The sequence below is a fragment of the Streptomyces sp. NPDC051133 genome (genome assembly GCF_040682635.1).
GTDB lineage: Bacteria > Actinomycetota > Actinomycetes > Streptomycetales > Streptomycetaceae > Streptomyces.
Window position 1 is genome coordinate 37,842 of sequence record NZ_JBFBBK010000030.1, and the last position, 57,671, is coordinate 95,512.

Sequence of the window (57,671 nt, forward strand, 5' to 3'; positions counted from 1 at the left end):
AGCGGCTCGCGGTAGGAGCGCGGGTGGGGGTGGTCGATGGCCAGGTCCAGGCCGATGCGGCCCCGGTCGAGGACGAGGACCCGGTCGGCGAGCACGGGATGCCTGCGGCGCGTCGGCGGTCCGGGCGCGTGGCCGGCGTTCCGCGGTGGCTGGTGCGGGCGGGGGTGACGGGTCATCCGTGGTCCTCCGTGACGCCCAGGGCGGCCAGCAGCCGCTCGCGGTACTCGCCCAGCAGCGGCTCGCGGTAGGAGCGCGGGTGGGGGTGGTCGATGGCCAGGTCCAGGCCGATGCGGCCCCGGTCGAGGACGAGGACCCGGTCGGCGAGCACGATCGCCTCGTCCACGTCGTGGGTGACCAGCAGCACGGACGGCCGGTGGCGCTTCCACAGGTCGCGCAGCAGGCCGTGCATCCTGATCCGGGTCAGTGCGTCCAGCGCGCCGAACGGCTCGTCGGCCAGCAGCAGTTCGGGCTCGCGGACCAGGGAGCGGGCCAGCGCCGCACGCTGGGCCTCACCGCCGGACAGCTCGCCCGGCCAGGCCCGCTCCCGGCCCTTCAGACCGACCTCCGCGAGGGCGGCCCGGCCGCGTTCCGCGGCGTCCGTGCCGTCCGTGCCCAGCAGCACGTTGTCCAGCACCCGGCGCCAGGGCAGCAGCCGGGAGTCCTGGAAGACCACCGACACCCGCTCCGGGGCGGTGAGCCGCCCGCTGCCGGCGACCCCGTGGTCGAGCCCGGCGACCGCCCGCAGCAGCGTGCTCTTGCCCGAGCCGCTGTGCCCGAGCAGCGCCGTGAACTGCCCGGCGGGCAGATCCAGGTCGATGCCGTCGAGCACCGTACGGCCGTCGAAGGACCGGGTCAGGCCGCGGAGCCGGACGGCGGGCCGGGTCAGCTGCTCAGTGTGCGGCGCCATGACAGCACCCTCCGTTCGATGAGACGGACCACGCTGTCGGAGATCAGGCCGAAGACGCCGTAGATCAGCAGGCCGACCAGGATGACGTCGGTCTGGCCGTAGTTCTGCGCCTGGAACATCATGTAGCCGAGGCCGCTGGTGGCGTTGATCTGCTCCAGCACCACCAGGCCCAGCCAGGAGCCGGTCACACCGAGCCGGAGTCCCACGAAGAATCCGGGCAGCGCGCCGGGGATCACCACCTGACGGATGAAGGTGAACCGCGACAGCCCCTGCACCTCGGCGAGTTCGACGTACCGGCTGTCGATGCCGGCCAGCGCGGCATGCGTGTTCAGATAGACCGGGATGTAGACGACGATCGCGATGATGGCGACCTTGAAGGTCTCCCCGATGCCCAGCCAGAGGATGAACAGCGGGATCAGGCCGAGGGTCGGTATCGCCCGGTTGAGCTGCACTGTCCCGTCGATCAGCGCCTCGCCGGCGCGGCTGAGCCCGGCGGCGAGCGCGAGCAGCACCCCCGCGGCCAGGCCGATCGCGAAGCCGTACGCGGCCCTCTGCAACGAGGTCAGGACGTCGGTGGGCAGCGTGCCGTCGGTCCACAGATGACCGGCGGTCCGCAGCACCGTCCAGGGCGCGGGGATGGCGGCCGGGTCGAGGGACCCGGCGGCGGAGGCGGCGGCCCACAGGGCGAAGAACGCCAGCGGACCGATCAGCCGGGCGGCGGGCAGCCGGCGGCCGGGGGAGAGGCGGCGGCGCCGGCGGACCTGGGGCGGCTCCCCGGCCTGCGCCGCCGGCACGGCGGTCGTCGTGGTCACGGCGGTCATTTCCGGTACTCCTCGGGTACGGCCTCGGCGGCGATCGCCTCGAAGCGGTGGTCGAAGAGCGAGGAGACGTCGAACTTCTTCACGAAACCGCCCTCGGCGAGCAGGTCCGCGGTCTCCTGCTCCCACTTGATCGCCTCGTCCCAACTGGGCGGGAAGTAGGGCTTGTTGGCGAGCTTGGTGATGCTCTGCGCCTGCGCGAGGGTCAGGTTCTGCGTCTTGACGTAGAACTGCTCGTTCCACACGTCCGGGTGCTCGTACGCCCACACCTGGCCCTGCGCCCACTGCGGGATGTAGGCGGCGACCGCGGCGGCCTTGGCCGGGTCGCTGAGCACCGACTGCGGCGCCCACAGCAGGTTGAGCAGGTCGACGACGTCGGTGTCGATCGTGCGGGCGCCCTTCGCCTCGTACTGCTTGAGGTAGGCGGGCGCCTGGCTGATGGCGAGCGGGGCCACGTCGACCTGCCCGGACTGCAGGGCGGTGAAGAACTGGTTGCTGGTCAGCGGGACCAGCTTCACCTGGTCGTAGCCCAGGCCGGCCTTCTTCAGGGCCCGCAGCAGTACGACCCCCTGCGCCTGGCCCTGCGAGAAGGCGAGCCGCTTGCCCTTGAAGTCGTCGACGGTGTGGACGTCGCTGCCGGGCTTGGTGGCGAAGAGGTAGTTGGGCTTGCGGGTGACGTCGATCGCCACGATCTTCGCGTCGTAGCCCTGGTAGTGCGCCTGGATCGGCGGGATGCCCGCGTTGTTGGCGAGGTCCAGCGACTTGGCGCGGAAGGCGTTGATGACATCCGGACCGGCCCCGATGTTCACCCAACTGGACACCGTGAAGGGCAGCTTGGGCAGCTTCGCCAGCCGGAACTGCAGCTGCTGCTGACCGAGGTACGAGGCGATCTTCAGGCTGGTGCCGGCCGGGACCTTGTCCGCGAGCGGCTTGGTGGCGGCGCCCTGGGTGGCGGCCGAGGACTCGCCCTTGGCGCAGCCGCTGAGGCCCGCCACGGCGGCGGACGCGCCCAGCACGGAGGTGAGAAAGAGGCGACGGTGCATGGGAGTACTCCCGGGGCAAAAAGAGGAGAAAGGCAGGAAGAATTCCGGGAAGAAGAACCGGAAAAAACAGAGTTCACACAGCGGGAAACACGCGCTTCATGCGCGGCAATGTGTCAGCAACAGACAGTGCGACAGCTGGTGAAGAGGCTCATGACCAGCATGTTCCTGGCCGGGGGCGCCCTCTGTCAACATTCGGAGTTTCTGAATTAAATAGCCTCAGGTGAGGCGGCGAGTGGATCCCGGAACAATGCGTCCAGCACCACCGATCCGCCCGCCGTCGCCAGTACGGAATCCGGGAAACTCGTCGGCAGGACGGCCGCCGACCGCTCCGTGCCGGCCGCCTCCCGCAGTGCGGCGAGGCAGTCGTCGAAGTGGATGACGCCCACCTCGGTCACGACGACGGTCTCCGGGTTGAGCACGTCGAGCAGCAGCCCGGCCGCCCGGCCGGTCGCCCGGGCCCGCTCCACCAGCAGCCGCCGGGCCACCGCGTCGCCGGCCGCCGCCGCGGCCACCACGTGCATCGGGTTCGCCGAGTCGGTCACCCCGGCCGCCCGCGCCCGGCGGCACAGCGTCCGCTCGCTCAACTCCGCCTGGAGGCAGCCGGTTCGGCCGCACGCGCACGGTTCACCGCTGCCCGGCACCGGCAGATGGGCGATGGCGCCGGCCGCCGAGCGGGGGCCGTGGTGCACCTCGTCGTTGGTGGCGAAGGCCGCGTCGACCACGTTGCCGACGAACAGGTGCAGCACACTGCGGCTGCCCCGGGCCCGCCCGAACAGCCGCTCCGCGTTCACCAGTGCCCGCGCGTGCCCGTCCACGTGCACCGGCAGGCCCGTGCGGGCCCCGAGCACCTCCCGCACCGGCACCTCCCGCCAGCCCAGCAGCTCGTGCTCGACCACGGTGCCCGTCTCCCGGTCCACCCAGCCGCCGACCGCCACCCCGACCCCCAGCGGGCGGTGGCCGGGCATCCCGGCGAGCAGCCCGTCGAGTCCCTCGGCGGCCCGCGCCAGCACCCGTCCGGGGCCGGTCTCCTCGTGCTTCAGCTCGCGCCGGGCCAGCACCCGGCCGCGCAGGTCCAGCAGCGCCACCGTGGTGTACGGCACGGCCACGTGTACCCCGCCGACCAGGAACCGGCTGTCGTCCAGCTCGACGGGGACGTGCGGCCGGCCCACCCCGTTCGAGCGGCGCGGCGCGGCGGAGTCCCGGACCAGGCCCCGTTCGGTGAGCCGGGCACAGTGCTCCGTCACCGACGCCGGGGACAGCCCGGTCAGCCGGGCGATGGTGCTGCGCGCCACCGGCCCGTGCTCCAGCACCGAGCGCAGCACGACACTGGCGCTGGTGCGCCGCCGGTCACTGTCGGCGGCACGGAAGACGGGCGTGAGGCGGGGAACGGGGAAGGCGGGAGCGGATGCCGCGGTACGGGGCATGGAGAACCGTCCTCGGGAACGGGGCCGACACGACGCGGAAGGCGGGGCGTGCCGAGCGGACCGCCCCTACCCCGGGCGGCTACAGGTGGCCGTGCCCTGGCGTCGCAGGTCGACGTAGCGACGCGACGTGAAGTACCGGGACTGGGCGACCATGGCTGGAAGGGTAGGCCAGGAACGGTGAATCCGACCAGACGACCAGGATTCGTTTGGTGACACTCCACAGTCCGCGCGACGCCCCGGCGAGTGAGCCACACGTCCCTGCCTCAGTGACCAGTGTCACGCCCCGGTCGGTGTAGCCCCCACTCTTTGTCCGGAGCCCACCAAGCCGTCGTTCCTCCCTTTGTCGAGCGCTGACGGTGATCGGCTCGATGCGGCTGGGATAGCGTCACCGTGTCCCAGCATGTCCCCGTCACCCGCGGAGTCCCCATGAGCACCGCTGCCGCCACCGCCCGCCCCCGCGAGGTCCTCGCCGACCTGCTCCCCGCGTCCCGCGTCCGGGACGTGGCCCTCGTGCTCGGCGGCGCCGCGCTCACCGGCCTCGCGGCCCAGCTCTCGGTCCCCGTGCCCGGCTCTCCGGTTCCGGTGACCGGCCAGACCTTCGCCGCGCTGCTGGTCGGCACGACGCTGGGCGCGAGCCGCGGCCTGGCCTCGCTCGTGCTGTACGCGCTGGCCGGACTCGCCGGTGTGCCGTGGTTCGCCGAGGGCAGCTCCGGCGTCTCCGTCTCCTTCGGCTACGTCCTCGGCATGCTGCTCGCCTCCACCGTCGTGGGCGCCCTGGCCCGGCGCGGCGCCGACCGCTCCGTGCTGCGCATGGCGGGCACGATGCTGCTGGGCGAGGCGATCATCTACGCGATTGGCGTCCCGTACCTGGCCTACGCCGCCCACCTCTCCGCCTCCCAGGCCGTCGCGGCGGGTCTCAGCCCGTTCCTGATCGGCGACGCCGTGAAGGCGGCCCTGGCGATGGGCGTCACGCCCACCGCCTGGAAGCTCGTCGGAAAGCGCTGACGCCTCTGCGTCGACGCCGTAGTTCCAGCCGAAGAGGTTCGCCGGATCGCAGCTCTCCTTGAGCCCGGCGAACCTCTTCCGCGTCTTCGGGCCGCACGGGCCGGCACCCCGGTCGCCCGCCCCGAAGACGAAGCCGGGCGACCGGCCGGGCGTGCCGCCGGCCGGTCGGCGCGAACGCCGGGCCCGGCACGGCCCGCCCCTCCTCCCGGCCGCCGACGGTCAACAGCCGCAGCGGGAACCGCCCTTCGCGGTACGGCACGGCGTTCGGCGCCGGCCGGGCGAGCGCCCCGCCCCCGGGGGGTCGATCCGCAGGACACCCATCCGGTCCGCCTCCGGCCCGGTCGCGCGCGGCAGTTCCCCGGCCCGCTCGACGTCCGGATCCGCCGGCACCCGCTGTCCCCGTAGCAGGCGTGCGGGGAAGTCCGGGTCGCCGGCGCAGCCGGGAGTGGGGGAACGCGGCATGGCCGCATGACCTGACAGGTGTCGTCAGGTCATGCGGCCATGTTCAGCCGGAGGTGGATCAGCCGACGGAGACCTTGTCGGCCGGGGCCTCGACCGCGGGGGCCGGGCGGTTCTTGGTGAGCGCCTGCTTCACGAAGGCGATCACCACCACGACCGCCGCCACCGCGACCGACAGCAGCACGGTCGTCCGGCCGCTGCTCGCGCCCTTGGTGTCGGTCAGCATGTACCCGAGGACGAAGACGATGAAGGCCGCCGTCACCCAGGTCAGGTACGGGTACAGCCACATCCTCACGACGAGCTTCTCCGGCGCCTCCCGCTGGATGATCTTCCGCATCCGCAGCTGCGAGAAGCAGATCGCGAGCCAGACGAACAGGGCCACCGCACCGCTGGAGTTCAGCAGGAAGAGGAAGACCGTGTCCGGGTACTGGTAGTTGAAGAAGACCGCCACGAAGCCGAACACGACCGAGGACAGGATCGCGGCCATCGGCACACCACGGGCCGTGGTGCGGGCGAACGCCTTCGGGGCGTCACCGCGCTGGCCGAGCGAGAAGGCCATGCGGGAGGCCGTGTACAGGCCGGAGTTCAGACAGGACAGCACCGAGGTCAGCACGATCACGTTCATGATCTCGCCGGCGTGCGCGATGCCGAGGGAGTCCAGGGCGGCGACGTACGAGCCGTTCTTCTGGATGGACGCGTCGTTCCACGGCAGCAGCGAGACCACGACCAGGATCGAGCCCAGGTAGAAGACGCCGATACGCCAGATGATGCTGTTGGTGGACTTGGTGACGGCCTTCTGCGGGTCCTCGGACTCGCCGGCCGCCAGGGTCGCGATCTCGCTGCCCATGAAGGAGAAGACGACCAGCAGCACACCGGTGAGGATCGAACCGGGGCCGTGCGGCAGGAAGCCGCCGTGGTTCGCCAGGTTGCCGAAGGACGCCTTGTCGGCGTGAACGCCCGGCAGCACGCCGAAGATGGCCAGCAGGCCGACGACGATGAAGGCACCGATGGCGACGACCTTGATGCCGGCGAACCAGAACTCGAATTCGCCGTAGGAGCCGACGGAGACCAGGTTGGTCGCGGTCAGCACGGTCATCACGATGAGCGCCCAGCCCCACTGGGGGACGGCCGGCACCCAGCCCTCGAGGATCTTGGCGCCTGCGGTGGCCTCGACGGCCAGCACGACGACCCAGAAGAACCAGTAGAGCCAGCCGATCGAGAACCCGGCCCAGCGGCCGAGGGCACGGTCGGCGTGCGCGGAGAAGGAGCCGGAGGTGGGGTTTGCGGCCGACATCTCGCCGAGCATCCGCATCACGAGGACGACGAGGGTGCCGACGAGTGCGTACGACAGAAGGATGCCGGGTCCCGCGGTAGCGATACCGGAGCTGGAGCCGACGAAGAGGCCGGCTCCGATGACGCCACCGATCGCGATCATCGTCAGGTGGCGGTTCTTGAGTCCTGCTTGAAGGCCCGAACCAGGGGTCATGGACGGATTTCCTTTACGCCAGGCGGAGCAATTCGTACGAGCGGTGTACGAGACGGTCCAGTGAATCCGAGGCGAACGAATTCGGGAACCTCTGAATCCGTATCGTTACTTGAGGTTCCCTTGAGGTTCTATGGTCTGCCTCACATTTCACCGACCGTTGTCGGCCCCGGCCCGGCGCCGCCACCCGGGGCTGCTGCCCCGATACCGGCGTGTCACACTCGTCCCATGCGCGTGTATCTCGGCTCCGACCATGCGGGCTACGAACTCAAGAACCACCTCGTCGAGTGGCTCAAGGCGGCGGGGCACGAGCCCGTCGACTGCGGGCCGCACATCTACGACGCCCAGGACGACTACCCGCCCTTCTGCCTGCGTGCCGCCGAGAAGGCGGCCGCCGACCCGGAGGCCCTCGGCATCGTCATCGGCGGCTCCGGCAACGGTGAGCAGATCGCCGCGAACAAGGTGAAGGGTGTGCGCGCCGCGCTGGCCTGGAGCGAGGAGACCGCCGCGCTCGGCCGGCAGCACAACGACGCCAACGTGGTGGCCGTGGGTGCGCGCATGCACAGCACCGAGGAGGCGACGAAATTCGTCGAGGTGTTCCTGAACACCCCGTTCTCCGGTGACGAGCGTCACATCCGCCGGATCGACATGCTGGCCGGCTACGAGACGACGGGCGACCTGCCCCCGATCCCGGCCCACCACCCGCAGCAGTAGGACCCGTGGGGGCTCCCGGCCCCCGCCTCCCCACCCCGCCCGCCCCACGCGGTGGGCGGGGTGGGCGAAGACCGGTCGGAAAGGACAGTTCAGCCTTGCCCGAAGGGCACACCATCCACCGACTGGCCCAGGACTACGCCCAGCGCTTCACGGGAAGGCCCGCCCGGGTCAGCAGCCCGCAGGGCAAGTTCTCCGACGCCGCCGACCTGCTGAACGGCGCCGTCCTCACCGGCACCGAGGCCCACGGCAAGCACCTCTTCCTCCGCTTCCGCGACGCCGACTGGGTCCACATCCACCTCGGCCTCTTCGGCAAGGTCGGCTTCGGTGACGCCCCCGCGCCCCCGCCGACCGACACCGTCCGGCTCCGGCTCGCCAACGACACCTCCTACGTCGACCTGCGCGGCCCCACCACCTGCGCCCTGATCACCGGCACCGAGAAGCAGGCGATACACGGCCGCCTCGGCCCCGACCCGCTGCGCGAGGACGCCGACCCGGCATCGGCCTACCGCAGGATCTCCCGCAGCCGCACGACGATCGCCGCGCTGCTCATGGACCAGAAGATCGTGGCCGGCGTCGGCAACGTCTACCGCGCCGAGGTCCTCTTCCGGCACGGCATCGACCCGTACCGCACCGGCCGCGAGATCACCCCGCGCGAGTGGGACGCCCTCTGGGCCGACCTCGTCGAGCTGATGCGCGAAGGGGTCAGGAACAACCGGATCGACACCGTCCGCCCCGAGCACACGCCGGAGGCCATGAACCGCCCGCCGCGCGTGGACGACCACGGCGGCGAGGTGTACGTCTACCGCCGCGCCCCGCAGCCCTGTCACATCTGCGGCGACGAGATCCGCACCGCCGGCCTCGCCGCCCGCAACCTCTTCTGGTGCCCCACCTGCCAGGAACGGTGACCGCGCGAACGGTGACCGCGCGAACGGTGACCGCGTGAACGTGACCGCGTGAACGTGACCGCGCGAACGGTGGCCCGGGAGCGGACGGTGACCTAGAAGCCGTGCGGCAGCCAGGGAGCCAGCGGTGAACCGAACGCCACCGACGCCTCCGTCAGCGCCCCCGGCCGCACCTCCCGCACCCGCCCGGCCGCCGCCAGCGACAGCAGGGACACGCCACCGAGGTAGGCCGACCCCAACTCCCGTACGGTGAGCGCGAGATCGGGCGCATCGGCCGTCCGCTCGCAGGACGCCCCCTTGGCGTCCCCCGTCAGCCGCCAACGGCCCCCGTTCCACGGGCAGAAGGCGTCCTCGACGTCCAGTACGACGTCCACGGGCGCCACGTAGGTGCGCGCCGACAGGGCCGTACCCACCTCCACGAGACGGACGTATCCGGCGTCCCGCAGCCGCAGGCGGCAGCGGCGGACGTCGGAGACCAGGTGCTGCCAGGCCTCGTCGACCGGCCGTCCCCGCACCGTCAGCGTCGTCATCAGGTCGATGCCGAACAGGAAGCGCCACAGCGCGGCCTCGGTCGCCGGGTCGAGCCCCGCCAGGTCCTCCAGCGTCACCGTGCCGTCGTGCCCGCTCGGTCCCCAGCCCAGCTTGGTGCGGAAGCGGGCGTACCCGGTGACCGCGCCGTCCCGCTCGGCGACCACGCACTGCAGGGCCGACGCGCCGTCCCGGTCGCTCTCCGGGTCGAGCAGCCCGGCCCGCTCCCAGCCGGGCCGGCGGGCCAGCATGCCGGGGCGGCGGGGCACCAGGGCCGCGTACACCGCCTCGCACTCCTGGAGGACGTCGGCGGGCGGCGCGTAGCGCACGCGGACCCCGTCGGTGTCCTCGGGCAGCGCCAGGGTGACCCGGCCGGTGTCGATCTCGGCGTTGAGCTGCAGGGTCGCCGTGCCGTACCCGAACCGGCCGTAGATCGCGGGCTCCGAGGCGAACAGCGCCGCCAGCGGCTCGCCCTTGGCGCGGGCGTCGTCCAGCAGGCGCCGCATCATCGTCGTCAGCAGCCCGCGCCGCCGGTGCGTCGCGGCCACGCTGACCATGGTCACACCCGCGGTGGGCACCACCGCACCGCCCGGGACGGTCATCCGGAAGCTGAAGGCCCCGGAGGTCCCGACGACCGCGTCCGCGTCCCAGACGGCGAGGGAGCGGTCGAACTCGGTGAGCGATTTGTCCAGTTCGCGCTCCTCGGGCGAGGCGGACCCGCCCCCGAACGCCCGGACCAGGTGGTCCCACCACCGGTCGAACTCCTCAGGGCGCAGCGTCCTCAACTCGGTCCCGCGGTCACTCCCCATGCGCCATGCCTACCAGGGCATTGCGGGACGAGCCAGCGAATTTCTCCCGGACGGCGGCGCGATGGCCCCGCGTGCCGTTCACTGTGAGGGCGAACCACAGGACGTACCACAGGACGAATCGCAGGAAGCACCACAGGACGAACCGCGAAGTCGGACCTCGCACGGGGGACAAGTGGGACCTCCCGTGCCAAGCAGCCGGTGCGATGGATAGGGTCCCGAACTAATGGCAGCAGGACGAGAGCGGCGCGCGAAGGCCGAGACGTTCACGGCCCGGTGGAGGATGCACTGGCACCGGGCCCGAGTCGGCCTGCGCAGAAGCGCCGTGGACTACTTCCGCGGCAACGGCTCGGACTGGGTCGCGTTCGCCGGACTGCTGATCGCCATCCCCGTCCTCGCGTCCATGACCCTCATGAACTCGGTGTGGTGCTCCCCGGCCACCCTGGTGCTGCCGATCGTCGCCGGCGGGCTGCTGCTGCGCCCGGCGAGCCTGCTCGGCCTGTACGCCGCGGGGGCCAGCGCGCTGATCGTGGAGTCGGTGCGGCTCGGCCCGTACACCGAGGGGCCGAGCCGGGTCACCCCGGGCGTGGTGCTGGTCGTGGCCGCGTGCGGGTTCTTCGGCCTGCTGACGGCCCAGTTCCGCAGCCGGGTCGGGGTGCCCTGGCGGCGCGGCGGCACCATGCTGTTCGACCTGCGCGAGCGGATCCGGGTGCAGAGCACGCTGCCGAAGCTGCCGCAGGGCTGGCACCACGAGATGGCGCTGCGCCCGGCGGGCGGCCAGTCCTTCTCCGGGGACTTCGTCGTCGCGGCCCGGACCAACGGCGGCCGCACCCTGGAGGTCGTGCTCACGGACGTGTCCGGCAAGGGCATGGACGCGGGCTCGCGCGCCCTGCTGCTGTCGGGCGCCTTCGGCGGCCTGCTCGGCTCCCTGCCTCCGCACGCCTTCCTGCCCGCGGCCAATGGCTATCTCCTCCGCCAGGACTGGGACGAGGGCTTCGCCACCTCCATCCACCTGGTGCTGGACCTGGACTCCGGCGACTACGAGCTGTACACCGCCGGGCATCCGCCGGGCCTGCAGCTGAGCGCGGGCAGCGGGCGCTGGGAGGAGAAGGCCGCCGAGGGCCCGCTGCTCGGTGTGTACGACGGCGCGCAGTTCGACCCCGTGAAGGGCTCGCTGCGGCCGGGGGACGTGTTGATGCTGTTCACGGACGGCCTGGTGGAGACCTCCGACCGGGACATCGTGGAGGGCATCGACCGCCTCACCGGCGAGGCCGACCGCTATGTCGCCGGCGGCTTCCACGGCGCCGCCTGGCATCTCATCGAGGCGGTCGCGAAGGACGTCAACGACGACCGGGCCCTGCTGCTGATCTGCCGCGAGGCATCGGCGGGCGCCCGCTGAGGACCGCCCTCGCGGAGGGTCGTATCCCGGACGTCGTGGGCCCGCATCCCGCCTTCGCGGGCGTGGGCTCCCCCTCGCGGGCCTACGCCCCGCCGTCCCGCGCGCTCCGGACGGCCGCGCTCATCGGAGCCACCACCTTCCAGCCCAGGGCCTCGTACAGGGCCCGCCCCTGTACGGTCGCGCCCAGGACGGCCGTCCTCGCGCCCTGGCGGGCCGCGGCCTCGGCGAGCGTGCCCATCACCACGCGCCCGAGCCCCCGGCGCTGATGGGCCGCGTCCGTCTCCACCTGGTCGACCGCGGCGGTCGGGCCGGTGACCGCGATCTGCCCGCGCGCGGCGAAGGCGCCGTCGGCGGCGCGTACCACCACGCGGGTGACGCCGGCCCGGTGCCAGCTGTGCAGCCGGTAGCCGTCGGGGAGGCCCGGCGGGGCCTCGACGGCGCTCAGCGAGGCGGCCATGAGCCCGGCGTGCCCGTCCAGGAGGACCCAGCCCGGCGGCAGCCACGCCTTCAGGGTCTCCGGCGGTACGAACGTCTTGAGGGGGACGCCGGTGACGGTCGTGTCCCCGGCCAGCTCGCGGACGGTCGCCTCGTCGGCGTCGGTCAGGACGTGCCGGGCCACCTCCTTGGCGAGGCCGACGTCGATGGTGAACCCCCAGGAGTGTGGCGTCGGTTCGGCCGCACAGCGCGACGCGGCCCATCCCTCGACCCACGCGCGTACCGCCTCGGCGGTGGTCCTGAAAGGCACGGCCCCTCCTGAAGTGGGTAATAGGTGCTGAATGATTTCAGTCATTACAGCATGAAGGCCGGCGCGGGTGCGGGCAAGTTCGGGAGAAACTCGGCGGGTGACCGAGACACCCGAGACCGAGACACCCGAGACGGCCAAGACGTTCGAGATGCCCAAGACGCCCAAGACGCCCAAGACGCCCAAGACGCCCGACACGCCCGAGGAATCCGGGGTGCCCGAGACGCTCACCCTCGCCGAGGTGGAGGCCCTCGCCCGGGCCGCCCACGCGGGACAGACCGACAAGGCCGGACGGCCGTACGCCGAGCACCTCGCGGCCGTCGCCGAAGGCGTCCGCGTCCGCGGCGGGGACCCGGAGCAGATCGCGGCCGCCTGGCTGCACGACTCCGTCGAGGATGCCGCGCTCAGCGAGGAATGGCTGGCGGGCGCCGCCCTGACCGCGCGCACCAGGGCGATCGTGGACGCCCTCACCAAGCGGCCGGGGGAGGCGCCGGAGGCGTACGCGCGGCGGATCCTGGCCACCCCTGGGGCGCCGCTGGTGAAGGAGGCCGACCTGGCGCACAACGCCGACCCGGAGCGGCTGGCGGTGCTGCCCGGACCGACCCGGAAACGACTGACCGAGAAGTACGCGCACATGCGCGCCCTTCTCGGTCCGGGGCCTGTCGTGAGCGGTGAGAGCTAGGCGCTGACCTTCTCGCTGACCTTCTCCCGCTCCTTGCGCTGGCGCTCGCGGGCGAGTTGGGCGGCGTCCTGCTTGAACGCCCACTCCATCCTCGGCTCCATCGCGAAGCGGAACACCCGCTGCACGGGCTTGGTGCACAGCACCGTGACCGCGGCGGCGAAGAGGAGGGTCACCGTGATCTCGCCGAGCGGGTGGTGCAGCCAGGCGTGGTCGAACCAGCCCCGGTAGTCGGCGAACTTCACCAGGAAGCCGTGCAGCAGGTAGCCGTACAGGGTGCCCGCGCCGAGCGCCGTGAACCACATCTTCCGGCCCGGCACCCAGGAGTAGAAGCAGGCCGTCAGCAGCAGCGAACAGCCCATCATCGCCAGGGTCATCACCGGGCCGCACCACCAGGGGGCGCCCAGTTCCTGCGCGGAGTCACGGTGGTAGAACCACGCGGTGTTCATGCGCGGCACCGCCCACCAGCCGATCGCCAGCGCCGCCGCGAACACCGGCACCGAGGCGATCCGCACCGAGCGGCGGCGCACCAGCCGGAAGTGCTCGGGCTTCATGCACAGGCCGAGCACGAAGTACGGCAGGAACTGCAGGACGCGCTGCAGGTCGAGGTCGTCGCCGATGTTCGGGGTGACGCTCGCCAGCATGGCGATGCCGAGGGCCAGCGGCAGCGGCCAGCGCACCAGCTTCCAGATCGGAGTCGTCAGCCGCCAGACGAACAGGGCCACCAGGAACCAGGTCAGGTACCAGGGATCGAGGAGGCTGATCTCCTCGGGGGAGCCGGTGACGAGGTTCTTGAAGAGGGGGTACGCCGTCTCGAACAGGACGTACGGCACCGCGACGCCGGTGATCAGCCGCTTCAGCCGGTCCGGGCGCATGTCGAAACTGCGCGAGAAGTAGCCGGAGATGAGGATGAACGCCGGCATGTGGAAGGTGTACACGACGGTGTACACGGCCTCCAGGATCCGGCTGTCGCCCTTCAGCGGTTCCCAGGAGTGCCCCATGGCGACGAGCACGATCGCCAGGTACTTGGCGTTGTCGAAGAACGCGTCGCGTTGTTTGCCGGGTCTGTCCGCCTTCGCCTGCCCCTTCTGTGCACTCATCGGGGTACGCGGACCGGGCACTCCGTCCACCGGCGACTGTGCCGGGGGGAGCGGCCTGCGGTTCTGGCCGGGGGACGAGGCGGCGTCAAACATCTCAGGCACCCTAGCGTCGTCTGAGGGATTTCGTAAAACTCCCGCAGTGATTCCTGGTTATCGCGTTCGGGTACCCCGTGCTTTACGGAACAGGCCTTCCCTGTCTACGTGATGGTGCGCACACGAGGGTCATCAGTTCACCCTCGATGTCCCGATTCATCCCGACTAAATGGGGCATACGGCGTCTCGGTATCAGCAATTCGAATTACCTGCGCACAGGATGTGTGGAGACGGAAACGAAGTCGCGTAATTCCTTGGGGAGTCATGCGCGGGCATGCGGTCGAATTGCTGTGCGGAGTGTCGTCGGCCGCGGTCCGGCACCCGACGTTGCGTCACGGGCCGCATACGGCGGGCCGGTTGGTGGCACGATGGTTCTGGCGGGGGTGCGCGGGCCGTACCTCCGGGCCGGGAGAGCGGACCGACCGAGGGTGTGATCAGTTGTGGCCATTTCACTGTCCGTGGTGCTTCTGTTGGCGATCATCCTGGTGGTGCTCATCAGAGGGGGGAACATCAAGGCGGGTCCCGCCATCGTCGCGATCCTCTTCGGCTTCTTCCTCGCCTCGACCGGCATGGCACCCTCCATCAACCGGTTCCTGAACTCGATAGCGGAGTCCATCAACTCGATCAAGTTCTGACCCGGTGGGGGACCGGCAGAGGCCGGACAACTGAAACAACGGGCGAAGCGAGAGCCCGGCGCTGCGCGACTCGGACCCGGTGAGGCGGCCGGCCGCCGGACCGCGGACCGTCTCGGCGGCGACGGCCCGGACGTGGCCCACCCCGCCCGGTCCGCCTCCGGGCGCCGCCTCGCCGCCGAGGCGGTCCACGGCCGGTGCGCCGACGCCGAGGGTTCCACCCCATGCTCGGCTTCGCTCCCGGGCACCCGCCGGGCCGGCGGCACGCCCCCGCGAGCCCCCGCGCTCCCGGCCGGCCCCGCTCCACATCCCCGGCAAGGACCTCGGCGGCCATATCCACCGCCGCGGCCCACCGCCCCGGGACGGGCTGCGCGCACTCGCCCCCGTTCCCACCGGGGCCTCCCCTTGGACCGGCCGGGATGGGACGGGGGCATCGCTCGCTGGAGAGAAGCCGAGCGCGGGGGGGCGCCCCGTTCTTCCCGTCTCCCGAGCAGTCCAGCTCCCCGCACGAGGCGGATGGCCACGCTCCACATCGCGGGCGAGGACCCCGGCAGCCATGTCCGCTGTCGCGGCCCGCCGCCCCCGGGACCGGCTGCGCGCCCTCGCCCCCGGTCCCGTCGGGGCCCTGCGCGGCCGTCTCAGCACGGGTGTGGACCGCGACCTCGAACCGGCCGACGCGATCCCGCCTCGGCGCGGTCCTGGTGGACGCCGCCACCCGGCGCGCCCCCTCGGCAGCCTCAGCTCCTGGGGCCGGCGACCGGCGTCGTCGAGGCGAGTTCGCCGGCGCCTGTTCCCGAATGCCCCTCCCGCCTCCGCCCGGCGGACTCCCCGAGGTTCCGCCCGACCCCCACGAGCTCCTGCACCTGATCCGCGCGGGCCGGATGCCCGGCCGGGGGGCCGGTCCCGGAGCAGGTCCCACCGGACGTGCCCATCGGGGCGGTACGACGCCACCCGCGCCGCCCCGGCACCCGCCCCTCGCTCCGGTGGGGGACACCCTCCGCTTTGCCTGCCCGGGCCGCACGGTCGCCATCCCGGTGGTACGGGCACAGGATGGATGGGACGGAGCCGGCCGGCCATTCGGCAGCGCAGGGCGCGGGAGTCGGAAGGAGGCGTGACGCCATGCCTCAGTTCATGGATGTCCACCACGACATGAAGGGCCTCACGGCGGAGCAGCTGCTGGAGGCCCACAACGCCGATCTCGCCATCGAGAAGGAAGAAGGCGTCCACTTCGAGAGGGCCTGGGCGGACCCGGAGTCCGGCACGGTCTACTGCCTCTCCGAGGCCCCCTCGGCCGAAGCGGTCCAGCGCATCCACGAGCGCGCCGGCCACCGGGCCGACGAGATCCACCCGGTCCCCCTGACCGCGTGAGCCTGTTCCTCGCATAAAGGAGGCAGGAAGAGGAGCGGAGAGGGGCGGAGAGGAGCGATGAGCGGTGATGATCGGATCCGGCCGCGGACGACTCAGGCCCAGGGAGGGGGTAAACACCCTCTCACCTGGGCCTGAGCCGTACTGGAGCGGGCGACGGGAATCGAACCCGCGTAGCTAGTTTGGAAGACTAGGGCTCTACCATTGAGCTACGCCCGCAACACGGCGCCGCAGGTCGACGACCGCGGCACTGCACGCATCGTAGCGGGTCGGCCGCCGCCGAGGCCAACGAGTTGACCGCCGGGCCGTCCCGCGTGCCGCCCTCGAGAATACGGCCGACGCGGTCGGCCGGGGCATGTACCCTACGTGTCGCACCAGACGGGGTGTGGCGCAGCTTGGTAGCGCGTCCGCTTTGGGAGCGGAAGGCCGTGGGTTCAAATCCCGCCACCCCGACCACCGGCTCACGGCCCAGGCTCACGGCACCGTGACACCGCGCCGTGGTGATCGCCTTTTGGGGCGCTGACCGGCTGCGGTTACTATGCAAGCTGCGCGCCCGTGTGTCCCGGCCCACTCGGCCTACGAACTCCTCCGGGCGGCAACATCCGCCGGACCAGTCTGGCTCCGGCAGAAACCAAGAAGTCAGCCACAAGGAGACCGAACCGTGAAGAGCGCCGTGGAGACCCTGAACCCGACCCGGGTTCGGCTCACTGTCGAGGTGCCCTTCGAGGAGCTCAAGGACAGCCTCGACGCGGCGTACAGCAAGATCAACCAGCAGGTCACGGTGAAGGGCTTCCGCAAGGGCAAGATCCCGGCCCGCGTCATCGACCAGCGGTTCGGCCGCGGTGCGGTCCTGGAGGAGGCGGTCAACGACGCGCTTCCGAAGTTCTACACCGAGGCGGTCAACCAGGCCGAGCTGAGCCCGCTGGGCCAGCCCGAGGTCGACATCACCGAGCTGAAGGACGGCGAGACGCTGAACTTCACCGCCGAGGTCGACGTCCGCCCGGCCCTGGAGATCCCGGACTACTCCGGCATCGAGGTCGAGGTCGACGCCGTCGAGGTCACCGACGAGGACATCGAGAAGTCGGTCGAGCAGCTGCGCGAGCGCTTCGCCTCCACCTCCCCGGTGGAGCGTGCCGCCGAGGACGGCGACGTCGTCACCATCGACCTCGAGGCCAAGGTCGACGGCGAGGTCCTCGAGGACGGCATCGCGAGCGGCGTCTCCTACACCATCGGCTCCGGTGAGCTCCTCGACGGCATCGACGACGCTGTCAAGGGCCTGTCCGCCGACGAGGAGGGCACCTTCACCTCCGAGCTGAAGGGTGGCTCCGCCGCCGGCAAGGAGGCCGAGGTCACCGTCAAGGTCACCCAGGTCGCCAAGCGTGAACTGCCCGAGCTGGACGACGAGTTCGCGCAGCTCGCCTCCGAGTTCGACACCCTGGACGAGCTGAAGGCCGACAGCCGCAAGCGTCTGGCCAACATGAAGCAGTTCGACCAGGCCACCCAGGCCCAGGAGCGCGTCCTGGAGAAGCTCCTCGAGCTGGTCGAGGTCCCGGTCCCCGAGAAGCTGCTCGAGGACGAGATCAACACTCGCAAGCACAACCTGGAGCACCACCAGCTCGGCCAGATGGGCCTCACCCTCGACAAGTACCTGGAGATCCAGGGCAAGACCGCCGAGGAGTTCGAGACCGAGACCCGCGAGGCCGCGGTCAAGGGCATCAAGACCCAGTTCGTCCTCGACGAGCTGGTCAAGAAGGAGCAGCTGAACGTCAACCAGGAGGAGCTCACCGAGCACCTCATGCGGCGTGCGGCCTCCTCCGGCATGTCCCCCGACCAGTTCGCCCAGGCCGTCGTCGAGGGTGGCCAGGTGCCGCTGCTCGTCGGTGAGGTCGCCCGCGGCAAGGCCCTGGCCGTCGTGGTCGAGGCCGCCACGGTGAAGGACACCAACGGCGAGATCGTCGACCTGGACGACGAGGAGGAGGAGACCGAGGCCGCCGAGGCGTCGGAGACCTCCGAGGAGAACGCCGAGGGCTGAGCGGCCCCACGGCGCCTGTAAGGCACGTACGGCGGGCCCTGGGGACTTTCCCCGGGGCCCGTCGCCGTACCGGGGCGGCCGGCCGGGCCGGGAGCGCGGGACCGTACCCCCGTGCGGCTCCGCCGCGTGGGCGCGCCGGGCCGCGGCCCGCCCGCGCCCCGAGGGCGACCGCACCCCCCACGAACCGCACCCGGTCCGCCGCGGAGCGCTACGCCCCCGGCGAACACCCCCATTCCCGGGATTCCCTGAAGCGGCCTGAGCGTTAGGGTCCATGAATACGGGGGCAGGGGAGTCTCCTGAAACCCCCGCCAAGCCTCCGGCAGGACGACGTGAGACGGCCCGGCGCCGTCGTAAGACGAGCAGGTGGATACGTGACGAATCTGATGCCCTCCGCCGCCGGCGAGCCTTCCATCGGTGGTGGCCTCGGCGACCAGGTCTACAACCGGCTGCTCGGCGAGCGGATCATCTTCCTCGGCCAGCAGGTTGACGACGACATCGCCAACAAGATCACCGCACAGCTGCTGCTCCTTGCCGCCGATCCGGACAAGGACATCTACCTCTACATCAACAGCCCCGGTGGCTCCGTGACGGCCGGCATGGCGATCTACGACACCATGCAGTACATCCCGAACGACGTGGTCACCATCGCCATGGGCATGGCCGCCTCGATGGGCCAGTTCCTGCTCACCGGCGGCACGGCCGGCAAGCGGTTCGCCCTGCCGCACGCCGACATCATGATGCACCAGGGCTCCGCGGGCCTCGGCGGTACGGTCTCGGACATCAAGATCCAGGCCGAGTACCTGCTGCGCACCAAGAAGCGCATGTCCGAGCTGACCGCGCAGCACTCCGGCCAGACGGTCGAGGCGATCATCCGCGACGGTGACCGCGACCGCTGGTTCACCCCGGAAGAGGCCAAGGAGTACGGTCTCATTGACGAGATCATCACGCACGCCTCGGGTGTTCCGGGCGGCGGCGGCACCGGTGCCTGACCGGCCAGACCGCGCCACGCACCGCCGAGACCCAAGCCCCCAGAACGCCACCAGGACGGTGAACACCCCATGAGCAACTTCCCCGGCGCCGCCAGCGGCATGTACGAAGGGCCCCGCCCCGACAGCCGCTACGTCATCCCGCGCTTCGTCGAGCGCACCTCCCAGGGCATCCGCGAGTACGACCCGTACGCGAAGCTCTTCGAGGAGCGCGTGATCTTCCTGGGCGTCCAGATCGACGACGCCTCCGCCAACGACGTGATGGCGCAGCTGCTGTGCCTGGAGTCGATGGACCCGGACCGAGACATCTCGATCTACATCAACAGCCCCGGTGGCGACATGACCGCCCTCACGGCGATCTACGACACCATGCAGTTCGTGAAGCCCGACATCCAGACGGTCTGCATGGGCCAGGCGGCCTCCGCCGCGGCCATCCTGCTCGCCGCCGGTACGCCGGGCAAGCGCATGGCGCTGCCGAACTCGCGCGTCCTGATCCACCAGCCGGCGGGCTCCACCGGCCGCGGTCAGCTCTCCGACCTGGAGATCATCGCCAAGGAGTTCACCCGGATGCGTGAGCAGCTGGAGGACATGCTGGCGAAGCACTCGAACCAGCCGCTCGAGAAGATCCGCGAGGACATCGAGCGCGACAAGATCCTCACGGCCGAGGAGGCGCTGGAGTACGGCCTCGTCGACCAGATCATCTCCACCCGCAAGCTGAACAACGCCTCGGTCCGCTGAGGCGGAGCACTCATTTTCCGCCCCCCTTGGCAGGGCACACGTCAAAGTGAACCCTGCCAAGGGGGGCCCGAACACCGGGCCCGGCAAGGTACCGTCGGACATAAGGCAGCACCAGGAGCCGCTGGATCTCAGTGTCCAGGCGTCTCCCAGGCGAAGGGGAAGCACACCGTGGCACGCATCGGTGACGGCGGCGATCTGCTCAAGTGCTCGTTCTGTGGCAAGAGCCAGAAGCAGGTCAAGAAGCTCATCGCAGGGCCCGGTGTGTACATCTGCGACGAATGCATCGATCTCTGCAACGAGATCATCGAGGAGGAGCTCGCGGAGACCAGCGAGGTGCGCTGGGAGGAGCTTCCCAAGCCCCGCGAGATCTACGAGTTCCTCGAGGGCTACGTGGTCGGCCAGGAGGCCGCCAAGAAGGCCCTCTCCGTCGCGGTGTACAACCACTACAAGCGGGTCCAGGCGGGCGAGAACGGCGGCCCGGGCGGCCGTGACGACGCCATCGAGCTGGCGAAGTCCAACATCCTCCTGCTGGGCCCCACGGGCTCCGGCAAGACCCTCCTCGCGCAGACGCTGGCGCGCATGCTGAACGTCCCGTTCGCGATCGCCGACGCGACGGCGCTCACGGAGGCGGGCTACGTCGGCGAGGACGTCGAGAACATCCTCCTGAAGCTGATCCAGGCGGCGGACTACGACGTCAAGAAGGCCGAGACGGGGATCATCTACATCGACGAGATCGACAAGGTGGCCCGCAAGAGCGAGAACCCGTCGATCACCCGTGACGTGTCGGGCGAGGGCGTCCAGCAGGCGCTGCTGAAGATCCTCGAGGGCACCACGGCCTCGGTCCCGCCCCAGGGCGGCCGCAAGCACCCGCACCAGGAGTTCATCCAGATCGACACGACGAACGTCCTGTTCATCGTGGGCGGTGCCTTCGCCGGCCTGGAGAAGATCATCGAGGCCCGCGCCGGCGCCAAGGGCATCGGCTTCGGCGCCACGATCCTCTCCAAGCGCGAGCTGGAGTCCAAGGACGTCTTCGAGGACGTCATGCCGGAGGACCTGGTCAAGTTCGGCATGATCCCCGAGTTCATCGGCCGCCTGCCGGTGATCACCTCGGTCCACAACCTCGACCGCGAGGCGCTCCTGAAGATCCTGGTGGAGCCCCGCAACGCGCTCGTCAAGCAGTACCAGCGCCTCTTCGAACTCGACGGCGTGGAGCTGGACTTCGAGCGCGAGGCGCTGGAGGCCATCGCCGACCAGGCCATCCTCCGCCAGACCGGCGCCCGCGGCCTGCGCGCCATCATGGAGGAGGTCCTCCAGGGCGTGATGTACGAGGTCCCGTCCCGCAAGGACGTGGCCCGCGTGGTCATCACCGCCGACGTGGTCCTCTCCAACGTCAACCCGACCCTGATCCCCCGGGACGCCCGGGGCAGGGGCTCGGGAGAGCAGAAGACGGCCTGACCATCTCCGCACGGACGGGCAGGCACCCCGGGTGGGGTGCCTGCCCGTCGGCATGCCGGAGGCGAGGCGCTCGGATCGACCGGAGGGTGCCCGGCCGGGAGACCGCCGGGCACCCCTCGTACGTCAGGCCTTGACGCGGACCTCGTTGCGGAACTTGGCCGTCAGTTCGGCGTCCGCCGCCGGGTCGCTGGCCCGGCCCGAGGCGAGGGTGGCGATGTCCATCGGCATGACCATGCCGAGGGTGCTGTGGTCACCCCAGATGCAGAAGTCGAACGTCATCTCCTTGGGCCCGGTGCTGTCGGTGTTCGCACCCTTGGCCTGCTGGCACTTGAGAACCGCACCGTCGAGCGAGGCCGGCTTGTACTCCTTGGGCTCACCCACAAGGCTGTACTTGTCGGTGGTGTCCTTGGTGCTCTGGTCCTTCATGTACGCGAACATCGCGTCGACGGCCTTCTCGGGGTCGTCGATCGTCCCGTAGACACCGCCGAACTCGATCATCTTCTGACCCAGCGGGTTGGAGGCGTCCCCGGACTTGTACTGCGCGCTGACGTCCTTCGGGTTGTGCACGCCCCACTTCTCGGCGTCCTTGAGATCGCTCGACGTCATCGTGTCGCTCTTGCTCGAGTCCCGCTTGTACTCCGTCAGCACGGTCGCCGGAGTCGTCAGCTTGTGCGGGCCGTCGTTCGCGACGCCGCCCCCGCCGCCGCCCGCGCCGACCACGAAGTACACCGCGACCGCCACGGCCGCCACCACGGCCACCGCGCCGATGATCAGGCCCGTCTTCTTCTTGCCCCCGGCCGGGGCCGGCGCCTGCGGCATGCCGTAGGTCTGCTGGCCGTACGGGCCCGGCTGGGGCGGCACGCCCTGCTGCGGGTAGCCGTAGCCCTGCGGCGGGGTCGCGGGCGCCTGCTGGGGGTAGCCGTAGCCGGGCTGCGGGGCCTGCGGCGGCTGGCCGTACGGGCCCGGCTGGCCCGGTTGGCCCGGCTGGCCGTAGGGCCCCGGCTGGCCGTACGGACCCGGCTGCCCCGGCTGGCCGTAGGGACCCGGCTGCTGGGGCTGCTGGCCGTACGGGCCCGGCTGGTTGTTGCTCATTTCTGGGTTCCCCCTAGGACGCTTATGTGTTCCTGACATCCTGGACCAGGCCCGGAAACCGCACGGCACCGGGGGCCGCACCGTTACACAACAAACGCGTTTCGGGACCGCCCCGTGACACCTCTAAACTGACCCCCGTGACCGAGAACGCTCAGCAGCAGCCACCCGCGCCCGACTCCGAACTGCCGACCCAGTACGCGCCGGCCGATGTAGAGGGGCCGCTGTACGAGCGCTGGGTAGAGCGCGGTTACTTCGAGGCGGACGCCAAGAGCGACAAGCCGGCGTACACGATCGTCATCCCGCCGCCGAACGTCACCGGCTCGCTCCACCTGGGCCACGCCTTCCAGCACACGCTCATGGACGCCCTCACGCGCCGCAAGCGCATGCAGGGCCACGAGGCGCTGTGGCTGCCCGGCATGGACCACGCCGGCATCGCCACCCAGAACAAGGTCGAGCAGCAGCTCGCCGAAGAGGGCAAGTCCCGCCACGACCTGGGCCGTGAGGAGTTCGTCGAGCGCGTCTGGCAGTGGAAGGAGGAGTATGGCGGCAAGATCCTCGGCCAGATGCGCCGCCTCGGCGACGGCGTCGACTGGTCGCGCGAGCGCTTCACCATGGACGAGGGCCTGTCGAAGGCCGTCCAGACCATCTTCAAGAAGCTCTACGACGACGAGCTGATCTACCGCGCCGAGCGCATCATCAACTGGTGCCCGCGCTGTCTGACCGCCATCTCCGACATCGAGGTGGAGTACCAGGAGGACGACGGCGAGCTCGTCTCCATCAAGTACGGCCAGGGAGACGAGACCCTCGTCGTCGCCACCACCCGCGCCGAGACGATGCTCGGTGACACCGCCGTCGCCGTCCACCCCGACGACGAGCGCTACCGGCACCTGGTCGGCAAGCGGATCAAGCTGCCGCTGACCGACCGCAGCATCCCCGTCGTCGCCGACACCCACGTCGACCCCGAGTTCGGCACCGGCGCCGTCAAGGTCACCCCGGCCCACGACCCGAACGACTTCGCGATCGGCCAGCGCCACGGCCTGGAGTCCATCACGGTCATGGACGAGCGCGGCGTCATCACCGCGCACGGCCCCTTCCAGGGCCTCGACCGCTTCGAGGCGCGCAGCGCCATCGTCGCGGCGCTGCGCTCCCAGGGCCGGATCGTCGCCGAGAAGCGGCCGTACGTCCACAGCGTCGGCCACTGCTCCCGGTGCAAGACCACCATCGAGCCGCGTCTGTCGATGCAGTGGTGGGTCAAGGTCGGCCCGCTGGCCAAGGCCGCCGGTGACGCCGTCCGCGACGGCCGGGTCAAGATCCACCCCGAGGACATGTCGAAGCGGTACTTCGACTGGGTCGACAACATGCACGACTGGTGCATCTCGCGTCAGCTGTGGTGGGGTCACCGCATCCCGGTCTGGTACGGCCCGGACGGCGAGGTCGTCTGCGTCGGACCGGACGAGCAGCCGCCGGCCGGCGAGGGCTGGCACCAGGACACCGACGTCCTCGACACCTGGTTCTCCTCCGGCCTGTGGCCGTTCTCCACGCTCGGCTGGCCCGAACAGACCGAGGACCTGCGCAAGTTCTACTCGACCGACGTCCTGCTCACCGGCCACGACATCATCTTCTTCTGGGTCGCCCGGATGATGATGTTCGGCCTGTACGCCATGGACGGCGAGGTCCCCTTCAAGACCATCGCCCTGACCGGCCTGGTCCGCGACGAGCGCGGCAAGAAGATGTCGAAGTCCTTCGGCAACGTCGTCGACCCGCTGGACTGGATGGACAAGTACGGCTCCGACGCCGTCCGCTTCACCCTGGCCCGTGGCGCCAACCCCGGCACCGACGTGCCGATCGGCGAGGACTGGGTCCAGGCGTCCCGGAACTTCGCCAACAAGATCTGGAACGCGACCCGCTTCGCGCTGATGAACGGCGCGACGGTCGAGGGCCCGCTGCCCGACCGGGAGCAGCTGTCCGCGACCGACCGGTGGATCCTGTCCCGCCTCAACGAGACCGTCGCCGAAGTCGACGCGTTCTACGAGGACTTCCAGTTCGCGAAGCTCAGCGACGCCCTCTACCACTTCGCCTGGGACGAGGTCTTCGACTGGTACGTCGAGCTGTCCAAGACCGTCTTCCAGGCGGGCGGCGAGCCGGCCGAGGTCAGCAAGCGCGTCCTCGGCGAGGTCCTCGACGTCACCCTCAAGCTGCTCCACCCGGTGGTCCCGTTCGTCACGGACACCCTGTGGACGACGCTGACGGGCGGCGAGTCGGTCGTCGTCGCCGAGTGGCCGAAGCCGGTGTCCGTTCCTGGTGCCGACGCACCGGGCGGCTTCCGCGACGAGGCCGCCGAGCGGGAGATCGAGACCCTCCAGTCCGTCATCACCGAGGTCCGCCGCTTCCGCGCCGACCAGGGCCTCCAGCCCGGCCAGCGGGTCCCGGCCCGGCTGACCCTGGACGGTACGGCGCTGGCCCCGCACGAGGCGGCCATCCGCAACCTGCTCCGCCTCCAGCCGGAGGGCGACTCCTTCACGGCCACGGCCACCCTCCCGGTCGCCGGTGCCGAGGTCGCGCTCGACCTGTCCGGCACGATCGACGTGGCGGCCGAGCGCAAGCGCCTCGCGAAGGACCTGGCCGCCGCCGAGAAGGAGAAGGCCCAGGCCACGGCCAAGCTCGGCAACGAGGCCTTCCTCGCCAAGGCCCCGGACAACGTGGTGGACAAGATCCGCACGCGCCTGGCCAAGGCCGACGAGGACATCGCCCGCCTCACCGCCCAGCTGGACCGCCTGCCGCAGGCGTAGCCGTTCCACATGGCCGAAGGCCCCCGGTGCGTTCGCGACACCGGGGGCCTTCGGCGTCCCGCCTCCGCCCGGCGTCCCGCCCCCGCTCGGCGTCCCGCCTCCGCCCGGCGTCCCGCCCCCGCCCGGCGTCCCGCCACCGCCTTCGGCGGGCGCTCCAAGCCACCGCACCCTTTGTCACCGCCGGTCCGTAGACTGACCCTGTGAGCGACCTCCCGCACGAGAACGACCAGCCCGACCCCCTCGACGGCTTCGACGACATCGTCGACGCCGAGACCACCCGCGACCCCGACCTCGCGGTGATCGAGGCCGGCAGCCGCACCCTGCGCACCCAGGGGGGCCCGCCGCAGGCCGACGTACCGGCCAGGCCCGAGGACCCGGAGGTCGACAAGGCTCTGCGCGAGGTCGAGGCCGAACTGGCCACCCGCTGGGGCGAGACCAAGCTGGAGCCCTCCGTCAGCCGTATCTCCGCGCTGATGGACGTCCTCGGCGAGCCGCAGCGGTCGTACCCCTCGATCCACATCACGGGCACCAACGGCAAGACCTCCACCGCCCGCATGGTCGAGGCCCTGCTCGGCGCCTTCGAGCTGCGCACCGGCCGCTACACCAGCCCCCACGTGCAGTCGATCACCGAGCGGATCAGCCTGGACGGCGCCCCGATCTCCGCCGAGCGGTTCATCGAGACGTACCAGGACGTCAAGCCGTACGTGGAGATGGTCGACGCGCGGCAGGAGTACCGGCTGTCCTTCTTCGAGGTGCTCACGGGCATGGCGTACGCGGCCTTCGCGGACGCACCGGTGGACGTCGCCGTCGTCGAGGTCGGCATGGGCGGCTCCTGGGACGCGACGAACGTGATCGACGGCGACGTCGCGGTCGTCACGCCCATCGCCCTGGACCACACCGACCGCCTCGGTGAGACGCCCGCGGAGATCGCCGGCGAGAAGAGCGGCATCATCAAGCAGGACGCGACGGTCATCCTGGCCCAGCAGCCGGTCGACGCGGCGCAGGTGCTGCTGAAGAAGGCCGTCGAGGTGGACGCCACCGTGGCCCGGGAGGGGCTGGAGTTCGGCGTCGTCGCCCGGCAGGTCGCCGTCGGCGGACAGCTGCTCACCCTGCGCGGCCTGGGCGGCGAGTACCCCGAGGTGTACCTCCCGCTGCACGGCCCCTACCAGGCGCACAACGCGGCCGTGGCCCTCGCCGCCGTCGAGGCGTTCTTCGGCGTCGGCGCACAGCGCGCGGAGTCGCTGGACATCGACACCGTCCGCAAGGCCTTCGCCGCCGTGTCCTCGCCGGGCCGCCTGGAGGTCGTACGGCGCTCTCCCACGATCGTGCTGGACGCGGCGCACAACCCGGCGGGCGCGGTGGCCACCGCGGAGGCCGTGGGGGAGGCGTTCGACTTCAGCCGGCTGATCGGCGTGGTCGGCGCGAGCGGCGACAAGAACGTGCGCGGGCTGCTGGAGGCCTTCGAGCCGCTCTTCGCCGAGGTCGTCGTCACCCAGAACTCCAGCCATCGCGCCATGGACGCGGACGAGCTGGCCGCGATCGCCGTCGAGGTGTTCGGCGAGGAGCGCGTGCAGGTCGAGCCGCGGCTGCCGGACGCTCTGGAGGCCGCGATCACGCTGGCCGAGGAGGAGGGCGAGTACGCGGGCGGTGGCGTCCTGGTCACCGGCTCCGTCATCACGGTCGGCGAGGCCCGGCTGCTGCTGGGAAGGGGCTGAGGAGCCACCATGCGTACGCTCTGTGCATCGACGCTGATCGGCGAGTTCTTCATCATCGGCTTCGCCGGGCTCGTCGCCATGAAGGACCCCGACCTGTCCACGTCGACGGTGTGGCTGGTCAGCGGCATCGCCATGCTGCTGTGCGTGCTGCTGTGCGGCATGGTGACCCGGCCGGGCGGCGTGGCCCTCGGCTGGGCCCTGCAGCTCGCGCTGATCGCCTCCGGCGTCTTCGTCCCCACCATGTACTTCATGGGTGCGGTGTTCGCGGCGCTGTGGTGGGCGTCGGTGCACTTCGGGAGGAAGGTGGACGAGGCGAAGGCCAGATTCGCCGCGCAGGCCGACTCCGCCTCCTCCACACCTGACGCTGCGTGACGAGGACAGAGCGGGCTCTTGTAACCTCGTCCCACCATCGCAGACGCCCCTCAGAAGGAGTCCTCCCGTGACCCAGCGCACCCTCGTCCTGCTCAAGCCCGACGCCGTCCGGCGCGGCCTGACCGGCGAGATCATCGGCCGTATCGAGCGCAAGGCCGGCTGGCAGATCACCGCGCTGGAACTGCGCACCCTGGACCGCGCCACGCTGGAGCAGCACTACGCCGAGCACGTCGGCAAGCCGTTCTACGAGCCGCTGGTGGAGTTCATGGCCTCCGGCCCGGTCGTCGCGCTGATCGTCGAGGGCGAGCGGGTCATCGAGGGCGTGCGCCAGCTGGCCGGCCCGACCGACCCGATCGCCGCCGCGCCCGGCTCCATCCGCGGTGACTACGGCGTGATCGTCCGCGAGAACCTGATCCACGCCTCCGACTCCGAGGAGTCCGCCGAGCGCGAGGTGAAGATTTTCTTCCCCGGCCGCGGGTGACGCCCGGCGCAGCCGGCGGTCCGGGGTCCGGCGCGCCCGCGTGACCGGCACCCGGACCTGATTTCGCCTGCATGAGTACCGGCGATCGAGGGAACGAGCGCCCCCGAACGCCCGTCTCCACAAGCGAGGCGGCCCGCCATCTGGTGACAATGGCGGAGACCCTCGCGCAGTGTTCGTGCAGGCGCGTTTACGATGGAAGCCTTCACGTCACAGCACCCGCCTCGCCGTCCTGACATGCCCTCAAAAGCTCAGGAAGGCCAGATGAATCCGGATGGGGAACTCAATGTCGTTCATCGGCCGTGACATGGCTGTCGACCTCGGGACCGCCAACACGCTGGTGTACGTCAGGGGTCGCGGGATCGTCCTGAACGAGCCGTCCGTCGTCGCGATCAACACCAACACCGGTGGGATCCTCGCGGTCGGCGCCGAAGCGAAGAAGATGATCGGCCGGACGCCGGGCAACATCGTCGCCGTGCGTCCGCTGAAGGACGGCGTCATCGCCGACTTCGAGATCACCGAGCGGATGCTCCGCTACTTCATCCTGAAGATCCACAAGCGGCGGTACCTGGCTCGTCCGCGGGTCGTCGTCTGTGTGCCCTCGGGCATCACGGGTGTCGAGCGCCGTGCGGTGATCGAGGCGTCCACCCAGGCGGGCGCCCGCCAGGTGCACATCATCGAGGAGCCCATGGCCGCCGCCATCGGTTCCGGCCTGCCGGTCCACGAGGCCACGGGCAACATGGTGGTGGACATCGGCGGCGGCACCACGGAGGTCGCGGTCATCTCGCTCGGCGGCATCGTCACCGCCCAGTCCATCCGGGTCGCGGGTGACGAACTGGACAACGCGATCATCCAGTACATCAAGAAGGAATACAGCCTTCTGCTGGGGGAGCGGACGGCCGAACAGATCAAGATCACGATCGGTTCCGCGTACGAACTCGACGCCGACGAGCACACCGAAGTCCGCGGCCGGGACCTGGTCTCCGGGCTGCCGAAGACCGTCGTCATCTCGGCCGCCGAGGTCCGCAAGGCGATCGAGGAACCGGTCAACGCGATCGTCGACGCGGTCAAGACGACCCTCGACAAGTGCCCGCCGGAGCTGTCCGGCGACATCATGGACCGCGGAATCGTTCTGACCGGCGGCGGAGCCCTGCTGCGCGGCCTCGACGAGCGGCTGCGCCGGGAGACCGGGATGCCGATCCACATCGCCGAGGACCCGCTCGACAGCGTCGCGCTCGGCTCCGGCAAGTGCGTCGAGGAGTTCGAGGCGCTCCAGCAGGTCCTGGACGCCCAGCCGCGCAGATGACGCGACTTTCGATTCCGCCGTACGAGACGTTCTCCTCTCGTGCGGCGGATCGTTGATATAGAGGCATAAGCTCCCGCAAACAAGCCCCTTGGGTGAGCGTCGCGCGTGTCGCGCCGGTACACGCCGCACAGGGGCTCCTGAATTCCTATCGAGGAAGGGCACGGCCGCCGCACGTGAGGGACACGAAAGAGAGCCGGTTGCTCCTGGTCCTGCTGGTCGCCATCGCATTCGCGTTGATCACGGTGGACATCCGTGGCGGCCGGAACTCCCCGGTCGACGGCGCCCGGCAGGCCGCGGCCGCGGTGTTCGGCCCGGTGGAGAACGGGCTGTCCTCGGCGGTCGACCCGGTCGGCAACGCCGTCTCCGCGATCCGTGACTCCGGCGGCCGGCACGACCGGCTCGCCGCGCTGGAGAAGGAGAACGCGGCCCTCAAGGCCAAGCTCGGCAGCGACGACCGCAACCGCAGCCGGCTGAACCAGCTCCAGAAGACGCTGAAGCTCGCCGGTGAGGGCCAGTACGGCATCAAGGGCGCCCAGGTCATCGCCATAGGGTCGGCGCAGGGCTTCTCCTGGACCATCACCATCGACGTCGGCGCCGACGACGGCATCAAGCGGGACATGACCGTCCTCAACGGCGACGGCCTGGTCGGCCGGGTCACCACCGTCGGCCCGAACACCGCCACCGTGCTGCTCGCCAACGATCCGGACTTCACCGTCGGCACCCGCATGGAGGGCAGCGACGAACTGGGCTTCGCCTCCGGGCAGGGCGACCGCCCGCTGCGCGTGGAACTGCTCAACGGCAAGGCGGAGGTGAAGAAGGGCGACCGGCTCGTCACCTTCGGCTCGCAGGCCGACAAGCCGTTCGTGCCGGGCGTGCCGGTCGGCGTGGTCTCCCGCGTCGACCCGTCCAACGGCGGCCTCACCCGCACCATCTACGTCACCCCGTACGTGAGCTTCACCAAGCTCGACATCGTCGGCGTGGTCGTCCAGGCCCCGAAGAAGGACCCGCGCGACGAGGTCCTGCCGACCAAGCCCAAGCCGGTCCCGACACCGACGGTGACGGTCACCGTGACCCCGTCGGCCAGTGCCGGCCCCAACTCCAACGCCGACGACCAGCAGCAGTAGGAGCTGAATCCCCATGCGTGTCAACCGGATGCTGCTCTCGTCCGCGCTGGTCGTCGTCGCCCTGGTGATCCAGGTGAGCGTCCTCGCCCGCCTGCACCTGCCGGGCGCCGTCCCCGACCTGCTCCTGCTCACCGTCCTGGGCCTCGCGATGGTGTACGGCCATGTCGGCGGCGCCCTCGTCGGCTTCGGCGCTGGACTCCTCGCCGACCTCGCCCCGCCCGCCGACCACGCGGCCGGCCGCTACGCCCTCGTGCTGTGCGTGACCGGCTACTTCGCCGGGCTCATCAAGCCGGAGACCGGCCGCCTGAGGTCGGCGACCGGCCCGATGGCCGTCGTGGTCGCCGCCGCCCTCGGCTCCACGCTGCTGTACGCCGGCGTGGGCGCCCTGGTCGGCGACACCGCCGCCCGCCATGTCGGCCTGCCCGGGCTGCTCTTCTCGGCCGCCCTGTACGACCTGCTGCTGGGCCCGTTCGTGGTGCCCGCCGTGATGTGGCTGGCCCGCCGCGCCGACAACGACCCGCTCGCCGAGAGCAGCCCGGCCGGCAAGGCGGGCGACATCTCCTCCGGCTGGCTCTCCTCCGGCACCGGCCTGCGCATCGGCAGCCAGCGCGGCGGCCTCGGCGCGCTGAAGGCGAAGGCCCGCACCCGCTCGGCGCGGGTCGGCCGCATCAAGGGGGTCAAGCGGCTGTGAGCACCGGCGAGTTCACGCCGACGGACGGCCGGACATTCACCCGAACGTGTCGGCCGGCCCGGAACGCGGGTTCACAGGCTGATCGTTCATCATTCGTACGCGCGCAGACGGTTCGCACACCCGCTCTGAGCACACCGGCGCCCACGCACTGAGAGGGGGAGGCAGCCGCAGTGACCAACATCCCCGAGACCGGCCGGACCCCACGGGTCCAGATCAGGCTCGTCGTCATCCAGATCCTCGTCCTCTCCCTCCTCGGCACGCTCGGCGGCCGGCTCTGGTACCTGCAGATCCGCCAGGGCGCCGAGTACCAGAAGGAGGCGTCCGGCAACCACGTCCAGCAGGTCGTCGACCCGGCCGTGCGCGGCGACATCCTGGACGCCCGGGGCGTCCCCCTCGCCGACAACGAGACCCGCCTGGTGGTCTCCGCCTCCCGCACCGACCTGCTCAAGCAGAAGGACGACGGCAAGGCCGTCCTGACCAAGCTGGCCGGCGTCCTCGGCCTGACACCCGGGGACGTCATGCAGAAGGTCCGGCTGTGCGACGCGAAGACGCCCCAGCCGTGCTGGAACGGCTCGCCGTACCAGCCGATCCCCATCACCGACGAGGCCACCCCCAGGCAGGCCCTGCAGATCCGCGAGCGCTCCGAGGACTTCCCCGGCATCACCGCCGAGCCCGAGGCCGTGCGCCGCTACGCGGGCCCGGGCAAGTCCAACACCGCGCAGGTCCTCGGCTATCTCTCGCCGGTCACCGACGAGGAGATCCAGAAGGCCAAGGACACCAGCTCGCCGTATCTGCGTTCGGACATGGTCGGCCGCTCCGGCCTGGAGCGGGAGTACGACAAGCAGTTGCGCGGCAAGGCCGGCGTCACCCGCTACGAGGTCGACAACCTCGGCCGGGTCATCGGCAAGGCCAAGTCGGACGCGGCCGAGCCCGGTTCCAACCTGGTCACGAGCATCGACTCCCGGGTCCAGCGCGTCGCGGAGTACGAGCTGGACAAGGCGATGAAGGTCGCCCGCCAGCAGTACGACAAGATCACCGGCGAGAACTACAAGGCCGACTCCGGCGCCGTCGTCGTCATGGAGGCCAAGACCGGCCGGATCGTCGCCATGGCCTCGGCGCCGACCTACGACCCGAACGTGTGGGTGGGCGGCATCTCCGCCAAGGACTACAAGGCCCTCACCGGCAAGGAGTCCGACTACCCGCTGCTCAACAGGGCCATACAGGGTCAGGCGGCCCCCGGCTCGACCTTCAAGGTGGTCTCCACGGCCGCCGCGGTCAACGCCGGCTACGCCTGGGACGGCGGCTACCCGTGCACCAGCTCGTACTCGGTGGGCGGCCAGGTCTTCAAGAACTTCGAGGGCGAGAACTTCGGCGACATCTCCCTGGGCCGCGCCCTGGAGGTCTCCTGCGACACCGTCTTCTACGGCCTGGCCGACCGGGAGTGGAAGCGGGACGGCGGCATCAACCCCAAGAAGGGCCAGCCGAAGGACCACTTCTTCAAGACCGCCCACCAGTTCGGCCTCGGCAAGGAGACCGGCGTCGACCTGCCCAACGAGGTCTCCGGCCGCGTCCCCGACCGCCAGTGGAAGCTCGACTACTGGAAGGCCAACAAGGACGCCTGGTGCAAGACCGGCAAGAAGGACGGCTCCTACGTCGAGAAGATCGCCTACGAGAACTGCCTCGAAGGCAACAAGATGCGCGAGGGTGACGAGATCAACTACTCCATCGGCCAGGGCGACACCCTCGTCACGCCGATCCAGGAGGCGATGATCTACGGTGCCGTCGCCAACGGCGGCACCGAGTACGTCCCGACCATCGGCAAGGCGATCGTCAGCCCCGACGGCAAGAGCGTCCAGGAGATCAAGCCCAAGGTGCAGCGCAAGCTGCCGGTCACCCAGGCCACCCTCAAGGGCATGGACGACGCCTTCGCGGGCGTCATCACCCGCGGTACCGCCGCCTGGAAGTTCGGCGGCTGGCCGCAGAACAAGATCCCGCTGCACGGCAAGACCGGTACCGCGGAGGTCTACGGCAAGCAGACCACGTCCTGGCTGGCCACCTACTCCAAGGACTACACGGTGATCATGACGATCGCCCAGGCCGGTACGGGTTCCGGAGCCTCCGGTGAGGCCGTGCGCAACATCTACAGCGCGCTCTACGGCGTCCAGGGCGACGGCTCCGTCGACAACAAGAAGGCACTGCTGCCCGAACCGCAGAAGGGCCTGCCGAAGGTCCGCACGGACGGCACCATCGCCGCCCCGAACGTCTCCGGCGACCCCGCGAAGGACGCGGAGGCCCTCCAGAAGAACAACCCCAGCAACGGCACCGACCAGCAGCCCGCCACCTCGCCCTCGCCCACCACGGGCAACCGCGACACCCGAAGGCGGGCACGGAAGAACCGCACGAGGGGAAGCCGGAGGATGCCCTCATGACCGGCGTGAACAGCTTCTCCGTCTCCGGGTATGGCCCCCGGCGGGCCGGCTGGACCCGGCTCTTCGCCCGCGACTCGATGACCCGGCGGCTCGACTGGCCGATACTGCTCGCGGCCATCGCGCTGTCCCTGCTGGGCTCGCTGCTCGTGTTCTCGGCGACCCGCAACCGCACCGAGATCAACCAGGGCGACCCGTACTTCTTCCTGGAACGGCACCTGATCAACCTCGGCATCGGGCTCGCCCTGATGATGGCCACCGTCTGGCTCGGCCACCGCGCCCTGCGCAACGCCGTGCCGATGCTCTACGGCCTGTCGGTCCTGCTGGCCCTGGTGGTCCTCACCCCGCTCGGCGCCACGATCAACGGCCAGCGCAACTGGCTCGTCATCGGAGGCTTCTCGCTCCAGCCCGCCGAGTTCCTCAAGGTGACGATCATCCTGGGCATGGCGATGCTGCTGGCCGCGCGGGTCGACGCCGGCGACAAGCCGTACCCCGACCACCGGACGGTGCTGCAGTCCCTGGGCCTGGCCGCCGTACCGGTCCTCATCCTGCTGCTCATGCCCGACCTCGGCTCCGTACTGGCCATGGTCGCCATCGTCCTCGGCGTACTGCTCGCCTCCGGCGCCTCCAACCGCTGGATCTTCGGCCTGCTCACCGCCGGCGTGATCGGCTGCGTCGCGATCTGGCAGCTGCACATCCTGGACCAGTACCAGATCAACCGCTTCGCGGCCTTCGCCAACCCCAGCCTGGACCCGGCGGGCGTCGGCTACAACACCAACCAGGCCCGCATCGCCATCGGTTCCGGCGGCCTCACCGGAGCGGGACTCTTCCACGGCTCGCAGACCACCGGACAGTTCGTGCCCGAGCAGCAGACGGACTTCGTCTTCACGGTCGCGGGGGAGGAACTGGGCTTCGTCGGCGCCGGCCTGATCATCTTCCTGCTCGGCGTCGTCCTGTGGCGCGCCTGCCGCATAGCGCGCGACTCGACCGAGCTGTACGGGACGATCGTCGCCGCCGGGATCGTCGCCTGGTTCGCCTTCCAGTCGTTCGAGAACATCGGCATGACCCTCGGCATCATGCCGGTCACGGGCCTTCCGCTGCCGTTCGTCTCGTACGGAGGCTCCTCGATGTTCGCGGTGTGGGTGGCCATCGGCCTCCTGCAGTCGATCAAGGTGCAGCGGCCGCTGTCGGCGTGAGGGGCGTTCACCGGGTGGATGACGGGGGGTTTCCCGCCATTCACCCGGGATGACCTCTGCCGCACCGGCCCGCCTCCCACTAGATTCGGTTCATGGCGGATGCGAAACGCGAGATCGAGCGCAAGTACGAATCCGACGAGAGCGGGCTGCCCGACCTGACCGGCGTCGGCGGCGTGGCGGCCGTCCTCGACAAGGGCCTGGTCGAACTCGACGCCACCTACTACGACACCGCCGACGAACGCCTGGCGGCCGCCTCCCTCACCCTGCGCCGCCGCACCGGAGGCGCGGACGCCGGCTGGCACCTGAAGTTCCCGGTCGCCCCCGGAGTCCGGGACGAGATCCGGGCCCCGCTCGCCGACACCGTCCCCGAGGAGATCGCCGCCCTCGTCCGCTCCCGCGTCCGCGACGCCGAGCTGATCCCCCTGGTCCGGCTGCGCTCCGCCCGCGACGTACGCCACCTGGTCGACGCCGACGGCGCCCTGCTGGCCGAGGCCAGCATCGACGGCGTGACCGCCGAGCGGCTCACCGGCAAGGGCGGCGCCGCCCAGTGGACCGAGATCGAGGTGGAACTGGCCGACGGCGGCGACCCCGCCTTCCTCGACCAGGTGGACAAACGCCTCCGCCGAGCCGGCGTCCGCCCCTCGACCTCACCCTCCAAACTGGCCCGCGCCCTGGAACAGACCGCCGGCCGCCGCCGCAGGAAGCCCAAGCCGTCGAAACCCACCACCGCCGGCGACCACGTCCTCGCCTACCTGCGCACCCAGCGGGACGCGCTGATCGCCCTCGACCCCGCCGTCCGCCGGGACGTGCCCGACTCCGTGCACCGCATGCGCGTCGCCACCCGCCGCGCCCGCAGCACCCTGCGCACCTTCCGCCCGGTCCTCGACCGCGCCGCCACCGACCCCGTCGGCGCCGAGCTGAAGTGGCTCGCCGGCGAGCTGGGCATCGACCGCGACCAGGAAGTCCTGACCGAACGCCTGACGGCCGCCCTGGACGCCCTCCCGCCCGCCCTGGTCACCGGCCCCGTCCAGGACCGGCTCGCCACCTGGGCGCGGACCCGGCGCTCCGGCACCCACGGCCACCTCACCGGCGTCCTCGACTCCCGCCGCTACCTCACCCTCCTCGACACCCTCGACGCGCTCCTCGCCGACCCGCCCCTGCGCAAGGCGGCCGGCAGGAAACCGGACAAAGTCCTCACCAAGGCCGTGAACCGGGACCTCGACCGGCTCTCGGCCCTGGTGGAGCAGGCCCTGGCCCTCCCACCCGGCACGGACCGCGACCTCGCCCTGCACGAGGCCCGCAAGAAGGCCAAGCGCACCCGCTACGCGGCCGAGGCCGCCACCCCCGCCCTCGGCTCCTCCGCCCGCTCCCTCACCGCCTCCATGAAGTCCCTGACCACCCTCCTGGGCGACCACCAGGACAGCGTCATGGCCCGCCGCACCCTGCGCGAGCTGTCGGCAGTGGCCCACGCGGCGGGCGAGAACACGTTCGCCTACGGCGTGCTGTACGGGCGTGAGGAGCGACGCGCAACAGAGGCGGAGACCAGGCTCCCGGCCCTGTGGAAGGAGATCGGCTCGGGGGCCTCGGTCTGAGCGTTCGGGGGAGGGCCTCCGGCCGGGTTACGCTGAATGGTCACCCCTGTCAGCTCACGAAGGTTCGCGAGATGCCTGCCGAAGCCGCCGAGTCGGTGTTCCCGCAGCTCGAAGCACTGCTCCCGCATGTGCAGAAGCCCATCCAGTATGTCGGCGGAGAGCTCAATTCCACGGTCAAGCCGTGGAACGAGTGCGACGTCCGCTGGGCGCTCATGTACCCGGACGCCTACGAGGTCGGGCTCCCCAACCAGGGCGTCATGATCCTCTACGAGGTCCTCAACGAGCAGGAGGGCGTCCTCGCCGAGCGCACCTACAGCGTGTGGCCGGACCTGGAGGCGCTGATGCGTGAGCACGCCGTCCCGCAGTTCACGGTCGACAGCCACCGCCCGGTGAAGGCGTTCGACGTGTTCGGCCTCAGCTTCTCCACGGAGCTGGGCTACACGAACATGCTCACCGCACTCGAACTGGCCGGCATCCCGCTGGAGTCCAAGGACCGCACGATCGACGACCCGATCGTCCTGGCCGGCGGCCACGCCGCCTTCAACCCGGAGCCGATCGCCGACTTCATCGACGCGGCCGTGATCGGCGACGGCGAGCAGGCCGTCCTGGACATGACCCGGATCATCCGCGAGTGGAAGGCCGAGGGCCGCCCGGGAGGCCGCGAGGAGGTCCTCTTCCGCCTCGCGAAGACCGGCGCCGTCTACATCCCGGCGTTCTACGACGTCGAATACCTCTCCGACGGCCGTATCGCCCGCGTGGTGCCCAACAAGTCGGGCGTCCCGTGGCGCGTCTCCAAGCACACGGTCATGGACCTGGACGAGTGGCCGTACCCCAAGCAGCCCCTCGTCCCCCTCGCCGAGACGGTCCACGAGCGCATGTCCGTGGAGATCTTCCGCGGCTGCACCCGGGGCTGCCGCTTCTGCCAGGCCGGAATGATCACCCGCCCGGTGCGCGAGCGCTCCATCACGGGCATCGGCGAGATGGTCGACAAGGGCCTGAAGGCGACCGGCTTCGAGGAGGTCGGGCTGCTCTCCCTGTCCTCCGCGGACCACTCGGAGATCGGCGACATCGCCAAGGGCCTCGCCGACCGCTACGCGGAAGACAAGATCGGCCTCTCCCTGCCCTCCACCCGCGTCGACGCCTTCAACGTCGACCTGGCCAACGAGCTGACCCGCAACGGCCGCCGTTCCGGCCTGACCTTCGCCCCCGAGGGCGGCTCGGAGCGCATGCGCAAGGTCATCAACAAGATGGTCTCCGAGGAGGACCTGATCCGTACGGTCGCCACGGCCTACGGCAACGGCTGGCGCCAGGTGAAGCTGTACTTCATGTGCGGTCTGCCCACGGAGACCGACGACGACGTGCTGCAGATCGCCGACATGGCGACGCACGTCATCCAGAAGGGCCGCGAGGTCTCGGGCTCGAACGACATCCGCTGCACGGTCTCCATCGGCGGCTTCGTGCCCAAGCCCCACACCCCCTTCCAGTGGGCCCCGCAGCTCTCGGCCGAGGAGACGGACGCCCGTCTGGCCAAGCTCCGCGACAAGATCCGCGGCGACAAGAAGTACGGCCGCTCGATCGGCTTCCGCTACCACGACGGCAAGCCCGGCATCGTCGAGGGCCTCCTCTCCCGCGGCGACCGCCGCATCGGCGCCGTCATCCGCGCGGTCTACGACGACGGCGGCCGCTTCGACGGCTGGCGCGAGCACTTCTCCTACGACCGCTGGATGGCCTGCGCCGACAAGGCCCTCGCCCCCTTCGGCGTGGACGTCGACTGGTACACCACCCGCGAGCGCACCTACGAGGAGGTCCTGCCCTGGGACCACCTCGACTCCGGCCTGGACAAGGACTGGCTCTGGGAGGACTGGCAGGACTCCCTCGACGAGACGGAGGTCGAGGACTGCCGCTGGACCCCGTGCTTCGACTGCGGCGTCTGCCCGCAGATGGACACGGCCATACAAATCGGCCCGACCGGTAAGAAGCTCCTGCCTCTGACGGTCAAGAACGCGGGTCCGACGCCGGCTCCGAGTAGTCACCCGCACTGACGTGAGCGAGACACTCAATCGGGTGATGGAGGCAGTGACGGGGATGAGTGAAGAGGAGGTGGCTGCGGCGCTGTCCGTCGTAGGTGCTTCCAGCGGGCAGCGGCCTGGGAAGCCAGCGACACCACGAACGCCTCTGCCGGGGCCTGAAGGCATCACGGGCATCCACTCAGAGGTGGAGTGGGTCTGAGAGTCTCCGCGTGAGCCTTGCGCGCAGGCCGGTGGTTGCCCCCTTCTCTTTTGGTGAGCGCTGCGTGTACAGCCGTGCGTCGACGTGGCGGCCTTTCCGCGCCCGATCAGGCAACGAACGAGCCCCCACCCCCCGACATGGGGTGGGGGCTCGTTGCTCGGAGGTCTACGCCACGCCGACTTCCACGGTGTCGCGAGTCCCCCATTTGCCGATCTTCCAGCACGTGAACATCGCGTAGAAGTACATCGGGCGCAGGATGAGCAGGCGCCAGATGCCCGTGATGGGTGCGGTGAGGAACAGGGCGGCGCGGAACCAGGCGGATTCGTCTGAGCGGTCGATGCAGAAGAACCTGAGGGCGATGATCCAGTTTACGCCGAGTCCGACGAGAGTGGTCGAGATCAAGAGCGCGGCCAGGTTCTGGCGTTGTGCCGGGTCGGTCAGTAGGGCCACGGGGATGGCGACGGAGAGGATGAGCTGCGCGACTTCCATGACGGGCATCCACCAGGCGACGCTGGTGATGGGCAGGTAGCGGAACCACCAGAAGGTGCGGACGAAGGTGCCGCGCATCCAGCGGAACTGCTGGTTGAGGTAGTGGCGCACGGTGACGGGTACGAGGGTGAAGCAGATGGAGCTGGGCTGGTGGACGGTGTCTCCGTCGAGGAGGCCGTACAGCGTCATCAGCGAGTCGTCGTTCATCTGCATCGGCCGGCCCCGGAACGTTTCGTTCGGATAGGCGTCGGCGTACTTGCGGATGACTTCGCCGCGGTAGAACGCGAGGGTGCCGGAGTTGACCATGACGCGTTTGAGGACCGACTGCGCTGAGCGGAAGCCGCGGGTGAAGGGCAGGTACAGCATGCTGGTCATGAAGGTGAGCAGGTTGTCCCTGCTGTTGAGCACGACGACCATGCCGGCCACGGACTTCACCTTCGGGTCCGCGAACGGTTTGAGCCCTTCGTGAATGGCCCGACGGTCGAGGACCGAGTCGCTATCGAGAGTGATGAAGACGTCGGCTGGATCAGTGGCGAGGACTTCCATCTGCGCGTGGCGCTTGCCTCGGTTGACCGTGCGGGTCCAGGTGGCTTCGATGCCTTGTGCCCGGGCACGATCGGTGAACCAGCTGCGGACTGAGTCGTAGGTGATCGCTCCTCCGGTTCTCTTGTCGATGGAGCCGTCGTCCACCACTGGATCCGGTCGGGAAGGCGGGACTGGTCGAACAGGCTCTGCAGGCAGAGCCTCAGGGCGGCCTCGTCTTCGTTGTAGACCGGCACCTGGACGGTCACGGTGAGACTGTCGAGTTGCTTCTGCTGGCGCGGAGTTGCGGTGTACGGCTTCTCCTTCCAGGCCAGCGGAACCCACCACAGGAGCAGGAAGCTGATCGCCCAGGCCAGGGCGAGGTGGTTGCCGTGGCCGTGGAAGGCGGCCAGCACAGCGAAGGTGTGGTAGATGCCCCAGCCCACAAAACCCAGCAGGGGCAGAGTCGCGACAACGACGAGACGTGTGCGGGACGCATAGGCGGCGGACGGTATCTGCTGCATGGTCAGATCTCTCCCGGTCCCTTGCCGCGGCGGAACCCCAGCCGGACGAGCAGGGCGCCCAGCACTACCAGTCCCAACGCGGCGGCGATGAGCCACGTCTGGTCGAGCACGATGCTGCCAATGGTCAGGCTCGTGCCCGTAGCAGCGAGCTGTCCGTATCCGTGCATGGATGGGTCACCCCCGATGAAGATGGGCACGGCGGCGTACGACGGTGCCGTCGGACCGAAGACACAACTGCGCCTGAATCGCAGTTGCTGGTGAAGTGGCTTTGCGACTCGACCGCTTGCTAACACGCCGGCAGGCACCGGCCCCCTCTTGCCGGTGTACGCGCGAGTCACGGGTGGCGCTCCGCCCCTAAGGGAGCAGCCACAGGTTTCTCCCCCCGGAGAAACACGTTGAACAGCTAACCACTTGTGGAGGAAAAGTGGAGGCCTCTCCATCTTTTCGTGACATCAGATGGGGGGCGCATAGGCGCACTCAGGGGGGAACACGCGGCGCACGTCAGTGCGTCTTCAGTAAAGACGGCTCTGTCGGCGGCCTGCTTGACGGACGAACGCAGCCGTACGTGCGGGGCCCGTCGGCGACCGACGCGCTGCTCACACTGCTTGTGACCGATGTTCGGCGTTCGTGGGCAACGCTCATCAGGCAGTGACTCCTTGGTGGTGAACAGCTATCTGTCCGCAGATGGTCACGGCCATGCAAATCGGCCCGACCGGCAGGAAGCTCCTGCCTCTGACGGTCGGGCGCTCGCTCGGGGGTTGGAGGCGCTGGCGGAAATGAGCGAGGACGAGGTGCTTGCGGCGTTGGCTGCGGCCGGTGCTTCACGCTCCCACCCGTCGACGCCGTCGGCTTCGCTTCGGACGCCCCTGCCACCGTCTGGCGCTGGCTCGCAGATCCTCTCGGAGGGGGAGTGGGTCTGAGTAGCCGAGTTCAGGCCTGCGAGATCGGTTGAGACCGCGGTGCGCACCCGTTCTGCCCTCCGCCCCGTCCGCTGCTCCTGCCTCGGCGGACGCCCCAACGGCGGAATCGAGCCAAGGCCATTTGTAGGCACGTGAGTTCCAGTACGATCTTCACCAGATCCACACGTGTGGGGTTGGTATGCGACGAGTGTTCGCTACAGCCGGCACGGTTCTGCTGGTTGCTTTCGTTACCGCGTGCTCGGGGGAGGGCTCGCAGCCGAGGGCGGAACCGGCGGTGCCAGCAGCGGAGATGACGTCTGTGGAGAAGATCGAGGGAAACGCTGACGTGCCCGCATGGGTCACGAGTCACACGTTCCCTGGTCTCACCTACATCAAGTACAGCAAGTATCACGATGCTTCGGCTAAGGAGCTGGGAGACGCGCTAACGGCGTTGGGTCACAGCGCCGGTCCTGCCGAGGCCGTCAAGTATTGGGAGGAGCATGGGGTCTCCTCCGCTAAGGAAGCGGAGTTTGAGGTGCACGTCACGGACGGAGACCTCATGAAGCTCTGCAAGTTTGCTCTCGGACGGCTTCCCGAACGAAGCGTCGTACTCATCCGTAACTTCGACTCGGACAGTGAAGTCAGCGCCAACATGGACATGGGCGAAGGAGACACCCCGGGTAGCTGCAAGAGGCAGTAGCAGCGAGCTGCTGGTGGCCGAGGGGGGCGGGTGTGTTCCGGCTTGCGTCCGCAGATGGACACCCACATCCAGATCGGCCCGACCGGCAAGAAGCTGCTGCCGCTGACGGTCAAGAACGCAGGTCCGACGCCGGCTTCTAGTGGTCACACGCACTGAGGTGGGCGAGGCGCTCGATCGGGTGAGTGGGGCGCTGGCGGGGGCGAGCGAGGACGAGGTGGCTGCGCTGCTGTCCGAGCTCGCCGTTCCGCGTCCGCGTCCCCGCCCTTCGGCGCCGGCGGCGTCCTCCCGGATAGAGGCGGGCTACGCCTCCGAGATCTGACGGGCGGCGGTCAGGGCTCCCTTCCCGTCAGGTTCGGTATGCCGTCGTGGCCGTACGGTGTGCGGCGGTAGCCGCTACAAGGGCCGGCGTCCGGTGACCGCCCCGCCGGGGTCGTCCATGAGGGCGATGCGGGCGCTGATGCGTTTGCCGACAAGCTCCCGATGCACCTCGAAGCTCTGGGCGACGGCCATCACGATCTCCAAGCCGTGCTGGCCCACGCGTCCGGCGTCCGCGGCGCGGGCGATCGGCAGCGCCGGCTCGGAATCCCACACCACCACCTCGACCAGGCCGCCGATGATCCGCAGATCCATCAGGACCGGGCCGGGCGCGTACTTGAGGGCATTGGTCACCAGCTCACTGACCACCAGTTGTGTGAGGTCGATGGCCCGCTGAGAGACGGGCAGCCCGTACTCCGCCTGGACTCGGCTGAGGAAATCGGCCGCCTGATGGCGGGCCTGGGCGATGCATGTGCCGTCCCCTTCCAGGGACACGGTGGTCTGCATGGGGTGGTCGTCCGGCGTTGTGCCGTCCTCTCCCACGGGCACGGCCTCCAATACAGCCACCTCGCTCCCCCCGTTCCCACTGCGCGCGCGTGTACCCCCAAAGGCATCAGTGACACCTGGTGCCCGCTAGCGGGCTTATCACACAAGGCAGCACCGGTGAAATGACGGCTGGCAATTCCGCGCGCGGTCCGGGTGTGTCAGGATCACCGACCATGGTCGAAGGACGAAGGACGGACGCCGAGTCAGCCGAACAGTCAGCTCTGCGGGGCAGGCTGTCGGTCGTGGCCACCGCCAGCGACGGCATCCGCGTGCTGACCGTGGCCGGCGAAGTCGACTACGACACCGGCGCGCAGTTGCAGCAGGCCCTGGACGTCTCCGACACCAGCCACCCCCGCATCGTCGTCGACCTGCGCAAGGTCACCTTCATGGACTCCAGCGGCATCAACGTCCTGCTCATCGCTCACCGCGAGATCACCGAGGCAGGAGGCTGGCTGCGGCTGGCGGCGCCGACCGATGCCGTGCTGCGGACCCTGCGCCTTGTCGGCATCGACGAGGTCATACCTTGCAGCCCCACCCTCGCAGACGCGCTCAGACCCTGACGCGCCCCTGCACCGACCCGGAAATTTGATGGCTGCGGTCGTCCCGCACGGCGGCCATACTGAGGGTGTGAGCGAAGCCGACGCGAGCAACAATCGGCCGAATGAGCAGGTCAGAGGGCCTGTGACGGAATCAGCTCCGGTGCTCCAGTACGAGTGGGACGGCGCCTGGGTGGTCGTCGCCCGCGGCGAGTACGACGCGTCGACGGTGGCGCCCTTGGTCGAGGCATTGGAGACCGCCTCACACACATACTCCAAGGTCGTCCTGGACGCTTCTCGGCTGACCTTCGCCGATTCGGCGTTTCTGAGGATGCTGCTCCGCGTCCACGCCATGACCGTCTTGCGTGTGGCGGAGCCGGCGCCCCAGCTCCGGAGAGTGCTCGAGCTGACCGGGGCCGACTCTGTGCTCGATGTTCGGGACTCGGTCGAGGAAGCCACCGCATCGTAAGCGTGGCCTGTTTCGCGTCCACTGGGCAGGAGAGCACCACAGTGCAAGTAGCGCCGTGTGGAAGGAAGCGGACCTGATGCCCGAGCGTGACGACAAACCAAGATCAAACGTTGACTGGACAGAGTCCGGCCGGAGCCCCGAAAGGGCCCCGGCCGGTGAACCGTGCGAAGTGTGGTGGCGCGTCCGTGAACGTGGTCACAGCGTTCCGCCGTTGGACCGGGCCGCGATGCCGGCCCGTGGCGCTGTCAGGTGTAGTTGTCGGATTTGAAGCAGAGGTCGACGCGACCGATGCCGGGCATCTGGCCGCCTCCGGTGAGCGGGGGGACGAGCCCTGTGTCACTGTCGATGCCGCTGGCGAAGCCCGTGCTGGCGTCATAGATGTAGCGGTTGGCGTTGGGGCCGCCCGCGACGGCACCATGAGCCGGGTCTTGAACGGCAGGGCGTTGCCCGACCTCGGTACCCTCGCCCGCCTGGAGGCCGCCCTCGGCTTTCAGATCTGGCCAGGCCTTGCGGCGGACTCCGAGCGGGACGCCTCCGGTCCCCCGGCGCGGGTGCCGGACGCCGTCCACCGGGTCATCATGGGACCGTGATGGAGCTTTTCCCACCGATGCCGTTGACGGAGTGGCGGGACACCAAGGAGACCCTGCACCGCTTCGAACAGATCGTCGGCAAGATCCGTCTGGCGGCGAGCGCCCGGCGCAACCACTGGTGGAACGTCCCGTTCCATGTCACGGGGCGCGGCATCACCACGCGTCCGATGGGTCAGGTCGACGGGAATCCGATCTTCACGATCGACTTCGACTTCGTCGACCACCGGCTCATCGTCGCGACGCTGGACGGCGAAGAGCGGTCCTTCCCGCTTCCGGGCCAGTCCGTCGCGTCCTTCCACGACGCGACCCTGGGCGCCCTGACCGCGTTGGGCGTCCGGGCGGACATCGCCATTCCCAGGCCCTTCGACCTGCCCGACGCCGGCCGGCCGTTCGCCCAGGACACCGAGCACGCGACCTACGATCCGCCGGCCGCCAACCGCTACTGGCGGGTCCTGAGCCAGGTGGCGTCCGTGCTGGAGGAGTTCGCGGCGGGCTACTCGGGAAAGAGCAGCCCGGTGCACCACTTCTGGCACACCTTCGACATCGCCCACAGCCGGTTCTCCGGGCGACAGATCGACCAGCCTCGGAAGGCCGATCCGGTTACCCGGGAGGCGTACTCCAGGGAAGTGATCAGCTTCGGCTTCTGGTTCGGCGACGACACCTTCACCGAGCCCGCCTTCTACTCCTACACCGCCCCCGAACCCCCCGGCCTGGCCGGGGAGCCGCTCAGCCCCGCGTCCGCGCGGTGGGTCGCGCGCGGCGACAGCCACCTGGCCGTGCTGCGCTACGACGCGGCCCGCGTCGAGACCGATCCCCGTGCCGCCGTCATCGCCTTCTACGAAAGCGCCTACCGGGCCGGGGCCGGACGCGCCGGATGGGACATCGCGACGCTCGCGTGCCCAGGGGGCGTCACGGACGTGGTCCGGCGGATCTGACTCCCGGTCCGGAAAGCCCAACGATCGCGCGCGGTGCCTCCCTGAGCGGCGCCTCCCTGATGAGGCTCCGTCGTCAGGTTTCGGTGTCGGTGCGCGCCAGGATGCCTTTGAGCAGCCCCGTGGCCTGGCCCACCTCGATGAGGTAGCCGTCCGGATCGCGCATGTAGCAGCGCAGCTCGGCGCGGCGGTCGATGGGCGGGGTGAGGAACTCGGCCCCTTTGGCGCTCGCGGTGGCGTAGAAGTCGTGGATGTCCGCCACCCGTACGTTCAGGAAGCTGGAGACGGTGTCGGGGTTCTCCGGTGTGCGCAGGACGACATCGGGTTTGTCGTCGGTGGGCCCGCCGCCCGGGTTCATGATGATCCAGCTGTTGGCGACCTTGACGATGCAGGGGTTCTCGTCCAGCACCACCCGTCCGTCCAGAATGTCTGCGTAGAACGCGCGCGAGCGAGGGACATCGCTGACCGTGAGGAAGTGCGTGAGCACCAGGCCCTCGGCCGGTGCGGGAAGGTCGTCGGCTGTGGCGCCGGCAGACGTGACGTCGGACATGTGTCGAGCGTATGGCGAGCATGGCCGTGCGGCATTCTCAGCCGGTGCGTCTCTCGTTGCGTGATGAGGTGAGTGAGGCGCTCGACCGGGTGGTCGGGCACCGCTGCCGTGTCAGCCGTCACCCTGCTGGACGTCCAGATGGATCGGACCGCGGAGAACGGGGCTGCGGCGGTACGGCGGCGGGTCGGTGACCAGCCGGGGGCGGTCGAGCCGGCGGACCAGCTCGGTCAGCGCGATCTGGGTCTCCCGCCGGGCCAGCGGGGCGGCGAAGCACAGGTGGATGCCGCTGCCGAAGCCGAGGTGCTGGTTGTCGCGCCGGTCGGGGTCGAAGCGGTCGGGATCGCGGAAGCGCTTCGGATCACGGCTGCCCGAAGCCAGCATGAGCATGATCTGCGAGCCCCCGGGAATGACGGTGTCGGCGACGGTGATGTCGCTGTACGCCACCCGCCAGGGAATGATCTGCACGGGGGGCTCGTAGCGCAGCAGTTCCTCGACCAGCGGCACGACGAGGTCCGGTTCGGCGCGCAGTCGATGCAGCACCTTCGGGTGGCGCAGCAGGGTCAGCATGCCGTTGGCGATGAGGTTGACGGTGGTCTCGTGGCCGGCGATGAGCAGCAGTCTGGCGGTGGCGACGATGTCGGCGTCGGACATCCGGCCGTCGGGCCCGTCATCGTTGGCCAGTCGGCCCAGCAGGCCGTCGTCCGGCCGGCCGTGGCGCTGTTCCACCAGCCTGCCGAGGCACTGGCGCAGGTCCTTGCGGGCCTGTACGCCCTTGTGCAGTCTCTCCTTCGGATCGGTCTCGGGGTCGTAGTCGACCGAGTTCATGATGTCGTTCACCCAGAGGTGGAACCTCGGCTCGTCCTCACGTGGCACGCCGAGCAAGTGACAGATCACGGTCACGGGGAACGGCAAGGCGAAATCGTCGACGACGTCGATCCGCTCCTTGTCCGCGAAAGCGTCGATCAGGCTGTCGACGATGGCGGTCAGGTCGCTTTCCATCCCCATCACCAGCCCCGGGGTGTGCGGGGGGCCGAAGTGACGCATCGCCATGCGCCGCAAACGATCGTGCTCGGGCGGGTCCGTCTTGATGAACGCCGGCGTGGCCCCTTCCTCGACCGCGGGCAGCGGACGCGACAGATTGCGCAGGTCGGAGCTCAGATGCGGGTCGTTCAGTACGGCTGTGATCTCGCGATAGGTGCTGACGACGTAGCTGCCGTCCTCCTGCCGGGCCACGGGCGTCTCGCGCAACTCGGCATACAGCGGGTACGGGTCGGCCCGGGCGGAAGGGTCAAAGATCCGTTGCAGCGTGCCGGGCGTGCCGGGCGTGCCGGGCGTGGCGGGCGTGGCGGCCGTGGTCATCCGGCCTTGCTCCCGCCCATGCTGCTGCACGGCCGTGGCGCGGTGCTCAACCAGGTCATGTCCTGTCACGACCACGGTGGCGCCCTGAGAGACCAGGGCCGGGCCGGGGAAGTCGACGGGCACCGGTTTCCCGCCGGACGGCTGATCCGGCGTGGGGCAGGGGGGCGGGAAGGGTGCCGCCGTCTCGATCAGTCTCCGGTAGTGGTCCAGCCACTTGGCGTTGTCGAAGCTCACGGCGGCCGTGACGCGGCCCCGGTAGCCGTATGCGGTGACGAAACGGCGGTCGTCCAGCGATCCCTGGGTGACGACTGCCTCGTCGGCGAAGGTCGGGATGCCGACGGACTTGATGTTGACGCCGAACTGGGTCGACCAGAACAGCGGGATGGTCAGGTGGGGCCGGTGGTCCGCCGGGGCGCTGACCATGTTGTGTGCCGCGACCTCTGCCTGCTCCAAGGCGTTGGCCCAGTGCTCCTGCGAGATGAGCCGGTGTCCGTAGACGGGGTTCGGGCAGCGGGCCACGTCTCCCGCGGCGAAGACGTCGTCGGTTGCGCGGCCGTTGGTGTCGAGGGCGCGGCAGCCCGTGTCGCAGGTGACTCCCCACACGCCCGCCGCCAGGCCCGACTTCCGCAGCCACTCGGTGTTGCGGATGCCCCCGAGCGCCACCACCGCCACATCGGCGTCGACCGTGCTGCCGTCGGCGAAGTGAGCACGGCGAAACCGTCCCCGGGCGTCGCCTTCGAGCCGGGTGACCCTGACGCCGCACCGCAGGTCGACGGAGTGAGCGCGCTGCATGTCGGCCGCGACCTCACCGATCAGGGCACCGAGCGCCCCGGCCAGCGGGGCCGTCCCGAGTTCGGCGACGGTCACCGGGATGTCCCGCTCCCGGCAGATGGAGGCGATCTCGGAGCCGGTGAATCCCGCGCCGATGACCAGGACGCGGGAAGGGCCGGCGGCGAGGGCTCGCTGCAGGCTCTCGGCATGCTCGCGCGTGCGTACGACGAACACCCCCTCCAGGGCCGCCTCGGACTCGACGAACCAGGGCCGGGCCCGCACTCCGGTGGTGATCAGCACCCGGTCGAAGGTGACCTCCCGTCCGTCGGCGAGTCGCACGTGGTTCGTCGCGAGGTCCAGCCCACTGGCGGGCACGCCCAGCAGCCACTCCGCGTCGATGTCACGGCGGCGAGGCAACGCGGTGCCCGCCGCGGGCACCCAGCCGGCCAGCACCTGCTTGGACAGGGGCGGCCGGTCGTAGGGCTCGCCCAACTCGTCACCGATCATGGTCAGCGATCCGGTGAAACCCTCGTCCCGGAGCGCCTCCGCAGCCCGCAGCCCGGCCAGTGACGCCCCTACGACCACGATGCGGCCCTCGCGCTTGAACGCGTGCAGGTCGTCCGCACCGGTCATGCCGGCGACGCCTTCGCGGGTACGTGCCGCGCCTCCAGCCGGTCGACCAGGATCGCCTGGACCGGGCAGGCCGCCGCGGCGCGCAGCACCTCGTCGCGCCGGCCGTCATCGGGGTTCGGGTCGTACACGAGCGCTTCCTCACCCCGCATCCGGAACACCTCCGGAGCCAGGAACGCACAGTGCGCCCACCCTGCACATCGAGAAAGATCAACGCCAACTTTCACCCCGGCCTCCACGAGGAGTGAGAGCGGGTTGGGGGCGCGCCCGCAAGGAGCGCGCCCCTTGGATGCCGACGGTGACGACTACACGCGCACGATGACTACGACCGGTCCGCCGAAGAACCCGTGGTCGAAGCCGAACCCGCCATGGTCGAATCCGTGGTCGAAGCGGAACCCGCCGTGGTCGAATCCGTGGTCGAATCCGTGGTCGAAGCAGCGCCAGTCGTCGCCGAAGCACCGGCTGGTGATCACATGGGTGTGCACGGCAGGAGCTGCCGCGGCCGTGCCGGCCGCACCGATCGCAGCTCCGCCGGCCATCAGAACGGCGGCCGACGTCGCGATGAGACGCCTGGCGCCCTTTACTCGCATGGTGAATGCACCTCCCTGGGTGCGGGTGCATGTTGGTTACGTAAGCGGCGCCCTTTTGGATTGCCGTTCGGGCGGATTGCCCCTGTGTCACGGGCAGGAACGCGTAATGGCTTTCCCAAGCTTCGCTGAAGCCGAGCTTCCGGCACTTGTTAGGTAAGCCTTGCCTGGCTTACGGTCTGTGCGCTTCCTGTGCACGTCAGACCGGAGTCACCCATGTCCAGCGGCAACATCGCCCTGCTCGGAGCCATAGCCGGCTTCACCATCTACCTCGGCCTGCCCCTAGGCCGCCTCCGTACCCCCACCCCCCGGCTCAGGGCCGGCCTCAACGCTGTGGCCATCGGTATCCTGATCTTCCTCGTCTGGGACGTGCTGACCCATGCCTGGGAGCCCATCGACGAGGCGCTGGGCAAGCACACGTGGGCGACGGTCGCCTCCGGAGGTTTCACCCTGGTCGCCGGCCTGACCATCGGACTCGCCGGTCTCGTCCACTACGACGGCTGGATCGTCCGCCGCCGCGAGGCCGCGGCCCGGACCACGGGGCCCGGTGCCGCCGCCACCGCCGAGCTGGCGTCGAAGACCCGGAGCCAGGCGGGCTCGCTCGCGCTGATGATCGCCACCGGCATCGGGCTGCACAACTTCGCCGAGGGCCTGGCCATCGGCAACTCCGCCGCCCAGGGCGAGCTCTCCCTGGCCCTGCTGCTCATCGTCGGCTTCGGCCTGCACAACGCCACCGAGGGCTTCGGCATCGTCGCCCCCCTGGCCGCCGAGGGCGAACGTCCGTCCTGGCGCACCCTGGCATGGCTGGGCCTGGTCGGCGGCGGCCCCACCTTCCTCGGCACCCTCGTCGGACAGCACGTGGTCGACGACACCCTGTCGATCGCCTTTCTCGGACTCGCCGCCGGCTCGATCCTCTACGTCGTCATCGAGCTGCTGGCCGTCGCCCGCAAGACCGGCCTCAAGACCCTCACCACCTGGTGCATCCTCCTGGGCCTCCTCCTCGGCTTCGCCACCGACGCCGTCGTCACGGCCGCGGGCGCCTGAGGCGCTGAACGGGCTCCGACTCCGCTGAGTGCGACCCCCCTCTCGAACGGGCCGCCCCTTCCTCGCACGCGCCGGGCGTGGCCACGGCACTCCGGGAGAGTCGCGGACGGGGACCGCCGGGAGGAACATCGGAGGCAGGGTGGTGGTGGCTATGGGCACGCCGTCGAGGCGCTTCAGCGAGAGTCCTGAGGATCCCTTCGCCCTCGGGCGGGGCGCCGCGGCCGTGCTCGACGATCGGGGAACCGTGGTCGGCTGGGGAGCAGGCGCGCAGGAACTGCTCGGCTATGCGGCCAAGGACGTGCTGGGACGGACGTGGCAGGACCTCCTGATCGACAGCCGTGACCTGCCGGTTGCCCGGTCCGTCGTCGTGGACGCCGTGAAGGCGGGGGGATGGTTCGGGGTCCTGCCGGTCCGGCACCGCGACGGGCGCCGTGTGGAAATGGGTTTCCGGGCCCGCGCGGTCACCCGGGAGGAGGGCGGCCAGGAGTGGCTCCTCGTCGGTGCTCCGGCGGCCGACGTCATCGCCTGGCAGCGCGACCGTGCGCTGCTGGACGGTCTGTACCGCCGGTCTCCGATCGGTCTGGTCACCTACGACCCGGACCGCAGAGTGATCAGGGTCAACCGTGCGGTCGAAAAGGCGAGCGGCGTCCCGGGCGAGGCGCCGGTGGGCCACCGGCCCCGCGAATTCATGGTCGACGAGGACGCCGGTCCGGCGGACGAACGCGTGCGGCACGTCCTGGAGACGGGCGAGCCGTTGATCTTCACGGAGCAGTCGGCCCGGACGCTGCACGATCCGGGCCGGGAACGGATGGTGTCCGTCTCCGCCTTCCGTATGGAGGATCCCTCGGGCCGGGTTCTCGGCGTGGCCGAGACGATCGAGGACGTCACCGACCGCCACCGGGCGCAACGCAGACTGGCTCTGCTGAACGAGGCGAGTGCCCGGATCGGAACCTCTCTGGACGTGGCACAGACCGCACGGGAACTGGCCGAAGCGGGCACCCACGGGTTGGCCGACTACTGCTCGGTGGACCTCCTGAAGCCTGTGACCGTGGGGGAGGAACCCGTTCCCGGGGTGGCGGGTCCGCTGGTGCGGTCCGCCCTCTCACCGCCGGAACGCCGCGTCCCGTTCCAGGAGGGCGATGTGGTGCCGCTGCTGCTGGAATCCGCGCAGTCACGGTGCCTGGCCGAGGGGCGCCCGATCGTCGAACGGCGGCTGTCCCTCCGCCCCGAGTGGTACGCCACGGACCGGCGGCGGATCGAACTCGCCCTGGGGCTCGGCGTTCATTCGCTGATCGCGGTGCCCCTGGTCGCGCGCGGCCGCGTGCTGGGCGTGGTCAGCCTGTGGCGGTCACGCGATTCGGAGCCTTTCGAGGACGACGACGCGGCGGTGGCCCAGGAGCTCTGCTCGCGCGCGGCCGTCTGCATCGACAACGCCCGCCGCTTCACCCAGCAGCAGAACACCGCTCTGACCCTTCAGCGCAGTCTGCTGCCGAGCGCGCTGTCCGACTTGCCGGCCGTGGACGTGGCCTGCCGCTATCTCCCGGCGAGCGGCGAACCGGGCCTCGGGGGCGACTGGTTCGACGTGATCCCGTTGTCAGGGGCCCGGGTCGCCCTCGTCGTCGGGGACGTGGTCGGCCACGGGATCCACGCCGCGGCCTCGATGGGCCGGCTGCGGGCCGCCGCGCGCACCCTGGCCAGCCTCGATCTGGAACCGGACGAGGTGGTGGCGCGGCTGGACGACCTGGTCAGTCTGCTGGCCGCCGAGCTGGAGGCGAACACCGGCGGCAACCCGTCGGCGAACGAGCAGGTGCTCGGCGCCACCTGCCTCTACGCCGTCTACGACCCGGTCACCCAGCGCTGCTCGCTGGCGCGGGCCGGTCATCCGGCGCCGGTGGTGTCCGCCCCGGACGGCGAGGTGACGGTGCTCGATCCGCCCGCGGGCCCGCCGCTGGGCCTGGGAGGGCTGCCCTTCGAGTCGTACGACGTGGACCTCCCCGAGGGGAGCTTGCTCACCCTCTACACCAACGGCCTCCTGGAGGCGGGAGACGGCGACGTGGACACCGCGCTGGAGACACTGCGCGCGTGTCTCACCAGCACCACGGAACCTCTGGACGATGCGTGCCACGCCGTGGTCGAGGCGCTGCTGCCCAAGGGCCACACCCCCGCCGACGACGTCGCGCTGCTCATCGCCCGCACCCGCGTGCTGCGGCCGGAGAACGTCGCGTCCTGGCAGTTGCCGCTGGAGGCGACCTCGGCCGCCCGTGCCAGGGAGCTGACCACGGCGAAGCTCACCGAATGGGGGCTGAGCGAACTGGCCTTCACCACCGAGCTGGTCGCGAGTGAGCTGGTCACGAACGCCTACCGATACGCGGCCGGCCCCGTCACCATGCGTCTCATCCGTACGCACTGCCTGATCTGCGAGGTGTCCGACACCAGCCACACCTCCCCCCACCTGCGGCGGGCCCTCAGCACGGACGAGGGGGGACGCGGGCTCTTCCTGGTGGCGCAGCTCACCGAGCGGTGGGGCGCCCGCTACAGCCACGACGGCAAGACCGTCTGGACGGAGCAGGCCCTGCCGCCGGTATGACCCGCGGTTCCGCCGGGGCACGGTCCTGATCTTCCGGGTGCGCAACTGCTGTGCATATGCCTTAGATGTACGAGAAGTGCACGGACGGCAAGCCGGCTGGACGTGCTGGAAGGCGGGTGCCGAAGTGGTGGAAGCGGCTGCGGCGGGCTCCGAGGACGGCGAGGACTCCGCCGCTCTGGGCGGCTATCAGCAGGAGCTGAAGCGGACGCTCGGCTCCTTCCAGGTCTTCGCGATCTCGTTCGCCTTCATCTCGGTGGCGGTCGGCATCTTCTCGACCTACGACGACGTGCTGCAGAACGCGGGGCCGGTGGGGATCTGGCTGTGGATCGTCGCGACCGTGGGGCAGGTGCTGGTGGCCCTGGTGGTGGCGCAGCTCGCGGGGCGCATCGCGCTCAGCGGCTCCTCGTACCAGTGGGCCTCGCGGCTGGCCAACCCGAGGGTCGGGTGGGGGTTCGGCTGGCTGAGCTTCTGCTACCTGGCCATCGCGGTGGTGGCGATCGACAACGCGCTCGCGAGTCAGGCGTTCATGCCGCTCGCGGGCATGCGGCCGGACGAGGACACCGCGCGGGTGATCACCCTGGTGATCCTGCTGGTCCAGGCCGTGGTCGTGGTGGCCTCGACACGTCTCGTCAGCCTGATCAACACGACCGCGGTGGGGCTGGAGCTGGCGCTGGTCGTGGTGGTGGCGCTCGCCCTCGCCATCGCGGTGGCGGTCACCGGCCGTGGCGCGGTCGGCAACCTCACCTCGCGCGGGATCACCGAGCACGCCCCGCACTACTTCGACGTCGGGGGCGGGCTGATGATCGCGATGATCATGGGTCTCGCCACGCTCGTCGGCTTCGACTCCGCGGCGAACCTGGCCGAGGAGGCCAAGGACCCCTTCCGTACCGTCCCGCGCGCGATCGTGGGGTCCGTCGTGGCCGCCGGTGTGCTGGGGATCATGTTCCTGATCTGTCTCACCGTCGCGATCGAGGACATTCCGCGGATCAGTGCGAGCGAGTCGCCCGTCGCGGCGATCATGCGTGAGCAGCTGGGTCCGGTGATGGAGCGAGTGCTCCTGGTGGCCATCGCGATCGCGTTCTTCGGCGCCGGGACGGTGGTGATGACGGCGTGCTCACGGATGGTCTTCGCGATGGCGCGCGACGGGCGTTTCCCCGCCCACCGGCTCATGCGCCGGGTCAGCCCTCGCACGCGGACGCCTGTCCCCGCGACGGTGCTGATCCTCGTCGTGGGCGTCGTCCTGATGGTCGCGCTGCCGGGCGCCGCGCTGCTGAAGCTGATCACGGCGTCCACGATCCTTCCGGCGATCATCTACGGCGCGACGATCGTCCTCTACCTGGCGGTGCGCCGCCGCCTGGGCCGCAAGAAGGGCGCGTTCGACCTCGGGCGGTTCGAGCTGCCGGTCGCGGTCTGCGCGCTGGTGTGGACGCTGGCGTCCCTGTTCGTGCTGGTGTCGCCCGCCGAGGCGCTCGTTCCCGTGCTGATCGTGGTGGGCCTGCTCGTCGTGGGCGGGCTGTTCTTCGCCGGTCTGCTGCTGTTCAACCGCCCGGCGCTGGAGACCGAGCCCGGAGACGTGAGCGTCTTCGAGCACTGACGTTCAGCCGGATGCGGGCGGGATGCTCTGCTCGTACCGGAACACGTTCCGGGGGTCGTACTTCGCCTTGATCGCGCGCAGCCGGTCGACGTTGTCTCCCCAGTAGGCGGTCTGCCAGTCCTGCGTCCCGATGTTCGGAACGTTGACGTAGGCGCCGTTCACGTAGGGCCGCAGCGCCCGGCCGAACTCGGTGATCCAGGCCTGGGCCCGGGGAGTCAGTGCGTCGCCGCTGCCCGGGACGCCGCGTTCTCCCCAGCCGGCACCGGGCTCGGAGTAGAAGAGCGCGCCGCGATGGGGGAACGCCGTACCACCGCGGGGGATCTTCCTGACGGCCCCGCCGAAGGCTTGGGCGAAGAAGTTGCTCTCATCCGTCGGGGCGTCACGCATGAACGAGGCGACCACGCCGATCGCTGCCTTCGGGAACGGCGTGTCGGTGAACTGCGAGCAGAACTTCCAGTTCGCGGGCTCGTCCTCGGCCGGGATCTGGAACGCGGCGTACACGTCGCCCCAGTTGCCGGCCCGCACCGTGACATCGGGGTCACCGACCGACAGGACCGGAGCCAGCAGCTTCTTCGCCTCCTCCGGCGTTCCCTCCGCGAGGACCGCGAACAGCAGGGTCTGGTCCCTGCGCAGTTCGAGCTGGGTGCCGAGGCGGTCGTCGGCGAACGGCGCCGTGCGCTGCCACGCCTCGAAGACCCCCTGCAGGTCCCCGCTGCCGTTCCACCTCGCCTGCAGGTAGGTGACGCTGTTCAGCGGAGTCACCGAATAGGTCAGGGAGGTGACGATCCCGAAGTTGCCGTTGCCCGCCCCGCGCAGGGCCCAGAGCAGGTCGGAGTGGTTCTGCGGGCCGACGTCGATCACCTTGGCGCCGTCCGCGCCTTCCGCCACGACGACCTCGGCGCCGATCAGGCTGTCGCAGGCCATGCCGAGGTAGCGGGTGAGGAAGCCGAAGCCGCCTCCGAGCGTCGCGCCGGACAGGCCTACGCTGCCTTCCGTTCCGGTCGTCACCGCGAGGTTCTCCGCCGCGAGCGCGGTCACCGCTTCCAGCTGGGTGAGCCCGGCGCCGACCGTCGCCGTGCGGGCGGTGGTGTCGATGCCGGCCGACTTCAGTTCGCTGACATCGATCACGATGCCGTCGTCCACGTTCGACCAGCCCTCGAGGCTGTGGCCGCCGCTTCGCACCCGTAGCGGGACGTCGTGCCGCCGTGCCCAGGTGAGGGCGTTGACCACGTCGTCGGTCTTCCGGGCGTAGACGATGACCGAGGGACGGTGGACGAACAGCTCGTCCCAGCCCACCCGCGCCCTGGCGTACCCGGGGTCGTCGGGACGTACGATGCGACCGGTCAGCCCCGCCGGTGAACACTTCACGCTCTCGGTTCCTTCGCTCGCGGCACGCGCGCCCGGGGCGTCGCCCAGGCGGACAGTAACAGGGGTGAGGACGAGCGGGGGGTGCCGACATGCTCGCCACCCTCTCGTTCCCGTGGCCCCTGATCTCCCCTCGCCGTCCGGGTCGGTCGTCGTGGTTCCGTAGGGTGGCTTCCGATCAGAAGATCGCCCTGCGGACGTCACGGGCAGTCCGGACGCCGCGGCGGGACCGCTGCCGTCAGATCGCTGGAGTGCCCACACCCATGCCCCTCATCAGCACATCGCTCCTCGCCGCCCTGGGCCGGCACCGGTGCCCCGCACAGCGCTCCGCACAGCCGAAGGAGGCGTCGTGACCGTCGTCTCCGTCGTCACCCCGGTCCACAGCGGCGCTGTCCGTTTCCTTCCCGACGCCTACGCCTCCCTGCTGCGCCAGGACCTTCCCGGCGGGTGGTCATGGGAGTGGTGCGTACAGGAGGACGGCGGCGACGTCCGCGCGCAGTCGTATCTGCCGGCCGACGATCCGCGGATCCGGATCTCGGCGTCACGTGCCGGCGGCCCGCACGTGGCACGCACCATGGCGTTCGCGCGCTCGACCGGTGCCTACGTGAAGACCCTGGACTCCGACGACCAGCTCACCCCCGGCACGCTCGCCCGCGACATCGCCGTGCTGGAGGAGAACGCCTCGGTCGGCTGGACCACGTCGCGGGTCGTCGACCTCCTCGAGGACGGCAGCACGGTCTCCTTCGAACTCAGCGACCCGCCACCGGGCCGCCTCCCCCGGGGCAGTGCCATCGACTTCTGGACCGAGCACGACCGTCCACAGGTCCACCCCGCCACCCTGTGCGTACGGCGCTCTCTGCTGGCCCTGCTGGGCGGCTGGATGGCCCTGCCCGCCTCGGGCGACACCGGGCTCCTGCTCGGCCTGGACGCCCTGGCGGACGGCTGGTTCATCGGCGACGTCGGACTCGCCTACCGCAAGCACGGCGGTCAGATCACCGCCCACCCCGACCACCGCAGCGGAGCGGAATGGGGGGCTCGGATGTCCCTGATCCGTGAGCATGCGGAGGCCGTCCGAGCCTGGGCCGACACCGGGCGTCCGTGGAGTCCGCCGGACGTCCGGTAGCCGGCTCCGGGCGAGCGTCACCGGCAGAGGACCGCCGCCTGCTGCACCACCGGGGCCGCCGGACCGGCTACCGGGTGATCGGATTCCTGACGCGGTCGGACTCGTCCTGTACGAGCAGGGACAGCAGGGAGGCCACTGGCAGTCCGGCTTCTGCCGGGTGGCGGAGCACCTTGTCCGGTTCGATGCGGTAGGTGTTCACGCGCCCGTCGCGGGTGTGGGAGAGGTAGCCGTCCTGTTCGAGGTCGGAGATGATCCGCTGGACGGCACGCTCCGTGAGCCGGCAGTGGGCGGCGATGTCACGGATCCGGACGTTCGGGTTGTCGGCGATGGCGGCCAGTACCCGCGCGTGGTTGGTGACGAACGTCCATCCGGTGTGAGATTCAGGCACTCCAACCATGCTCCGCATTCTAGAGGGCGGGATTGCCAGACCTGAGATACGTGACATACTTTTCCGGTAATCGCGGACCTGTTCCCATGCGGGAGAGCACAGAAGGGACCCGAGGTGTCCGGGGACGAGGCTGTCACGCCAAGGCTCACGAGCAACGCCGACAGAGAGCCGTTGCCGAGACGGGCCGACGAGTGCGCCCCGGAGGCGGTGATCGGGGACGTGACCCAGTACGCCTGGCGTGGCGCCTGGGTCGTCGCCGCGCGCGGCTCCTACGACATGCAATCGATCAAGCCTCTGGCGGACGCGATGGACACCGCGGTCCAGGAGCATCCGAAGGTGGTCCTGGACGCATCCGGCGTCGACTTCGCGGACTCGACGCTCCTGAATCTGCTGATCCGCGCCCACCAGACGGGAACCCTGCGTATCGCCGCACCGCCGCAACAGCTGCGGCGGCTCTGCATGCTCGCCGGAGTGGACACCCTCCTGGAGATGCGGGAGACGGTGGAGGCCGCCGCCGCCTCTTGAGCGGGCTGCCGCCGTCTCCTGACCGGCCCTTCGTCACGTCGTGACGTGCCATCCGGGTTCCAGGGCGTCGAGGAGGGCGTGGAACGCCGCGTCCGCATGGTCCCAGCGGCCGTCCGCGCGCGGGGCGACCAGGAGGCACCGCCGCGGCACGCTCGGCGCCGGGCGCCGGGCGCCGGGAGGGCGGGACGAGGGGGCGAGCGGGACGATGGGCAGTGGGCCCGGACCGAGCCGAGGCGCTTCGCCGCCCGAGGGGATGCCCGATGGACACTCTGCACCTGGTGCTCAACGCCGTCACCGTGATCTTCA

At 70.1% G+C, this 57,671-nt stretch carries 51 protein-coding genes, 2 tRNA genes and 2 pseudogenes (1 of these 55 only partly in view); 33 read left to right on the plus strand and 22 right to left on the minus strand.

The genetic code is table 11. From position 1 onward, the window contains the following. From AB0N17_RS28090 to AB0N17_RS28110, 5 genes and pseudogenes are all read right to left on the minus strand, one after another. Positions 1–95: pseudogene (locus tag AB0N17_RS28090) on the minus strand (sulfonate ABC transporter ATP-binding protein); the annotation flags it as partial. Positions 96–172: 77 nt separating this feature from the next. Continuing rightward, positions 173–907, minus strand: coding sequence for an ABC transporter ATP-binding protein (locus tag AB0N17_RS28095; RefSeq protein ID WP_366014307.1), 735 nt, complete (start codon positions 905–907; stop codon positions 173–175). Then, on the minus strand, positions 883–1,728 hold the full coding sequence (locus AB0N17_RS28100) for an ABC transporter permease (RefSeq protein WP_366014308.1): 846 nt from the start codon (positions 1,726–1,728) through the stop codon (positions 883–885). The genes AB0N17_RS28095 and AB0N17_RS28100 overlap by 25 nt, the downstream gene beginning before the upstream one ends. Next, on the minus strand, positions 1,725–2,768 hold the full coding sequence (locus AB0N17_RS28105) for an ABC transporter substrate-binding protein (RefSeq protein ID WP_366014309.1): 1,044 nt from the start codon (positions 2,766–2,768) through the stop codon (positions 1,725–1,727). Before AB0N17_RS28105 ends, AB0N17_RS28100 begins: the two co-directional genes overlap by 4 nt. Positions 2,769–2,974: 206 nt before the next feature. Next, positions 2,975–4,192, minus strand: a complete 1,218-nt coding sequence (locus tag AB0N17_RS28110; RefSeq protein ID WP_366014310.1) for an ROK family transcriptional regulator — start codon at positions 4,190–4,192, stop codon at positions 2,975–2,977. A 426-nt stretch (positions 4,193–4,618) separates the two neighbouring features. On the opposite strand from AB0N17_RS28110, the gene AB0N17_RS28115 reads away from it, so the two are divergent. Then, positions 4,619–5,197, plus strand: a complete 579-nt coding sequence (locus AB0N17_RS28115) for a biotin transporter BioY (protein ID WP_366014311.1) — start codon at positions 4,619–4,621, stop codon at positions 5,195–5,197. Positions 5,198–5,717: 520 nt separating this feature from the next. On the opposite strand, the gene AB0N17_RS28120 is transcribed toward AB0N17_RS28115, so the two are convergent. Next, positions 5,718–7,142, minus strand: a complete 1,425-nt coding sequence (locus tag AB0N17_RS28120) for an amino acid permease (RefSeq protein WP_366014312.1) — start codon at positions 7,140–7,142, stop codon at positions 5,718–5,720. 225 nt (positions 7,143–7,367) lie between these two features. On the opposite strand from AB0N17_RS28120, the gene AB0N17_RS28125 reads away from it, so the two are divergent. Further along, positions 7,368–7,853: a ribose-5-phosphate isomerase gene (locus tag AB0N17_RS28125; protein WP_366014313.1), complete on the plus strand. Its 486-nt coding sequence runs from the start codon at positions 7,368–7,370 to the stop codon at positions 7,851–7,853. Between the two features lie 95 nt (positions 7,854–7,948). Next, positions 7,949–8,758 (plus strand): DNA-formamidopyrimidine glycosylase family protein, encoded by an 810-nt coding sequence (locus tag AB0N17_RS28130; RefSeq protein WP_366014314.1) that lies wholly within the window; start codon positions 7,949–7,951, stop codon positions 8,756–8,758. 92 nt (positions 8,759–8,850) lie between these two features. Here the strand turns inward: AB0N17_RS28130 and AB0N17_RS28135 are convergent, their stop codons facing one another. Further along, entirely contained in the window at positions 8,851–10,092 is a 1,242-nt protein-coding gene (locus tag AB0N17_RS28135) for a GNAT family N-acetyltransferase (protein WP_366014315.1), read from the minus strand. A gap of 223 nt (positions 10,093–10,315) precedes the next feature. On the opposite strand from AB0N17_RS28135, the gene AB0N17_RS28140 reads away from it, so the two are divergent. Further along, the gene (locus AB0N17_RS28140) at positions 10,316–11,488 is read left to right on the plus strand and encodes a PP2C family protein-serine/threonine phosphatase (RefSeq protein WP_366014316.1); all 1,173 of its coding nucleotides are present in this window, start codon (positions 10,316–10,318) and stop codon (positions 11,486–11,488) included. Between the two features lie 82 nt (positions 11,489–11,570). Here the strand turns inward: AB0N17_RS28140 and AB0N17_RS28145 are convergent, their stop codons facing one another. Then, positions 11,571–12,233 (minus strand): GNAT family N-acetyltransferase, encoded by a 663-nt coding sequence (locus AB0N17_RS28145; protein ID WP_366014317.1) that lies wholly within the window; start codon positions 12,231–12,233, stop codon positions 11,571–11,573. Between the two features lie 211 nt (positions 12,234–12,444). Here AB0N17_RS28145 and AB0N17_RS28150 point away from each other — a divergent pair, with 211 nt between their 5' ends. Beyond that, positions 12,445–12,912: an HD domain-containing protein gene (locus tag AB0N17_RS28150; protein WP_366014374.1), complete on the plus strand. Its 468-nt coding sequence runs from the start codon at positions 12,445–12,447 to the stop codon at positions 12,910–12,912. On the opposite strand, the gene AB0N17_RS28155 is transcribed toward AB0N17_RS28150, so the two are convergent. Beyond that, a complete protein-coding gene (locus AB0N17_RS28155; RefSeq protein ID WP_366014319.1) occupies positions 12,909–14,009 on the minus strand; it encodes an acyltransferase family protein in 1,101 nt (366 codons plus the stop codon). The two genes, AB0N17_RS28150 and AB0N17_RS28155, sit on opposite strands and share 4 nt — an antisense overlap. Before the next feature lie 533 nt (positions 14,010–14,542). On the opposite strand from AB0N17_RS28155, the gene AB0N17_RS28160 reads away from it, so the two are divergent. Next, positions 14,543–14,737, plus strand: a complete 195-nt coding sequence (locus AB0N17_RS28160) for a hypothetical protein (protein WP_366014320.1) — start codon at positions 14,543–14,545, stop codon at positions 14,735–14,737. A 1,116-nt stretch (positions 14,738–15,853) separates the two neighbouring features. Further along, entirely contained in the window at positions 15,854–16,102 is a 249-nt protein-coding gene (locus tag AB0N17_RS28165; RefSeq protein ID WP_366014321.1) for an SCO4226 family nickel-binding protein, read from the plus strand. A 142-nt stretch (positions 16,103–16,244) separates the two neighbouring features. Here AB0N17_RS28165 and AB0N17_RS28170 read toward each other — a convergent pair. After that, positions 16,245–16,318 (minus strand) — tRNA-Gly (locus AB0N17_RS28170). 160 nt (positions 16,319–16,478) lie between these two features. On the opposite strand from AB0N17_RS28170, the gene AB0N17_RS28175 reads away from it, so the two are divergent. The 5 genes from AB0N17_RS28175 (at position 16,479) to clpX (ending at position 21,310) form a co-directional block, all read left to right on the plus strand. Continuing rightward, positions 16,479–16,555, plus strand: a tRNA-Pro gene (locus tag AB0N17_RS28175). 205 nt (positions 16,556–16,760) lie between these two features. Then, entirely contained in the window at positions 16,761–18,131 is a 1,371-nt protein-coding gene (gene tig / locus AB0N17_RS28180) for a trigger factor (protein ID WP_366014322.1), read from the plus strand. A 383-nt stretch (positions 18,132–18,514) separates the two neighbouring features. Further along, the gene (locus AB0N17_RS28185) at positions 18,515–19,120 is read left to right on the plus strand and encodes an ATP-dependent Clp protease proteolytic subunit (RefSeq protein ID WP_201816080.1); all 606 of its coding nucleotides are present in this window, start codon (positions 18,515–18,517) and stop codon (positions 19,118–19,120) included. A 69-nt stretch (positions 19,121–19,189) separates the two neighbouring features. Continuing rightward, positions 19,190–19,855, plus strand: a complete 666-nt coding sequence (locus AB0N17_RS28190; protein ID WP_366014323.1) for an ATP-dependent Clp protease proteolytic subunit — start codon at positions 19,190–19,192, stop codon at positions 19,853–19,855. 168 nt (positions 19,856–20,023) lie between these two features. Further along, positions 20,024–21,310, plus strand: a complete 1,287-nt coding sequence (gene clpX, locus AB0N17_RS28195; RefSeq protein ID WP_366014324.1) for an ATP-dependent Clp protease ATP-binding subunit ClpX — start codon at positions 20,024–20,026, stop codon at positions 21,308–21,310. Between the two features lie 123 nt (positions 21,311–21,433). Here the strand turns inward: clpX and AB0N17_RS28200 are convergent, their stop codons facing one another. Further along, on the minus strand, positions 21,434–22,402 hold the full coding sequence (locus AB0N17_RS28200; RefSeq protein WP_366014325.1) for a hypothetical protein: 969 nt from the start codon (positions 22,400–22,402) through the stop codon (positions 21,434–21,436). 137 nt (positions 22,403–22,539) lie between these two features. Between AB0N17_RS28200 and AB0N17_RS28205 the strand changes: the two genes are divergently transcribed. The 11 genes from AB0N17_RS28205 (at position 22,540) to AB0N17_RS28255 (ending at position 38,133) form a co-directional block, all read left to right on the plus strand. Then, on the plus strand, positions 22,540–25,191 hold the full coding sequence (locus AB0N17_RS28205) for a valine--tRNA ligase (protein ID WP_366014327.1): 2,652 nt from the start codon (positions 22,540–22,542) through the stop codon (positions 25,189–25,191). A gap of 200 nt (positions 25,192–25,391) precedes the next feature. After that, a complete protein-coding gene (locus AB0N17_RS28210) occupies positions 25,392–26,906 on the plus strand; it encodes a folylpolyglutamate synthase/dihydrofolate synthase family protein (RefSeq protein WP_366014328.1) in 1,515 nt (504 codons plus the stop codon). A gap of 9 nt (positions 26,907–26,915) precedes the next feature. Continuing rightward, positions 26,916–27,278, plus strand: a complete 363-nt coding sequence (locus tag AB0N17_RS28215; RefSeq protein ID WP_366014329.1) for a DUF4233 domain-containing protein — start codon at positions 26,916–26,918, stop codon at positions 27,276–27,278. 67 nt (positions 27,279–27,345) lie between these two features. Further along, positions 27,346–27,759: a nucleoside-diphosphate kinase gene (ndk, locus tag AB0N17_RS28220; RefSeq protein ID WP_366014330.1), complete on the plus strand. Its 414-nt coding sequence runs from the start codon at positions 27,346–27,348 to the stop codon at positions 27,757–27,759. 283 nt (positions 27,760–28,042) lie between these two features. Continuing rightward, positions 28,043–29,062: a rod shape-determining protein gene (locus tag AB0N17_RS28225; RefSeq protein WP_366014331.1), complete on the plus strand. Its 1,020-nt coding sequence runs from the start codon at positions 28,043–28,045 to the stop codon at positions 29,060–29,062. 173 nt (positions 29,063–29,235) lie between these two features. Next, on the plus strand, positions 29,236–30,186 hold the full coding sequence (mreC, locus tag AB0N17_RS28230; protein WP_366014332.1) for a rod shape-determining protein MreC: 951 nt from the start codon (positions 29,236–29,238) through the stop codon (positions 30,184–30,186). 13 nt (positions 30,187–30,199) lie between these two features. Next, positions 30,200–30,877, plus strand: a complete 678-nt coding sequence (gene mreD / locus AB0N17_RS28235) for a rod shape-determining protein MreD (protein WP_366014333.1) — start codon at positions 30,200–30,202, stop codon at positions 30,875–30,877. 170 nt (positions 30,878–31,047) lie between these two features. After that, entirely contained in the window at positions 31,048–33,306 is a 2,259-nt protein-coding gene (gene mrdA / locus AB0N17_RS28240) for a penicillin-binding protein 2 (protein WP_366014334.1), read from the plus strand. After that, positions 33,303–34,499 carry a rod shape-determining protein RodA gene (gene rodA, locus AB0N17_RS28245; protein ID WP_366014335.1) on the plus strand — a complete coding sequence of 399 codons (1,197 nt, stop codon included), beginning with the start codon at positions 33,303–33,305 and terminating at the stop codon, positions 34,497–34,499. The genes mrdA and rodA overlap by 4 nt, the downstream gene beginning before the upstream one ends. Positions 34,500–34,591: 92 nt before the next feature. Then, positions 34,592–36,091 (plus strand): CYTH and CHAD domain-containing protein, encoded by a 1,500-nt coding sequence (locus tag AB0N17_RS28250; protein WP_366014336.1) that lies wholly within the window; start codon positions 34,592–34,594, stop codon positions 36,089–36,091. A 71-nt stretch (positions 36,092–36,162) separates the two neighbouring features. Then, positions 36,163–38,133, plus strand: coding sequence for a TIGR03960 family B12-binding radical SAM protein (locus AB0N17_RS28255; RefSeq protein ID WP_366014337.1), 1,971 nt, complete (start codon positions 36,163–36,165; stop codon positions 38,131–38,133). A 352-nt stretch (positions 38,134–38,485) separates the two neighbouring features. Here the strand turns inward: AB0N17_RS28255 and AB0N17_RS28260 are convergent, their stop codons facing one another. Both AB0N17_RS28260 and AB0N17_RS28265 read right to left on the minus strand, forming a co-directional pair. After that, a complete protein-coding gene (locus AB0N17_RS28260; protein WP_366014338.1) occupies positions 38,486–39,499 on the minus strand; it encodes a glycosyltransferase family 2 protein in 1,014 nt (337 codons plus the stop codon). 358 nt (positions 39,500–39,857) lie between these two features. Continuing rightward, positions 39,858–40,022: a hypothetical protein gene (locus AB0N17_RS28265; RefSeq protein WP_366014339.1), complete on the minus strand. Its 165-nt coding sequence runs from the start codon at positions 40,020–40,022 to the stop codon at positions 39,858–39,860. Between the two features lie 1,051 nt (positions 40,023–41,073). Here AB0N17_RS28265 and AB0N17_RS28270 point away from each other — a divergent pair. Continuing rightward, the gene (locus AB0N17_RS28270) at positions 41,074–41,454 is read left to right on the plus strand and encodes a hypothetical protein (protein ID WP_366014340.1); all 381 of its coding nucleotides are present in this window, start codon (positions 41,074–41,076) and stop codon (positions 41,452–41,454) included. Between the two features lie 393 nt (positions 41,455–41,847). Here the strand turns inward: AB0N17_RS28270 and AB0N17_RS28275 are convergent, their stop codons facing one another. After that, positions 41,848–42,276: an ATP-binding protein gene (locus tag AB0N17_RS28275; protein WP_366014341.1), complete on the minus strand. Its 429-nt coding sequence runs from the start codon at positions 42,274–42,276 to the stop codon at positions 41,848–41,850. Between the two features lie 281 nt (positions 42,277–42,557). Between AB0N17_RS28275 and AB0N17_RS28280 the strand changes: the two genes are divergently transcribed. Then, complete coding sequence (locus AB0N17_RS28280) at positions 42,558–42,875, plus strand: STAS domain-containing protein (RefSeq protein WP_366014342.1); 318 nt, start codon at positions 42,558–42,560, stop codon at positions 42,873–42,875. Between the two features lie 67 nt (positions 42,876–42,942). After that, positions 42,943–43,320, plus strand: a complete 378-nt coding sequence (locus AB0N17_RS28285) for an STAS domain-containing protein (protein ID WP_366014343.1) — start codon at positions 42,943–42,945, stop codon at positions 43,318–43,320. Between the two features lie 245 nt (positions 43,321–43,565). On the opposite strand, the gene AB0N17_RS28290 is transcribed toward AB0N17_RS28285, so the two are convergent. Further along, on the minus strand, positions 43,566–43,889 hold the full coding sequence (locus AB0N17_RS28290) for a hypothetical protein (RefSeq protein ID WP_366014344.1): 324 nt from the start codon (positions 43,887–43,889) through the stop codon (positions 43,566–43,568). 20 nt (positions 43,890–43,909) lie between these two features. On the opposite strand from AB0N17_RS28290, the gene AB0N17_RS28295 reads away from it, so the two are divergent. Further along, entirely contained in the window at positions 43,910–44,845 is a 936-nt protein-coding gene (locus AB0N17_RS28295; protein WP_366014375.1) for a DUF5996 family protein, read from the plus strand. 73 nt (positions 44,846–44,918) lie between these two features. On the opposite strand, the gene AB0N17_RS28300 is transcribed toward AB0N17_RS28295, so the two are convergent. From AB0N17_RS28300 to AB0N17_RS28320, 5 genes and pseudogenes are all read right to left on the minus strand, one after another. Further along, entirely contained in the window at positions 44,919–45,392 is a 474-nt protein-coding gene (locus AB0N17_RS28300) for a VOC family protein (protein ID WP_366014345.1), read from the minus strand. Between the two features lie 111 nt (positions 45,393–45,503). Further along, entirely contained in the window at positions 45,504–46,751 is a 1,248-nt protein-coding gene (locus AB0N17_RS28305; protein WP_366014376.1) for a cytochrome P450, read from the minus strand. Positions 46,752–46,808: 57 nt separating this feature from the next. Further along, positions 46,809–48,155: pseudogene (locus AB0N17_RS28310) on the minus strand (FAD-dependent oxidoreductase); the annotation flags it as partial. Next, on the minus strand, positions 48,152–48,379 hold the full coding sequence (locus tag AB0N17_RS28315; protein WP_366014377.1) for a ferredoxin: 228 nt from the start codon (positions 48,377–48,379) through the stop codon (positions 48,152–48,154). The gene AB0N17_RS28315 and the pseudogene AB0N17_RS28310, both read right to left, overlap by 4 nt. Positions 48,380–48,457: 78 nt before the next feature. Then, entirely contained in the window at positions 48,458–48,742 is a 285-nt protein-coding gene (locus tag AB0N17_RS28320; protein ID WP_366014346.1) for a hypothetical protein, read from the minus strand. A 213-nt stretch (positions 48,743–48,955) separates the two neighbouring features. Here AB0N17_RS28320 and AB0N17_RS28325 point away from each other — a divergent pair, with 213 nt between their 5' ends. From AB0N17_RS28325 to AB0N17_RS28335, 3 genes are all read left to right on the plus strand, one after another. Continuing rightward, positions 48,956–49,783, plus strand: a complete 828-nt coding sequence (locus AB0N17_RS28325) for a ZIP family metal transporter (protein WP_366014347.1) — start codon at positions 48,956–48,958, stop codon at positions 49,781–49,783. 151 nt (positions 49,784–49,934) lie between these two features. After that, complete coding sequence (locus AB0N17_RS28330) at positions 49,935–52,370, plus strand: SpoIIE family protein phosphatase (protein ID WP_366014348.1); 2,436 nt, start codon at positions 49,935–49,937, stop codon at positions 52,368–52,370. 124 nt (positions 52,371–52,494) lie between these two features. After that, a complete protein-coding gene (locus AB0N17_RS28335; protein ID WP_366014349.1) occupies positions 52,495–53,964 on the plus strand; it encodes an APC family permease in 1,470 nt (489 codons plus the stop codon). A 3-nt stretch (positions 53,965–53,967) separates the two neighbouring features. Here the strand turns inward: AB0N17_RS28335 and AB0N17_RS28340 are convergent, their stop codons facing one another. Next, positions 53,968–55,332: an FAD-binding oxidoreductase gene (locus AB0N17_RS28340; RefSeq protein WP_366014350.1), complete on the minus strand. Its 1,365-nt coding sequence runs from the start codon at positions 55,330–55,332 to the stop codon at positions 53,968–53,970. 346 nt (positions 55,333–55,678) lie between these two features. Here AB0N17_RS28340 and AB0N17_RS28345 point away from each other — a divergent pair, with 346 nt between their 5' ends. Then, positions 55,679–56,452 carry a glycosyltransferase gene (locus tag AB0N17_RS28345; protein ID WP_366014351.1) on the plus strand — a complete coding sequence of 258 codons (774 nt, stop codon included), beginning with the start codon at positions 55,679–55,681 and terminating at the stop codon, positions 56,450–56,452. Positions 56,453–56,519: 67 nt separating this feature from the next. Here AB0N17_RS28345 and AB0N17_RS28350 read toward each other — a convergent pair whose 3' ends face one another. After that, positions 56,520–56,849, minus strand: a complete 330-nt coding sequence (locus tag AB0N17_RS28350; protein ID WP_366014352.1) for a helix-turn-helix domain-containing protein — start codon at positions 56,847–56,849, stop codon at positions 56,520–56,522. Between the two features lie 162 nt (positions 56,850–57,011). Between AB0N17_RS28350 and AB0N17_RS28355 the strand changes: the two genes are divergently transcribed. Beyond that, a complete protein-coding gene (locus AB0N17_RS28355) occupies positions 57,012–57,365 on the plus strand; it encodes an STAS domain-containing protein (protein WP_366014353.1) in 354 nt (117 codons plus the stop codon). A gap of 260 nt (positions 57,366–57,625) precedes the next feature. Beyond that, on the plus strand, positions 57,626–57,671 hold the start of the coding sequence (locus tag AB0N17_RS28360; RefSeq protein WP_366014354.1) for a hypothetical protein. The gene runs 890 nt beyond the window's last position; only the first 46 of its 936 coding nucleotides appear in the window; it begins with the start codon at positions 57,626–57,628; its stop codon lies off the right edge, out of view.

Coding starts and splice junctions, on each gene's coding strand:
- mreD (WP_366014333.1), top strand. CDS start 30,200: ATGCGTGTCAACCGGATGCTGCTCTCGTCCGCGCTGGTCGTCGTCGCC.
- AB0N17_RS28140 (WP_366014316.1), top strand. CDS start 10,316: ATGGCAGCAGGACGAGAGCGGCGCGCGAAGGCCGAGACGTTCACGGCC.
- rodA (WP_366014335.1), top strand. CDS start 33,303: ATGACCGGCGTGAACAGCTTCTCCGTCTCCGGGTATGGCCCCCGGCGG.
- AB0N17_RS28255 (WP_366014337.1), top strand. CDS start 36,163: ATGCCTGCCGAAGCCGCCGAGTCGGTGTTCCCGCAGCTCGAAGCACTG.
- AB0N17_RS28250 (WP_366014336.1), top strand. CDS start 34,592: ATGGCGGATGCGAAACGCGAGATCGAGCGCAAGTACGAATCCGACGAG.
- AB0N17_RS28115 (WP_366014311.1), top strand. CDS start 4,619: ATGAGCACCGCTGCCGCCACCGCCCGCCCCCGCGAGGTCCTCGCCGAC.
- AB0N17_RS28225 (WP_366014331.1), top strand. CDS start 28,043: ATGTCGTTCATCGGCCGTGACATGGCTGTCGACCTCGGGACCGCCAAC.
- AB0N17_RS28295 (WP_366014375.1), top strand. CDS start 43,910: ATGGAGCTTTTCCCACCGATGCCGTTGACGGAGTGGCGGGACACCAAG.
- AB0N17_RS28300 (WP_366014345.1), bottom strand. CDS start 45,392: ATGTCCGACGTCACGTCTGCCGGCGCCACAGCCGACGACCTTCCCGCA.
- AB0N17_RS28350 (WP_366014352.1), bottom strand. CDS start 56,849: ATGGTTGGAGTGCCTGAATCTCACACCGGATGGACGTTCGTCACCAAC.
- AB0N17_RS28325 (WP_366014347.1), top strand. CDS start 48,956: ATGTCCAGCGGCAACATCGCCCTGCTCGGAGCCATAGCCGGCTTCACC.
- AB0N17_RS28320 (WP_366014346.1), bottom strand. CDS start 48,742: ATGCGAGTAAAGGGCGCCAGGCGTCTCATCGCGACGTCGGCCGCCGTT.
- AB0N17_RS28120 (WP_366014312.1), bottom strand. CDS start 7,142: ATGACCCCTGGTTCGGGCCTTCAAGCAGGACTCAAGAACCGCCACCTG.
- AB0N17_RS28125 (WP_366014313.1), top strand. CDS start 7,368: ATGCGCGTGTATCTCGGCTCCGACCATGCGGGCTACGAACTCAAGAAC.
- AB0N17_RS28165 (WP_366014321.1), top strand. CDS start 15,854: ATGCCTCAGTTCATGGATGTCCACCACGACATGAAGGGCCTCACGGCG.
- AB0N17_RS28190 (WP_366014323.1), top strand. CDS start 19,190: ATGAGCAACTTCCCCGGCGCCGCCAGCGGCATGTACGAAGGGCCCCGC.
- AB0N17_RS28265 (WP_366014339.1), bottom strand. CDS start 40,022: ATGCACGGATACGGACAGCTCGCTGCTACGGGCACGAGCCTGACCATT.
- AB0N17_RS28275 (WP_366014341.1), bottom strand. CDS start 42,276: ATGCAGACCACCGTGTCCCTGGAAGGGGACGGCACATGCATCGCCCAG.
- AB0N17_RS28100 (WP_366014308.1), bottom strand. CDS start 1,728: ATGACCGCCGTGACCACGACGACCGCCGTGCCGGCGGCGCAGGCCGGG.
- AB0N17_RS28330 (WP_366014348.1), top strand. CDS start 49,935: ATGGGCACGCCGTCGAGGCGCTTCAGCGAGAGTCCTGAGGATCCCTTC.
- AB0N17_RS28200 (WP_366014325.1), bottom strand. CDS start 22,402: ATGAGCAACAACCAGCCGGGCCCGTACGGCCAGCAGCCCCAGCAGCCG.
- AB0N17_RS28135 (WP_366014315.1), bottom strand. CDS start 10,092: ATGGGGAGTGACCGCGGGACCGAGTTGAGGACGCTGCGCCCTGAGGAG.
- AB0N17_RS28105 (WP_366014309.1), bottom strand. CDS start 2,768: ATGCACCGTCGCCTCTTTCTCACCTCCGTGCTGGGCGCGTCCGCCGCC.
- AB0N17_RS28305 (WP_366014376.1), bottom strand. CDS start 46,751: ATGACCACGGCCGCCACGCCCGCCACGCCCGGCACGCCCGGCACGCCC.
- AB0N17_RS28110 (WP_366014310.1), bottom strand. CDS start 4,192: ATGCCCCGTACCGCGGCATCCGCTCCCGCCTTCCCCGTTCCCCGCCTC.
- AB0N17_RS28095 (WP_366014307.1), bottom strand. CDS start 907: ATGGCGCCGCACACTGAGCAGCTGACCCGGCCCGCCGTCCGGCTCCGC.
- AB0N17_RS28215 (WP_366014329.1), top strand. CDS start 26,916: ATGCGTACGCTCTGTGCATCGACGCTGATCGGCGAGTTCTTCATCATC.
- AB0N17_RS28155 (WP_366014319.1), bottom strand. CDS start 14,009: ATGAGTGCACAGAAGGGGCAGGCGAAGGCGGACAGACCCGGCAAACAA.
- AB0N17_RS28185 (WP_201816080.1), top strand. CDS start 18,515: ATGCCCTCCGCCGCCGGCGAGCCTTCCATCGGTGGTGGCCTCGGCGAC.